General features: G+C 62.8%; 37 protein-coding genes and 1 pseudogene (1 of these 38 only partly in view). 12 read left to right on the top strand and 26 right to left on the bottom strand.

The genetic code is table 11. The features are described from left to right. Window positions 1–71 precede the first annotated feature (71 nt). Genes FJW08_RS18260 through FJW08_RS18240 form a run of 5 tightly spaced genes read right to left on the bottom strand, consistent with a single transcriptional unit; the run spans window position 72 to window position 3,098 of the window. Window positions 72–761, bottom strand: coding sequence for a hypothetical protein (locus tag FJW08_RS18260; RefSeq protein WP_181182957.1), 690 nt, complete (start codon window positions 759–761; stop codon window positions 72–74). Between the two features lie 45 nt (window positions 762–806). Then, complete coding sequence (locus FJW08_RS18255; protein WP_140507951.1) at window positions 807–2,213, bottom strand: APC family permease; 1,407 nt, start codon at window positions 2,211–2,213, stop codon at window positions 807–809. A gap of 14 nt (window positions 2,214–2,227) precedes the next feature. Next, window positions 2,228–2,389: a hypothetical protein gene (locus tag FJW08_RS18250; protein ID WP_027142261.1), complete on the bottom strand. Its 162-nt coding sequence runs from the start codon at window positions 2,387–2,389 to the stop codon at window positions 2,228–2,230. Window positions 2,390–2,421: 32 nt separating this feature from the next. Beyond that, on the bottom strand, window positions 2,422–2,799 hold the full coding sequence (locus tag FJW08_RS18245; RefSeq protein ID WP_023771056.1) for a hypothetical protein: 378 nt from the start codon (window positions 2,797–2,799) through the stop codon (window positions 2,422–2,424). Window positions 2,800–2,810: 11 nt separating this feature from the next. Then, on the bottom strand, window positions 2,811–3,098 hold the full coding sequence (locus FJW08_RS18240) for a hypothetical protein (protein ID WP_140757636.1): 288 nt from the start codon (window positions 3,096–3,098) through the stop codon (window positions 2,811–2,813). 286 nt (window positions 3,099–3,384) lie between these two features. Here FJW08_RS18240 and FJW08_RS18235 point away from each other — a divergent pair, with 286 nt between their 5' ends. The 4 genes from FJW08_RS18235 to FJW08_RS18220 are packed head-to-tail and all read left to right on the top strand — an operon-like array spanning window position 3,385 to window position 7,168. Next, window positions 3,385–4,518: an aminomethyltransferase family protein gene (locus FJW08_RS18235; protein WP_140811744.1), complete on the top strand. Its 1,134-nt coding sequence runs from the start codon at window positions 3,385–3,387 to the stop codon at window positions 4,516–4,518. A gap of 41 nt (window positions 4,519–4,559) precedes the next feature. Next, a complete protein-coding gene (locus FJW08_RS18230) occupies window positions 4,560–5,156 on the top strand; it encodes a dimethylamine monooxygenase subunit DmmA family protein (RefSeq protein WP_140811743.1) in 597 nt (198 codons plus the stop codon). After that, window positions 5,153–6,118 (top strand): PDR/VanB family oxidoreductase, encoded by a 966-nt coding sequence (locus FJW08_RS18225; RefSeq protein WP_140811742.1) that lies wholly within the window; start codon window positions 5,153–5,155, stop codon window positions 6,116–6,118. The genes FJW08_RS18230 and FJW08_RS18225 overlap by 4 nt, the downstream gene beginning before the upstream one ends. Window positions 6,119–6,127: 9 nt before the next feature. Beyond that, complete coding sequence (locus FJW08_RS18220; RefSeq protein WP_140811741.1) at window positions 6,128–7,168, top strand: DUF3445 domain-containing protein; 1,041 nt, start codon at window positions 6,128–6,130, stop codon at window positions 7,166–7,168. Between the two features lie 163 nt (window positions 7,169–7,331). Here the strand turns inward: FJW08_RS18220 and FJW08_RS18210 are convergent, their stop codons facing one another. After that, window positions 7,332–8,048 carry an XRE family transcriptional regulator gene (locus FJW08_RS18210; RefSeq protein ID WP_140507935.1) on the bottom strand — a complete coding sequence of 239 codons (717 nt, stop codon included), beginning with the start codon at window positions 8,046–8,048 and terminating at the stop codon, window positions 7,332–7,334. 260 nt (window positions 8,049–8,308) lie between these two features. Between FJW08_RS18210 and FJW08_RS18205 the strand changes: the two genes are divergently transcribed. Next, window positions 8,309–9,667: an NAD(P)/FAD-dependent oxidoreductase gene (locus tag FJW08_RS18205; RefSeq protein WP_140811739.1), complete on the top strand. Its 1,359-nt coding sequence runs from the start codon at window positions 8,309–8,311 to the stop codon at window positions 9,665–9,667. Window positions 9,668–9,686: 19 nt separating this feature from the next. On the opposite strand, the gene FJW08_RS18200 is transcribed toward FJW08_RS18205, so the two are convergent. The 8 genes from FJW08_RS18200 to FJW08_RS18160 all read right to left on the bottom strand — a co-directional run bounded on the left by FJW08_RS18200 (window position 9,687) and on the right by FJW08_RS18160 (window position 21,651). Further along, window positions 9,687–11,666: an ABC transporter permease subunit gene (locus FJW08_RS18200; RefSeq protein WP_140811738.1), complete on the bottom strand. Its 1,980-nt coding sequence runs from the start codon at window positions 11,664–11,666 to the stop codon at window positions 9,687–9,689. Next, complete coding sequence (locus tag FJW08_RS18195) at window positions 11,663–12,736, bottom strand: glycine betaine/L-proline ABC transporter ATP-binding protein (RefSeq protein WP_140757629.1); 1,074 nt, start codon at window positions 12,734–12,736, stop codon at window positions 11,663–11,665. The genes FJW08_RS18200 and FJW08_RS18195 overlap by 4 nt, the downstream gene beginning before the upstream one ends. A gap of 76 nt (window positions 12,737–12,812) precedes the next feature. Continuing rightward, window positions 12,813–13,787: an ABC transporter substrate-binding protein gene (locus FJW08_RS18190; RefSeq protein ID WP_140811737.1), complete on the bottom strand. Its 975-nt coding sequence runs from the start codon at window positions 13,785–13,787 to the stop codon at window positions 12,813–12,815. Between the two features lie 466 nt (window positions 13,788–14,253). After that, on the bottom strand, window positions 14,254–15,018 hold the full coding sequence (locus tag FJW08_RS18185; RefSeq protein WP_140811755.1) for an SDR family oxidoreductase: 765 nt from the start codon (window positions 15,016–15,018) through the stop codon (window positions 14,254–14,256). A 269-nt stretch (window positions 15,019–15,287) separates the two neighbouring features. Next, window positions 15,288–16,394, bottom strand: a complete 1,107-nt coding sequence (locus FJW08_RS18175; RefSeq protein ID WP_140811736.1) for a mandelate racemase/muconate lactonizing enzyme family protein — start codon at window positions 16,392–16,394, stop codon at window positions 15,288–15,290. Between the two features lie 26 nt (window positions 16,395–16,420). After that, the gene (locus FJW08_RS18170) at window positions 16,421–17,110 is read right to left on the bottom strand and encodes a GntR family transcriptional regulator (protein ID WP_140811735.1); all 690 of its coding nucleotides are present in this window, start codon (window positions 17,108–17,110) and stop codon (window positions 16,421–16,423) included. Window positions 17,111–17,307: 197 nt separating this feature from the next. Continuing rightward, a complete protein-coding gene (locus tag FJW08_RS18165) occupies window positions 17,308–18,459 on the bottom strand; it encodes an efflux RND transporter periplasmic adaptor subunit (RefSeq protein ID WP_140811734.1) in 1,152 nt (383 codons plus the stop codon). 15 nt (window positions 18,460–18,474) lie between these two features. Continuing rightward, window positions 18,475–21,651 carry a multidrug efflux RND transporter permease subunit gene (locus tag FJW08_RS18160; RefSeq protein ID WP_140811753.1) on the bottom strand — a complete coding sequence of 1,059 codons (3,177 nt, stop codon included), beginning with the start codon at window positions 21,649–21,651 and terminating at the stop codon, window positions 18,475–18,477. A gap of 491 nt (window positions 21,652–22,142) precedes the next feature. Between FJW08_RS18160 and FJW08_RS18150 the strand changes: the two genes are divergently transcribed. After that, window positions 22,143–22,733, top strand: a complete 591-nt coding sequence (locus FJW08_RS18150) for a TetR/AcrR family transcriptional regulator (RefSeq protein ID WP_015318879.1) — start codon at window positions 22,143–22,145, stop codon at window positions 22,731–22,733. A gap of 295 nt (window positions 22,734–23,028) precedes the next feature. Here FJW08_RS18150 and FJW08_RS18145 read toward each other — a convergent pair whose 3' ends face one another. The 12 genes and pseudogenes from FJW08_RS18145 to FJW08_RS18090 form a co-directional block, all read right to left on the bottom strand. Further along, window positions 23,029–24,051 (bottom strand): LacI family DNA-binding transcriptional regulator, encoded by a 1,023-nt coding sequence (locus FJW08_RS18145; protein ID WP_140811733.1) that lies wholly within the window; start codon window positions 24,049–24,051, stop codon window positions 23,029–23,031. 27 nt (window positions 24,052–24,078) lie between these two features. Then, window positions 24,079–24,870, bottom strand: coding sequence for an ATP-binding cassette domain-containing protein (locus FJW08_RS18140; RefSeq protein WP_140811732.1), 792 nt, complete (start codon window positions 24,868–24,870; stop codon window positions 24,079–24,081). A gap of 3 nt (window positions 24,871–24,873) precedes the next feature. Continuing rightward, window positions 24,874–25,860 (bottom strand): ABC transporter permease, encoded by a 987-nt coding sequence (locus tag FJW08_RS18135; protein ID WP_140811731.1) that lies wholly within the window; start codon window positions 25,858–25,860, stop codon window positions 24,874–24,876. Window positions 25,861–25,981: 121 nt separating this feature from the next. Further along, window positions 25,982–26,917: a substrate-binding domain-containing protein gene (locus FJW08_RS18130; RefSeq protein WP_140811730.1), complete on the bottom strand. Its 936-nt coding sequence runs from the start codon at window positions 26,915–26,917 to the stop codon at window positions 25,982–25,984. 291 nt (window positions 26,918–27,208) lie between these two features. After that, the gene (locus tag FJW08_RS18125) at window positions 27,209–28,366 is read right to left on the bottom strand and encodes a fumarylacetoacetate hydrolase family protein (protein ID WP_140811729.1); all 1,158 of its coding nucleotides are present in this window, start codon (window positions 28,364–28,366) and stop codon (window positions 27,209–27,211) included. 90 nt (window positions 28,367–28,456) lie between these two features. Next, complete coding sequence (locus FJW08_RS18120) at window positions 28,457–29,326, bottom strand: aldose 1-epimerase (RefSeq protein ID WP_140811728.1); 870 nt, start codon at window positions 29,324–29,326, stop codon at window positions 28,457–28,459. A 10-nt stretch (window positions 29,327–29,336) separates the two neighbouring features. Further along, window positions 29,337–30,091 (bottom strand): annotated as a pseudogene (locus tag FJW08_RS18115) (SDR family oxidoreductase). A 12-nt stretch (window positions 30,092–30,103) separates the two neighbouring features. After that, window positions 30,104–30,835, bottom strand: a complete 732-nt coding sequence (locus FJW08_RS18110; protein WP_140811727.1) for an ATP-binding cassette domain-containing protein — start codon at window positions 30,833–30,835, stop codon at window positions 30,104–30,106. Window positions 30,836–30,838: 3 nt separating this feature from the next. Beyond that, window positions 30,839–31,816, bottom strand: coding sequence for an ABC transporter permease (locus tag FJW08_RS18105; protein ID WP_140760060.1), 978 nt, complete (start codon window positions 31,814–31,816; stop codon window positions 30,839–30,841). 78 nt (window positions 31,817–31,894) lie between these two features. Next, window positions 31,895–32,869, bottom strand: coding sequence for a sugar ABC transporter substrate-binding protein (locus tag FJW08_RS18100; RefSeq protein ID WP_140811726.1), 975 nt, complete (start codon window positions 32,867–32,869; stop codon window positions 31,895–31,897). Between the two features lie 23 nt (window positions 32,870–32,892). Then, window positions 32,893–34,095, bottom strand: coding sequence for a mandelate racemase/muconate lactonizing enzyme family protein (locus tag FJW08_RS18095; RefSeq protein WP_140811725.1), 1,203 nt, complete (start codon window positions 34,093–34,095; stop codon window positions 32,893–32,895). Between the two features lies 1 nt (window position 34,096). Beyond that, window positions 34,097–34,816, bottom strand: a complete 720-nt coding sequence (locus FJW08_RS18090) for a FadR/GntR family transcriptional regulator (protein WP_140811724.1) — start codon at window positions 34,814–34,816, stop codon at window positions 34,097–34,099. Between the two features lie 105 nt (window positions 34,817–34,921). Here FJW08_RS18090 and FJW08_RS18085 point away from each other — a divergent pair, with 105 nt between their 5' ends. From FJW08_RS18085 to FJW08_RS18060, 6 genes are all read left to right on the top strand, one after another. Continuing rightward, window positions 34,922–35,821 (top strand): SMP-30/gluconolactonase/LRE family protein, encoded by a 900-nt coding sequence (locus FJW08_RS18085; protein ID WP_140811723.1) that lies wholly within the window; start codon window positions 34,922–34,924, stop codon window positions 35,819–35,821. 258 nt (window positions 35,822–36,079) lie between these two features. Further along, window positions 36,080–36,967 (top strand): ABC transporter permease, encoded by an 888-nt coding sequence (locus FJW08_RS18080; RefSeq protein WP_140759916.1) that lies wholly within the window; start codon window positions 36,080–36,082, stop codon window positions 36,965–36,967. Next, on the top strand, window positions 36,964–37,785 hold the full coding sequence (locus FJW08_RS18075) for an ABC transporter permease (protein WP_181182956.1): 822 nt from the start codon (window positions 36,964–36,966) through the stop codon (window positions 37,783–37,785). The genes FJW08_RS18080 and FJW08_RS18075 overlap by 4 nt, the downstream gene beginning before the upstream one ends. A gap of 28 nt (window positions 37,786–37,813) precedes the next feature. Continuing rightward, on the top strand, window positions 37,814–38,884 hold the full coding sequence (locus FJW08_RS18070) for an ABC transporter substrate-binding protein (RefSeq protein WP_140759918.1): 1,071 nt from the start codon (window positions 37,814–37,816) through the stop codon (window positions 38,882–38,884). Window positions 38,885–39,131: 247 nt separating this feature from the next. Beyond that, a complete protein-coding gene (locus FJW08_RS18065; protein ID WP_140811722.1) occupies window positions 39,132–39,740 on the top strand; it encodes a cupin domain-containing protein in 609 nt (202 codons plus the stop codon). Next, on the top strand, window positions 39,730–40,707 hold the 5' portion of the coding sequence (locus FJW08_RS18060; protein WP_140811721.1) for an ABC transporter ATP-binding protein. The gene runs 108 nt beyond the window's last position; 978 of the gene's 1,086 nt are visible here — the first part of the coding sequence; it begins with the start codon at window positions 39,730–39,732; its stop codon lies beyond the right edge, outside the window. Before FJW08_RS18065 ends, FJW08_RS18060 begins: the two co-directional genes overlap by 11 nt.

The following is a 40,707-nucleotide window of genomic DNA, read 5'->3' as shown; positions in this document are numbered from 1 at the left end:
GGCACATCCTACGACCCCAACAAACACCCCGCCGCTAGCTTCTTGCTCACAACAGGTTGACACAGGAAGTCTCATGCGGCCTGCCGTTCGCTTCGGTTGATGGCGTCGCGCAGCTTCGAGAGAGAGATGAGCAGCCGCTCGATCAGCGTCGCATCGATCCGCGTGTCACCGAACGCGGCTTGCCGGAAGACACCGTAACGTGCCCGCTCGGCCTCGGCTAGCAGCCACACGATGCGCACTCCGTTTGGCGTGATCAGCAGTTCCTTGGCGCGGCCATCCCCAAAGGCTTCGAGATGACCGGCGATGATGCCTTGGGGGAAGCGCGTGCCTCGGCGGTCCGTCCGCAGCACCGCCTCGGCTGGAAATCCCGGAGCTTTCGGCAGCGTATGGTCCAGATGATCGAAATTCGAGAACGTCGTCGGCGAGCCCGGCCGCATCATCATGTCGAAAATGGCTGACACCGCGACCTTCTCGGTGATCGAAACACTAAGCCAGCGCGCCGGCAGTTTCCGCGTCGCCAGCGTGTCGACGATGGTGCGCACCTGCACGCGTTGGCTGTTCCACGATCCTTCCCAGGTGATGACGCCGGCGGTGCCGTCAGAGACATCGGCCGCGTCCGCGACGACAGTGCGAATGCTGGCCTCGTCGGCGGCGAGCGCTGCCGAGGCCCTGTCGCGGCTGCGGCGTGCCAGCCACACAAAATGAAGGGCGAGAGCCAGGACGATTGCCCCGGCAAGCAGTGCTGATGTCACTTCGGACATTTTATCGTGCAAGGCCCGTCCAGATCCTGGGCGGGCCTACTCCCATCAATAGCCCTGCGGTTTCGGCCACGGCATGGTGAACTGGTCGCCGCGCCGCACGAATTTGTAGCGGTAGAAATGGAACCACAGCGAGATCAGGAAATAGAAGGCGACCATGGCGATCAACTGCGAGCCGAAGCCGAGGAAGATGGCGAAGAAGGTCACCACGCACAAGCAGAACAGGACGATTGCCGGCAGCGGATGGAAGGGGTGCGTGTAGCCGCGGCGGATCGAGCCCAGCGGCCACTTCTTCCTGAACATCATGATGTTGATGCTCATGAAAGTGTATTGCAGCACGCCCGACAGGATCGAGAAGGTGATCGCCTGGTTGAGATCGGCGATGAAGGCGAAAGCCAGCGCGATCGGCAGCAGGAACAGGATCGAGCGGTAGGGCGTGCGATATTTCGGATGCACCGCCGAAAACCAGCTCGGCAGATAGCGGTCGCGGCCGAGCGAGAACCAGGCGCGCGCCGCGTCGTTGATGCAGCCATTGGCGGAGGCAAGCGCGGCGAGCAGCGTCGCTATGAACAGAAGGTTCTCGAGCAGCGGGCTTCCGGTCAGCTTGCCGGCATCCCACAGCGGATAATAGGTGATGCCGAGATATTCCCAGGGCATCAGCGAGGCGCAGACATACCAGGTCATGGCGGCGGCGATCAGAAGCGTGATCATGCCGGCCATGGTGCCGTAGGGCAGCGAGCGGGCCGGCGAGCGCACTTCTTCGGCCGCCTGCGTGGTGCCTTCGATGCCGAGATAATACCAGATGCCGAACTGGAAGGCGGCGATGACGCCGATCCAGCCATAGGGCAGCGCGTTGCCTGGAGTGACCAGTTCGTTGAGCTTCAGCACCGCGCCCTGCGTCCACGGGCTGACCGAGAAGAACAGGACGACGATCGAGACATAGGCGATGGCCGTGATGACGAAGTTGACGTTGAGCGTCATCAGCACGCCGCGATAGTTGAGCCAAGCCAGGACCACGATGGTGGCGGCGATAAAGGAATTGTGGGTCAGCCCTTCAACTCCCGCCTTGGCGACGATGGTGTCGCCGAGCAGGATGGCGTCGGACACTTCCAGCATCGTATAGGCAAAGACCAGGAACAGCGCGACGTTGAAGGCCATCAGCGGGCCGACGATGTGCTTGGCCTGCGCATACTGGCCGCCGGCGGCGGCCACCGTCGACGTCACCTCGGAATCGATCATGGCCACGGAGGTGTAGAGCAGCCCGACGACCCAGCACACGATCAGGGCCGCCAGCGCGCCGCCCTTGTCGGCCGAGAAATTCCAGCCGGTGAACTCGCCGACCAGAACGATGCCGACACCGAGCGCCCAGACATGGGCCGGGCCAAGCACCCGAAGCAGCGATACACGGTCGCCGTGAATTGTAGTGGTGGTGGTGTTTTCAAGCGCGACCGTCATCGATCAATCCCCACTCAGATCCGGTGTTTTTCGGAAACAGCTTCGAGCTCGCCTTCACGCGACGAGGTCAGAACGTCCTCGGAGTAGTTCGTATCGACCTTGAACCAGTCGTAGAGCATCCACAGCGCGAGCACGATCGAGATGCCCCAGCATGCGTAAGAGAGTGCCACCCACATGATCGTGTCCCCAAATTCTTCGTCGCCAGACTTTATTTGTCGTCGAACTTTTCGTTGATGACATCGCGATATTCGCGGTCGGATGCCCGGAACAGGAACACGAAATAACCGATCAGCACGGCCGCCATGATGATCAGCGTCGGCCAGTCGATGATGTAGTGAAACCGGTTCTGGATGACGTCGTGCGCGGTCTCCGGCGTATAGCCGAGCTTTTCCCAGATCGACGCCATGGTCGGATTCTGCCCGAGCGCTTCCCAGGTCTTGGCATCGAGCGCGTCGATGGATTTCGCGGCACCGGCAAGACCAAGCTTCAGCGGTAGCCACAGCGCCACGAAAATGGCGACCACGACAACGGCGATGTCGAAGACTTGCCCGGCCTTGCTCTGTTCCGGCGGCGTATAGCGGGACATTGTTTCTCCCCTCAGGACTTGCGGTTGCGGGACGCGTCGGCGTTCTTGATGTCGAGCCCGTAGATGAACTCCTTGTCTTCCTTGTAGTGTTTGACCATCGCCAGGATGGCTGCCGTGTTGAAGATGAGCACCGCGGCGGCGGCCATGGCGACGACGGCCTTGATGCCGCCCTGCGGAATGTATGGCCATGTCATGAAGAGGACGAAGAGGATCGTCGCCCACAGGCAGACGATCAGGAGCGCGGATCCGCGCAAGTCGGAGCGGTACAGCGCCTCGATGCGCTGATGCAGGTCTGACATCGGTTTTCCCCTTCTTTGCCGACGCCCGGTTCCGAATCCACCGCTCGCCGCTCTCTTTCAAGAGAGTGAAATTTTTTTCATAAGTTCCGCTCGAATCCGGAACTTGTCAAGATGAATTTACGCCGAGTTAACCGCTCGCTTCGAGTGAACAATTTTGCCTGACAATGAAATTATTTGCTTGAAGGGGATTGCAGGCTTCCCGCGTTTGCGGTCAATATTCCATCCAAGCTCCGGCCTCGGGCAAAGGAGCAGGGAACATCAGGACTTTCGAACGGAGGACGAGCGGATGACTGCATCCTGGAGATTTTCAACCCTGGCGGATCGCCATCGCGCTCTGGGGTCGAAACTCGAAGACTGGAGCGGTATGGGCACCGCCTGGACCTACGACAAGGATGCCGATGAGGAATATACCGCCATCCGCACCAAGGCCGGGCTTATGGATGTTTCCGGCCTGAAGAAGGTGCACATCACAGGGCCGCACGCCTCGCATCTCATCGACCTCGCCACAACGCGTGACGTCGAAAAAATCTATCCCGGCAAGTCGGCCTATGCCTGCATGCTGAACGAAGCAGGAAAATTCACCGACGACTGCATCCTCTACCGCACTGGACCGAATTCCTGGATGGTGGTGCACGGCTCGGGCACCGGCCACGAGGAATTGCAGCGAGCGGCGATGGGCCGGGACGTGTCGCTGCGCTTCGACGACAATCTGCACGATTTGTCGCTGCAGGGGCCGACGGCGGTCGACTATCTGGCCAAGCACGTGCCCGGCATCCGCGACCTCAACTACTTCCACCACATGCAGACGCAGCTGTTCGGCTTCCCCGTCATGATCTCGCGCACCGGCTATACCGGCGAGCGCGGCTACGAGATCTTCTGCCGCGGCCAGGATGCCGGCACGATCTGGGACAGGATCCTCGACGAGGGCAAGAGCGCCGGCATCATTCCGTGCCGCTTTACCACCCTCGATATGCTGCGCGTCGAGAGCTACCTCTTGTTCTATCCCTATGACAATTCGCAGAAATACCCGTTCGAGAATGAAGGTCCCGGCGACACGCTATGGGAACTCGGCCTCGACTTCACCGTCAGCCCCGGCAAGACCGGTTTCCGCGGCGCCGAAGAGCACTATCGCCTGAAAGGCAAGGAGCGCTTCAAGATCTACGGCGTCCTGCTCGACGGCAAGGAACCGGCGGACGAGGGCGCTCCGGTCTATCGCGACGGCAAAAAGGTCGGCGTGGTCACCTGCGCCATGTATTCGCCGCTGGTCGAGAAATCGATGGGCATCGCCCGGCTCGACGTCGACTGCGCGGTGAAGGACACCAAGCTCGAGATTCGCAACAACAGCGGATCGATCAGGGCGACGGCGCAGCCCTTGCCGTTCGACGATCCCAAGAAGACCAAGCGCACGGCGAAAGGCTGAGGCATAGTCGACAGCGAGGGGTTTCGAGGCACAAAGACAGAATGGCAGCCAAGACCATCATCAGCCGGCCTATTTACGGGACCCTGTCTCCGCAGCCGGGCAAGCATCATCTTTTCCTGGCGGATGCGGAAGGCGCGCTCGCGATAACGGACATGGCCGTCAGGGCTCCGGCCGGGTTCTTCGACGGCGCCGAAATCGTCTTCATTGCCGGTCCTGAAGGCAAATATGGTGCCGCTCTCGAAGCGTTGAAGCCGGCGCAACTGCACATCGCACCGTCCTTCGCCAGTCTGCTGCCGCGTCTGAAGCAGACGCTGGCCAACGCGCATATGGGTCTGCGCCTCTATCTCGCCGGCACCGAAGGGCTGATCGGCCAGGCCATGCAGGTGGCGCTCGAAGCCGGCATCGACCACACCTCCATGCAGACCGAGCATCGCGGCTCGCTGGCGCGGCGCATGCAGTGTGTCCACTGCAAGGGCATCACCGAGAATGTGACGACGCAGCCGGCGACCTGCTCGCATTGCGGCCTGCTTCTGCTGGTGCGTGACCACTATTCCCGACGCCTCGCGGCGTTCCAGGGCGTCTGCATCAATGCCGAAGACCGCAGCGAAATTCCTCCGATGGAGGAGATCTTCCGATGAGCACTGGTACCACCAAGCTCGACGTCGTCGTCAGCGATGTCGTCCCGGTCAACGACCTGGTCACCCGTTTCCATTTTCGCCGGCGTGACGGCGAGCTGTTGCCGACCTTTTCCGGCGGCGCCCATGTCGTGGTCGAGATGCGCGATGGCGAGCGCACAAGGCTCAATCCCTATTCGCTGATGGGCTCGCCGCTCGACACGCGCGAATACACCATCTCGGTGCGCCGCGACGATGTCGGCCGTGGCGGCTCGCTATTCATGCACAATCAGGTCCGGCCGGGGCTGGAGATGGTGGTGAGCTATCCCGTCAATCTGTTCTCGCTCGACCTGCGCGCCAAAAAGCATCTGATGCTCGCCGGCGGCATCGGCATCACGCCCTTCATGGCGCAGACCGCGCAACTGGCAGGCGAAGGCGGCAATTTCGAACTGCATTACACCTGCCGCACCGCTTCGCTCGGCACCTATGCCGATGTGCTGAGCGAACGCTACGGCCGTCGCGTCCGGCTCTATCATGACGACCGCGAGGAGCGTATCGAGCTCGACCGCCTGCTGTCCTCGCAGCCGCTGGGCACTCATCTCTATGTCTGCGGCCCCGCCGGCATGATCAACTGGGTGCGCGACCGTGCCGCCGCGCTCGGCTGGCCGCCGGAGACCGTGCATTTCGAGCATTTCGCGGCGCCGCAGCCCGGTTTGCCATTCGACGTGACGCTTGCCGTCAGCGGCAAGATCATCCGCGTCGGCGAGCAGCAGAGCCTGCTCGAAGCCATCGAGGCGGCCGGCGTCGATCCGCCTTATCTCTGTCGTGGCGGCGTCTGCGGCCAGTGCGAGACCAACGTCATCTCTTGTGACGGCAAGTTCATCCACAACGACCATTGGCTGAGCGAGGAAGACCACCGTTCCGGCAGGAAGATCATGCCGTGCGTCTCGCGCTTCGAGGGCAAATCGTTGGTCTTGGAAAGATAGGAGGCGAGCTTGGGCATCACCTTTCGCAAGGAAACGTTCCGCGACGACTTCACCTTCAGGAACAGCCCTGAGCACATCAGGCGGTTCCCGTTTCCGTTCCACGAAGACAGCTACATGTATGCGGTCAACATAGAGCCGCATGTCGTCGGCCCGAAAGGCTCGGTGCTGGAGAACCTGATCGACGTCGACGAGCACTATGTCGCCGAGATGCAGGACCGCGCGATGGCGCTGGCCGAGGATCCGCTGCGCTGCCAGTCGCTGCCGCACATGACGCTCGCCGGCTGGGACCTGCTGGAACTTTTGATGGAGCAGCAGGCGCTGGGCTATCCCGAGCATTTCACGCTGACGCGGGACGGCGATCGCTGGCGCTGGATCAACCGGCCGCTCGGCATCGACGACACCTTCACCTTCGCCGACACCTCGACGCTGCCTTACGGGCCGATGGAATACATCACCCGCCAGAGCCAGGGCGATTTCTGCATCCTCGACCAGCGCGACGGCAATCTGTGGATGGATGCCGGCATGGTCACCACCCAGGCCGACTGGTCGCTCGATTTCGACATCGGCATGAATTTCTTCGAGTGGCACGCGCCGGTGCCGCTGGCGCACGAGAAGGGGATTTTCGTCAGGGCGCTGAAATTCCTCACCAATATCCAGCAGGGCAAACCGGCGCGGCGGCTGAACTGGACGATGACCATCAATCCGCGCCTCGACACCAGCCCCGAAAATTATCACAAGTGGGGACCGGATCGTACGACCGTGACGCCCGAAAACGTCGGCGACAAGGTGCATCTGCGGGTCGAGTTGCAAAGCTTCTGGCGGCTGCCGCGTTCCAACGGCATCGTCTTCCCGATCCGCTGTTACCTGATCAAGATGGACGAGCTGGTGACGCAGCCGAAATGGGCACGGCGCCTGCACCGCGTGATCCGCGACCTGCCCGAGGAACTCGCCAATTATAAGGGGCTCACGCGTTACCGGCCGACGCTGGTGGAATGGCTGTCGAAGCTGGATGACGGCAGCCCGACATCAGCGGGATTTGGGCCGGATTGAAAGCAAGGCCCCCTCATCCGGCCCTTCGGGCCACCTTCTCCCCGAGGGGAGAAGAGACTTGGCGCCGGCGCACTCCTCTCCCCTTGGGGAGAGGTCGGATTGCCCCGAATTGCTCTTCGCAATTCGGTTGGCAATCCGGGTGAGGGGGGCTGCGGCGGCCCGCCTAACCCGCACTGTTCTGCGGATAGCAAATAATCGACAGATAGCGCATCGGCAGTTTCGTCAGTTGCTCCGGCCCATGCGGCGCGTCGGCGTCGAAGAACAGGCTGTCGCCGGGCTTCATCGGGTAGAGATTGCTGCCGTGCCGGTAAACGACCTCGCCCTCGAGCATGTAGAGGAACTCCATGCCCTCGTGCTGGAAGGTCGGGAACACGTCCGAATCCTCGGTCAGCGTGATCAGATAGGGTTCGACGACGACGCCGCTGGTGTTGGAACCGATATGGCCGAGCAGGTTGTACTGGTGGCCGGCGCGCGTGCCGCGGCGCTCGACATCGAGGCCTTGGCCGGCCTTGACAAAGACAGCACTTCGCTCCTCCTCGAAGCGGCGAAAGAAGGCGGTGACGGGAACGCCCAGCGCCCGCGACAGTGCCTGCAAGGTGGTGAGCGACGGCGAGGTGATGCCGTTCTCGATCTTCGACAGCATGCCCAGCGAAATGTCGGTGGCGACCGCGAGATCCGCGACGGTGATGCCGAGCTTCTTGCGGAAGGCCCGCACCTCGCGGCCGATCGCGACCTCCAGCACTTTTTCGCGGGTGTCGCGAATGGCGTGCGGGTTTTGTGTCAGCGGCGCGCGGATGGTCCTGCCGTCCGCCGACACCTTCGGCGACGGTTTTGCCTTTGCGCTCGCGGGAGCCTTGGTATCCGAAATTGCCTTTGCCATGTCGCCCCCCAATCGTCAGGATTTATTTCACTCAAGGTGAACATGTCAGGTGCCGATACGGAGCGCAACCGCAACGGCAAGCCATCTTATGTCGCACGCGGCAGTGCGGCCATCGCGGCCGCCGTGGGTTTTTCGCCAGGAATCCGCTGCGCGTAAACGCCGTTCCCGCAGATGTCTGTTGACAGCACCAAGCGGCCAATTACTGTCACTGCCAGTGAAATTTGTTTCGCTGGGGAAATCAAAAAAATGGAGGCCCGGAAATGAAAACTCGCGTTGCCGTCATCGGAGCCGGACCGTCCGGTCTGGCCCAGCTCAGGGCCTTCAAGTCGGCGGCCGACAAGGGTGCCGACATTCCCGAGATCGTCTGCTTCGAAAAGCAGTCCGATTGGGGCGGCCTGTGGAACTACACCTGGCGCACCGGCCTCGACGAGCACGGTGATCCCGTGCACGGTTCGATGTACCGCTATCTCTGGTCGAACGGGCCGAAGGAATGCCTGGAATTCGCCGACTATACCTTCGAGGAGCATTTCGGCCGTCCGATCGGCTCCTATCCGCCGCGCGCCGTGCTGTGGGATTACATCAAGGGCCGCGTCGAGAAATCGGGCCTGCGCAAATGGGTGCGCTTCAACAGCCCGGTGCGCATGGTCACCTTCTCCGACGAGACGAAGAAATTCACCGTCACCGCGCATGACCGCACCAATGACGTCACCTATTCGGAAGAGTTCGACAATGTCGTCGTCGCCTCGGGGCACTTCTCGGTGCCCGACGTGCCCTATTTCGAGGGCTTCTCGACCTTCAACGGCCGCATCCTGCACAGCCACGATTTCCGCGACGCCATGGAGTTCAAGGGCAAGGACATCCTGATCATCGGCCGCTCCTATTCTGCCGAGGACATCGGTTCGCAATGCTACAAATACGGCGCCAAATCGATCACCTCCAGCTACCGCTCGAAGCCGATGGGTTTCAAATGGCCTGAGAATTGGAAGGAAGTGCCGCTGCTGCAGAAGGTCGTCGGCAAGACGGCGCATTTCAAGGACGGCACCACCAAGGATGTCGATGCCATCATCCTGTGCACCGGCTATCTCCATTCCTTCCCCTTCCTCACCGACGATCTCAAGCTCAAGACCGCCAACCGCATGTGGCCGTTGGACCTCTATGAGGGCGTCGTCTGGGAGAAGAACCCGAAGCTTTCCTACATCGGCATGCAGGACCAGTTCTACACCTTCAACATGTTCGACGCGCAGGCCTGGTTCGCGCGCGACGTCATCATGGGCCGCATCAAGCTGCCTTCGGCAGAGGCGATGGCGGCGCACGGCGCGAAGTGGCGCGCCCGCGAGGAAACACTTGAGGACGCCGAGCAGATGATCCGGTTCCAGGGCGACTACACCAAGGAATTGATGGACCAGACCGATTATCCCGGCTTCGACGTCGAGGCGGTCAACCAGACCTTCATGGAGTGGGAGCATCACAAGGCGGAAGACATTATGAGCTTCCGCGACCACGCCTACCGCTCGCTGATGACCGGCACCATGGCGCCGCTGCACCACACGCCCTGGCTACAGGCGCTGGACGACTCCATGGAGAGTTATCTCGAGGTGAAGGGCGTCGCGGCGGAGTAGCCGCGGCGCATCTTGCTGACTATCCCAGCCTTGCCCGGGCCTTCGCCGTCCACGCATTGAACAGCCGGTCGGCGACGATGCCGATGAAAGCGATGGCCAGGCCCGCGACGATGCCGCGGCCGGAATCGGCCTTCGATAATGCGATGAACACTTCCTGGCCGAGATCGCGCGTGCCGACCATGGCGCAGATGATGATCATCGCCAGCGCCATCAGGATGGTCTGGTTCACGCCCAGCATGATCTCCGGCAGCGCCAGCGGCAGCTGCACCCGGAAAAAGGTCTGGCGCGGCGTGCACCCCGAAACCTTCGCCGCCTCGATCAGAGCCGGCGGCACCTGCCGGATGCCGTGATTGGTGTAGCGGATTGCCGGCACCACGGCGAAGGCGACCGTGGCGATCATCGCGGTGACATCGCCGACACGGAACAGCATCACCACCGGAATGATGAAGCAGAAGGATGGCAGCACCTGCAACGTGTCGATGATGGGCGTGACGATCTTTTCGAAACGGTCGCTGCGCGCCGCCGCAAGCCCGATCGGAATGCCGACCAGGCAGGCGATGAAGGCCGAGATACCGCAGAGATAGACCGTCGCCATGGTCTTTTCCCAAAGGCCTGTGATGGCACAGAAGGCGGTGAGTGCCGCGACAAGTGCGGCCAGCCGCAAACCTGACAGCTGGTAGCCGGCAAGGCCGAGCAAGAACACCGCGCCCAGCCACGGAAATCCCTCGCAAAAGGCGCGCACCGGATTGAGCACATTGAGGATCAACGCCACCCGAAACGCCTCGATGATGTCGAAGAAGTTGATCGTCACCCAGTTCACAGCCGCTTTCCACAGTGGCGCGGTGGTGAAGGTGATCGCCTTCGGCACGGCCGCGAAGGCCGGCACGAACAGGCCGAGCAGCGTCGTGACGACAAGGATGGCGATGGCCAGCGTCAGACTGGGGTAGCGCCGCCAGAAACGCGGGCTCGCCGACCGGTGGACATTTCCTGTTGCCTGCTTGTGGGCGATGGCCTGGCTCAGACGGTCGAGCGCGATGGCGAGCGCGACGATGGCAAGACCGGCCTCCATCGCCTCGCCAACCTTCAGCGCGCGCAGGGCGAGCAGCACGTCGTAGCCGAGCCCGCCAGCGCCGATCATCGAGGCGATGATCACCATGTTCAGCGCCAGCATGATAACCTGGTTGACGCCGACCATCAGCGTCGGCCGCGCCGACGGCAACAGCACGCGCCACAATTTCTGCCGCGCCGTGCAGCCGGCCATTTCGCTGAAGTCGTCGATCTCGGACGGCACCCGCGACAGGCCGAGCATCGTTGCCCGCACCATCGGCGGCGTGGCGAAGATGGCGGTGGCGATCATCGCCGAGACCGGGCTGTTGCCGAACAGCAGCAGCATCGGGATGAGATAGGCGAAGGTCGGGATCGTCTGCATCAGGTCGAGGGCGGGGGAGACGATGAACCGCTCCGCCCACGGCTTGCGCCACGCCCAGATGCCGAGGAATAGCCCGGTGACGATGCAGAACGGCACGGCGATCGAGATCAGCGCCAGCGTCAGCATGGCGCTGGTCCACTGGCCGAACAGCGCGATGTAGAGAAAGCAGCCGCCAACCAGCATGCCGAGTTTTCTGCCACCGGTCGCGTAGCCGGCAAGGAACGCCGCAGCGCAGACGCCAACCCAGGACAAGCGCGGCAACACGGAAGCGTCGGCGCCATGGCCGAACTTGAAATTCTTGGCCAAGAGATTGAGCGCGAAGTCGAGCGGCACGCCGAGCACCGCGGTGATCGAGCGGGTCAGCCAGGACAGGTTCGACTTGATCCAGCCCATCAGCGCGCTGACCCAGTCGGCGACAGGAACGACCGCCTCGACTGGATAGTTGACGGCCCATGGCAGTTTGTCCTGCAGCAGGAACACCACCAGCACGGCGGCAAGCGCGAGCACCCAGATCACCAGCCACCGCTGAATCGGCGGCCTTGCCTGGCTGGCGCTTGCCGTTACCGTCATGCGCCGGCTCGCTCGATGCCGGCCAGCAGATCGATCACCGCTTGCGGCGTCACTTCGCCGATCGGCTTGCCGGTGCCGTTGATCACCGCGAAAGGCTTGCCTGCGGCGACGATGCTGGCCGAGAAACTCGCTATCTTGGCCTCCGGCGCCACCGTGCCGCCATGCTCGGCGCCGTCGCAGGCACGCATCAGGCTGCGCGCCGAAATCACCTTGGCGCGGTCGACGTCGCGGGTGAACTCGGCGACATAGTCGGTCGCCGGATTGACCACGAGTTCCTCCGGCGTGCCGATCTGGATGACTTCCCCGTCCTTCATGATGGCGATGCGGTCGGCGAGCCTGATAGCCTCGTCGAAATCATGGGTGATGAAGACGATGGTCTTGTGCAGCATGGTCTGCAGCCGCATCAGCTCGTCCTGCATTTCGCGGCGGATCAATGGGTCCAGCGCCGAGAACGGCTCGTCGAGAAACCAGATCTCGGGTTTCGTCGCCAGGCTGCGGGCGATACCGACACGCTGCTGCTGGCCGCCGGACAATTCGCGCGGATAGAAATGCTCGCGCCCGCGCAGGCCGACGAGTTCGATGACTTCGCGGGCGCGCGCCTCGCGTGTCGAACGATCCTGTCCCTGGATGCTGAGCGGGAAGGCGATGTTGTCGAGCACGTTGAGATGCGGCAGCAGGGCAAAGTTCTGGAACACCATGCCCATGCGGTGGCGCCTGAGTTCTATCAGCGCGGCATCGGAAATCTTGAGCAGATCCTTGCCTTCGAACTCGACCTTGCCATGTGTCGGTTCGACCAGCCGCGACATGCAGCGCACCAGCGTCGACTTGCCGGACCCCGACAGACCCATGATGATGAAAATCTCGCCCTGCCGGATCTCCAGATCGACGGCGCGCACCGCGCCGACTAGCCCCGCCGCGGCTATGTCGGTCGTGCTGGCCTTGCCGTTGCGCTCGCGGATGAAGTTGGCGGCGTTCGCCCCAAACAGTTTCCAGACATTATGGCAGGCAAGTTTTATCGGGCGGGGATCCTTTCCCGTCGCGTTTGATGCCTGTTCAATAGCTTCCGTCATTCAGTCGTCCTTCTGGAACACTAGGAATTGAGACCTAGCTGGTACCAGCCAGGTCTCCCTTTTCCAGTCGGAGCGATCACTGCGCCCAGGCTTTCCAGTCGGCGTCGTGGGCGGCGATCCAGGCGGCGGCGACGTCTTCCGGCGTCTTGCCGTCGAGGTCGATCTCGCCGCTCATCTTGTTCAACTCATCGGTATCGACCGTGTAGGCCTTGGCCACCTTGTAGGCGACCGGCCATTTGTCCTTCATGCCGTTCCAGGAGTATTTCCAGATCTCGCCATGCGGCTTGCCGCAGTCGTATTTGGCGTCCGGGTTCACGCCCCATTTCGGGTCGTTGTAGCATTCGGGCGTATATTCCGGGAATTGCACCCATTCGCCCTTGTATTTTGCGGGCGCCCAATGCGGCGAATAAATCCACAGCATGATCGGCGCCTTGCGCTGATAGGCGGAATCGAGTTCGGCGAACATCGCGGCATCGGTGCCGGCATGGATGACCGTGAAGGGCAGTTTCAGCGCCGCGACGCGTTCGTCGTCAAAACCTTCCCAGGTCACCGGGCCGCCGAGATAGCGCCCCTTCGGCGCCGTCTCGGCGGTCGAGAACGATGCCGCGCAGGTGGCGTCGAGCAGTGCATGCCAATCTGGCAAAGTCGGGCACTTTTCCTTCATATATTCGGGAAACCACCACTCTTCCTTTGCCTTCGGGCCGAGCTTGCCGAGCCGTTCGGTCTGGCCGGTGGCATCGGAGGCCTTCATGGCTTCGCCGGCCGTGGTGTCCCAGTACTCCAGGCCGACATCGAGGTCGCCATTGGTGAGGCCGGTGGTCAGGCTGGAGAGATAATCGGCGGTCGGGTATTCGACGGTGTAGCCGAGCTTTTCCAGGATGCCGCCGAGAATCTTGGCGTTGAGGTTGACGCTGGTCCAGTCGAACAGCGCGATTTTGATCGGGTCGTTGGATTCCGGTGCCGCTGCCTGCGCTGTTGGCGTCAGGACACTTGCCGCGGCAAATGCAAAAGCTCCCATTGAGAATTTCGAAATCACACTGCGAAGTGGCATTGCTTGGTTCTCCTTCAAGCTGTGACGGTTATCGGTCGTTCCCTTCTTGCGTCTTTTCTTGATTGTGTTGGAAAGGCTGGCTGTTGCGCAAGGCCGTTGTCGCCATGTCGCGGCCAAGGACGGCGCAGGCGTGATGATGCTCGATTTCGGTGATGACGGACGCTGCCGAGGCGGGCAGTCTCATGGCCGATCGATCGCCGCGATGGCGATCATCCGCGGATCAATTGCCAGTCCTGCGGCGCCCTGCAAGCTGCGAGCCATCAAGGTCCCATGATCCCAAGCATTCCGGCGGAATTGCTCTCGGCTATAGCCCCAGCAAGCCCCATCTCGCCAGCGCCGTTTCATAGGATGAAATTATATATACCAACGTTCATGCCGCGCAACGACTAACGCTATGTTCGCGGCGGAATTTCAGACTGCAAGCGAAGCCGGCCGACGCAGGCGGGACATGGCTGGCATGCCCTGTTTACCAGCAGACGTAGCCGCCATCGACGATCAGGTCGAGGCCGGTGACGAAGCTCGACGCGCGGCTGGCCAGGAACACTGTCGGCCCGACCATTTCCTCGGGCGCCGCCATGCGTCCCATCGGCGTGTCGCGTTTGAAGATCTTAACCTCTTCGGCCACCTCGGGGCGCTTGTTCATCGGCGTCAGCGTGTAGCCCGGGCTGACGACATTGACGCGCAGCCCGCGATCGGCCCACTCCATGGCGAGGCTCTTCGACATATGGATGACGGCGGCCTTCGAGGAATTGTAGTGCGCCTGCGTCAACCCGCGATTGACGATGGTGCCCGACATCGAGGCGATGTTGATGATCGAGCCCTTGCCCCGCGCCAGCATCTTGCGCGCTTCGGCCTGGCAGGACAGGAATACGCCCGCGACATTGACCTCGTGCACTTTCCGCCACTTTTCCAGCGGCAGTGTCTCGGCTGGTTCGGAGCCGGCAATGCCGGCATTGTTGACGGCGACCGTCAACGCACCGAGTTCGGCCTCTATGCGATCGATGGCCGCCGCGAGATCGCTATCCGAGGTCACGGTGCCGGTCAGCACCAGCGCCCGGCGGCCGAGTGCCGTGATCCGGTGAGCGGTTTCGTCCAACCCGCCCTTCGACGTATGGCCGAAACAGGCGACATCGGCGCCTGCCTCGGCCAGCCCGATCGCGATTGCCTGGCCAATGCCGCTGCCGGCACCGGTGACCAGCGCGACATCGCCGTCCAGTTTGAAAAGATCCATTGGTAGCCCTCCCTTGTTGAGAGAGGTTATGCGCGTTGCCGTACTTTGATCAATCTCAGAAGTCGCAAGCCTTTGGGCGCCGGTCACCGGACCAGGCCTTGAGCGGGTGCGGTCATTGATCGACTGCACGCCGGTCCAGAAGGGCAGGCACATATGTTCGGCGCCGGCAATGTCGAAGGCGTCGCGGCCGACCAGCCGTTGGGCGAGAACATCATTGATGATGGCGGCGGCCGCCGGCGTCGGCGGCGTTGCCTTGGTGCTGCGGATCGTCAGCGGCCGATCTCGAAGAAGGGCTTGCCCAGCATGCCTGGATCCACATCGATGCCGAGGCCCGGGCCGTCTGGAATGCCCATGCGGCTGCCGGTGACCGGCGGCGCATTCGACGCGGTGCGCACCGTGACCCATTCATGGAAGGCGATGGCGTGCAGCCGGCGCTCCTCTGGCGTCGACAGCGACAGATGCGCCATGGCTGATGTGTCGATCTCGGCGCCGCCGGTGTCTTCCACCGTGATCATGAAGCCGAGATCGACGGCGACGTCGCGGATCAGCCGCGTCTGCGTCACGCCGCCCAGCCGCGAGATCTTCAGCGTCAGCCCGTCGGCCGCGCCCCTGCGGTGGATTTCCAGCATCGCCTCAAGCGAGGTGACGGATTCGTCGAGCACCATCGGCTTGTCGAGCATGCGGCGCACCGACATGTTCTCGTCGATCGTCGTGCAGGGCTGCTCGAACGTATAGTCGATCGCCCGCGTCGCATCGGCGAACCGGCACGCCTGGTACGGCGTCCAGCCGGCATTGGCGTCGCAGAAAATGACAGTGCCTTTCGGCACCGAGGCGGCGACCGCGGTGACGCGTTCGATATCGTCATGGACATTGCCGCCGACCTTGACCTGCAGCCGGTGAAAGCCGTCCTTGACGATGCGCCCGGCAAGTGCGGCCATTTGATCGACCGTGCCATGGGTGACGACCTTATAGAGTTCGGCCGTGTCGCTTTCCTTGCCGCCGAGCAGCGTCACCAGCGGCACGCCGGCCGCGCGGGCGGCGAGATCCCAGCACGCCATGTCCAGCGCGGACTTGATGTAGGGGTGGCCCTTGAACACGGTGTCCATCAGCCTGCTGATGCCGGCAAGTCCACGCGGGTCCTGGCCGATGAGATGCGGCGCGATTTCCGGCACGCCGGCACGCGTGCCGGCCGGGAACGCGGCCGAGTAGAAATTGCCGAGCGGCGCCATCTCGCCCCAGCCGGTCAAGCCGCTGTCCGAGGTGATGGCGACGATCACCGCGTCGAAGCAGTCGGCGACCCGCCCCTTGGACATGCGGTAGGGGCCGTCCACGAAGGGCTGCACGACGCGATAGGCTTTGATGGTTTCGATCTTCACTTTGCTGTCCGTTGTCCGCAGGGGTGTCAGTTCTTCGACGCGCGCTTTTCAAGGCTGCGCGCATAGGCGAGAAGCTCTTCGAAATCGAGGTCGATATGCTCGCGCGCATGGCGCTGGGCGGCGCGAATGTCCGAGCCCTTGAGCAGCGCCACATAGGTCTCGTGCAGGTCTTCTGCAGGCACCGGCTCGTTGCGGGCGCGCTGATGCAGGGCGAAATACATCTGCAGCCGGCTCGTCAGCCTTTGCCAGGTTTCCAGGAGCACCGAATTGTCGGCCCATTCATGGATCAGACCATGCAGTTGCAGCGCGGTTTCGATCTGCCTTGTGGTGTCGCGGTCGCGCGTCGCCTGCTTCACCGCCTCGTGGCGCCGGTCGAGTTCCTCGAAGAAACGCTGGTCGCGCTGCTTCCACATCCTCTCGATGGCGAACTCGTCCAGCACCTTGTTGAGCGAATAGGCGTCGTCGATGTCCTTGGCGGTGACATTGATGACGAAGGTGCCAGCATAGGGGACGCTCGTCAGGATGCCTTCCTGCGCCAGCTCGCGCATCGCTTCGCGCAGCGGCGCGCGGCTGACCCGCATCTGTTCGGAAATCCTGAGCTCGTTGAGCTTCTGGCCGGGCTCAAGCTGACCGGTCAGGATCGCGCGCCGCAGCAGTGCCACGATTTCGGCACGGCGTGTCGTGTCGGCAATCGGACCGAACTCCGTCTTCACCATCCGGCCCACTCCAGCGAGAACAGATGGCAAGACAATCAGATTGTCGACAATCTAACAAGAGGTCGTGGTCTGATTTCTCAGTTTCCGACGGCCGGCCGCGCAGACGTCGCCGCTCCGGTCGGCTTGCTCGTGAAAACGGCGCCCTCGGCCTGAGAAAAGGCCGAGGGCGCCGCGCGGAAACCGGGCCTGCGGGGGAGTCAGGTAGCCGGTTTCTGTGGGAGAGGCGAAATCGGCATTCCGGGGCCGATCTTCTGCAGATTGCCTGTGATCACTTGGTCGCCTTCGGCGACGCCGCTAAGGATGGCGACCATGTCGCCGCTGGTCGGCCCCAGCGAAACCAGCCGCTGGTCGACCGTATTGCCCTTGCCGACAACGTAGAGATATTTGCCGAGCTGGCTTGATCCCAGTGCGACCTGCGGCACCATCAGCGCATCGGGCTGTTGTTTGACGTGCAGCCGCACGCGAACATACTGGCCAGGCAAGAGCGTGAACTTGGCGTTGCCGATGGTGGCGCGTGCGGTGATCGTGCCGGTCGAGTGATCGATCGTGTTGTCGATAAAGGTGAGCTCGCCCTTCTGGTGGGCTTCGGTCTCACCCGGAAGCAGGACCTCGACCTCGATCGGGCCGGCAGCGCGCGCTTCCTCGATCTGCGCCAGATCCGTCTCGCTCGGATTGAAGGTGACGTAGATCGGATCGAGCTGGACCAGCGTGTTGAGCACGGTGCCGGCAACGCTGACCAGCGTTCCCACGGAAGCCTGGTTGCGGCCCAGGCGTCCGGCGAACGGCGCGTGGATTTCAGCATAGCTCAGATTGAGCTCGGCAGTGCGCACGGCAGCCTGGTTGAGCGCCAGCGACGCCTGCGCCTCGCGCAAGGTGCTGGTGCGCTGGTCGAAGCTGTCCTTGTCCAGGTAACCGCTCTTGGCGAGCTCGGTACCGCGGCCGAGATTGGAACGCGCATAATCGAGGGTCGCCGTATCGCGTTGAACCTGTGCCTTCGCCTGGTCGAGCGCGGCCCGAAAATCATCAGGCGAAATCTTGTAGAGCAGGTCGCCCTGCCGCACATCGGCGCCGTCTTGCGCCGTCTGTTCCTGCAGGTAGCCGGGGACGCGCGCCTGCAGCGTGATGCTGCGGATCGGCTCGGTCCGCGCGGCATAGTCGAGATAGATCGGGATCGTCTTCTTGACCACGCTCGCCACCGGCACCGGCATGACGAACGCCGCTGGAGCGGGCGCCGCCCCGGCCGTGCCGGCATTCAGGCTGAGATTGCCCATGTCCAGCAGGTGGACGCTGGCCACCGAGATCGCACCCAGCGCGACTGCCGTTCCCAACGCGATTTTCCATTTACGCATAGTGAGTCTCCAATCTTATTCAGCCGCTTCCGCCAGGGGAGGGAAGGCGGGTTTGGCCGTTGGTTCAGTGTGTTGAGAGGCGGGCTCGTCGCCGCCGCGCCGTTCGCGCAGCTGCTCGATGACCGCGTAGAAGACCGGCACGAACACCAGCGACAGGATGGTCGCCGCGACCATGCCGCCGAACACGGTGGTGCCGATCGATTGACGGCTTGCGGCACCCGCGCCGGTGGCGATCATCAGTGGCACCACGCCGAGGATGAAGGCAAACGCGGTCATCAGGATCGGCCGTAGTCTCAGCCGCGCGGCCTCCATCGACGCCTCGATGATGCTGAGGCCTTCCTCGCGCCGCCGTCTTGCGAACTCGACGATCAGGATCGCGTTCTTGGCCGCCAGGCCGATCAGCATGACGAAGCCGATCTGCGAATAGACGTCGATCTGCATGCCGCGCGCCCAAAGTGCGGCGAACGCGCCGAACAGGGCGAGCGGCACCGCCAGCAGCACCATGAACGGCATCGCCCAGCTCTCGTACTGCGCTGCCAGGATCAGGAAGACGAAGACGATGGCCAGCGCAAAGACCACCGACGCGATCGATCCTGCCTTGAGCTCCTGGAAGGTGATGCCGGTCCATTCGAAGCCGAAATCCCTGGGCAGTGCTGTCGCCGCGGCCCGTTCCATGGCGGCGACTGCCTGGCCCGACGAATAACCGGGCGCAGCGCCGCCATTGATGGTGGCCGAGGCGTTGTTGTTGTAATGCGGCACGGTTTCCGGGCCGACGAACGGCACCAGCTTGCCCAGCGTGCTGAGCGGCACCATGCCACCGGAAGCATTGCGCACATAAAGCCGTGAAATATCAGCCGCACCCGCACGTGAATCCTTGTCGGCCTGGATGGTCACCCGGAAGGTGCGGCCGAACAGGTTGAAGTCGTTCACGTAGAGCGAGCCGAGATAGATCTGCAGCGTGTTGAAGACGTCGGGCAGGTTGAGGCCGAGCAGCTTCGCCTTGGCGCGGTCGAGATCGTAGTTGAACTGCGGCGTCGAGGTCGAGAAAGGCGAGAACAGCTGCTGCGGATTGATTTCCGGCTGCTTGCGCGCCTCGGCGATCACCGCTTGCGTGGCATCATTGAGGGCCGTGCTGCCGCGGCCGGTGAGGTCCTCGACGACGAATTCGAAGCCGCCCGTGGTGCCGATGCCAGGGATGGAGGGCGGATCGAACGAGAGCGCGAAGGCCTCCGGAATCTGCATCAGCTTGCCGCGCACGTCGGCGACGAGCTTGGAGGCACTCTGGTCGGGGCCACGCTCCTCCCACGGCTTGAGGATGGCGAACTCGACCGCCGAGTTCGACTGCGCTGCGCTGGTCAGGAAGTTCAGGCCGCTGATCGAACCGACGATGTCGACGCCGGGCGTGGCCTGCAGGATGTCGCGCGCCTTCTGTGCCACCGCATCGGTGCGCTCCAGCGAAGCGCCGTCGGGCAGCTGGATGACGACGAAGAAATAGCCCTGGTCCTCGACCGGGAGGAAGGTCGAGGGCAGCTTCTGCCAGACGAAGTAGGTGGCGACGAGGCCGGCCGCGAACAGGCCGAGCATGATCCAGCGCAGCCGGATAAGGATGCGCGCGCCATTGGCGTAGGCATGCGACAGTCTGTCGAAGCCTGTGTTGAACCAACGGAACAGGAAGAATTGCGTCTCGCCGCGATGGCGCAGGAAGGCAGCACTGAGCGCCGGGCTGAGCGTCAGCGAGTTGAAGGCGGAGATGCCGACGGAAATCGCCACCGTCAGTGCGAACTGGTTATAGAGCTTGCCGGAGACGCCGGGAATGAAGGCAACCGGCACGAACACGGCCATCAGCACCGCCGTGGTCGCAATGATGGGGCCTGTCACCTCGGCCATGGCGGCTTTTGTCGCCGCCAGTGGTTTCAGTCCGGCCTCGAGCTGTCGCTCGACATTCTCGACCACGACGATGGCGTCGTCGACGACAAGGCCGATGGCCAGCACCATGCCGAGCAGCGAGAGCATGTTGAGCGAGAAACCCATCATCTCCATGATGACAAGTGTCGCCACCAGCGACACCGGAATGGCGATGGTCGGAATGATGGTCGTGCGCCAGCTCTGCAGGAAGATGAACACCACCGCCACGACGAGGACCAGGGCTTCGCCGAGCGTGATCAGCACGTCATGCATCGAGGCCGAGACGAAGCGCGTCGTGTCGTAGTGCATCGCATAGTCGACGCCCTTGGGGAAACGGGCCGACAGTTCCTGCATCTTGTCCTTGACGCGCTGCTGCAGATCGAGCGCGTTGGAACCGGGCATCTGATAGACGGCGAGCACCACGGTCGGGTCCTTGCCGAAGAAGGCCGACGACGAATATTGCAGGGCGCCGAGCTCGATACGAGCAACGTCGCGCAGCCGCACCAGCGAACCCGTATCGGTGTTGGCACGCACGACGATGTCGCCGAATTCCTTGGGGTCGCTCAACCGGCCGACGGCGTTGACCTGCATCTCGAAGGCGGTGCCGGCGGGCGCCGGCGATTGGCCGATCTTGCCGGCCGCCACCTGGACGTTTTGTTCGGCGATGGCGTTCTGGACGTCGACGGCGGTGATGCCGAGATTGGCGAGCTTGTCCGGGTCGAGCCAGACACGCATCGAATAGCGCCGTTCGCCGAAGATCTGCACGTCGCCGACACCAGGCAGCCGCTTCAGCGGATCCACCACCTGCAGATAGGCAAGGTTGGAGAGCGCCACCGGATCGACGGAATGGTCGGGCGAGGTCAGGTTGACGATCAGGACGAAATTCGGGTTCTGCTTCTTGATCGTCACGCCGCCCTGGTTGACGATCGCCGGCAGCGACGAGGCCGCCTGCGAGACGCGGTTCTGCACGTCGACGGCGGCGGTGCTCAGGGAATAGCCGACATCGAAGGTGATGGTGATGGTCGACGAGCCGTCATTGGAGCTCGTCGACGACATGTAGGTCATGCCCTGCACGCCGTTGATCTGCTGCTCCAGCGGCGTCGTCACCGTGTCTGCCACCACCTGCGCGCTGGCGCCCGGATAGTGGGCGCTGACCACGACCTGGGGCGGTGTGATGTCGGGAAACTGCGAAACGGGCAGCAGGAAATAACAAATCGTCCCGGCGAGCACCATGATGATGGCGATGGCCGAGGCGAAGATCGGACGATGGATGAAGAAGTTTACCACGACACGCACGCCTCTCCAGCCGCTCTTGCCCGCCCGAAGGCGCTGGCGACTCTGGACAATTGGCCGTGCCGGTCACGGGACCCTTCCCGTGAACGCAGCAACGGCACCTCGCGACGCTGCCCATCGGCGAGCGAGCGCAACATGTTCTCGAAGGCGCGGGGGTCGACCCCATCTGCTTTCATGACCAGCCGGATCATCGGATCCCGGACGGCCTCATCTATGGTAAGATCGCGGCGCTGTGGCATTGGCCGGCTCCTTGTCTGTCGATTCGCAGCCCATGCTCGCGAACCGTTTTTCATCTCTTCACCGGCCGAAGCCGCATGATTGGCAGTCTTTTCGTCCATCTCGATCTGGTAGGACCAGTTCACGACCTTGTTATTGACGACGGACGTTATAGGTGTTACCAGTAAGTAACATTCTGGAAGTTACAGACCGGTAACACCCTAGTCAAGAGGTGGCCGAGGGTTTTTTGGAAACGAAAGGAGATCATGATGACAGACGGCGTCGTGGAGCGCTCTCGTCCCCGGGATCGGATTCTGGAGACGGCGCGTGACATGTTCCACAAGCACGGCATCAAGGGCGTCGGGGTCGACGCCATCACCGAGGCTGCCGGCACGAACAAGATGACGCTCTATCGTCACTTCGAGTCCAAGGACGAACTGATCGTCGAATGCCTGCGCGCCAACGCGTTGAAGGCTGGCGCGATGTGGGAAACGTTCGAGGCCGAGCATCCGGGCGACAAACTCGCCCAGCTTCACGCCTGGGTTCGCAAGGCCGCCGCCATGCTCAACACCGACGGCCGCGGCTGCGACATGGCCAACGCCGCCGCCGAACTGACCGAACCCGATCATCCGGCAAGGCGCGTGATCAAGGAACTCAAGGAAGCCCAGCGCGAACGCCTAGTCGGGCTCTGCCGGGATGCCGGCATCGGCCAGGCCGAACTTCTCGCCGATACGCTGTCGCTGCTGTTTGAAGGCGCGCGCGTCAGCGTGCAGACGGTTGGTGCCGAGGGCCCCAGCACGCAGTTCGTGCGCATGGCGGAAGGGCTGATCGTTTCCTTCCGGGGCACTGCCGCCGGTTAAAGTTTTGCCGTGGCTGTCGGTGATTTTGCCGGTCGCATGACCGAGGTGATGCCTGCTGCAGCATTCCCGTTGACTGAACGAAAAAAGCCCGCTGCCGGGAGGAGGTGGCAGCGGGCTCGATTTCGAATGTGGTGCGGGAGGAGGTGCACCCCATTCAGCATCGGCATCGCATCTGGGAGGAGTAGATGGCCGACAACCAGAAACTACGAATTGCCCAATGATTCGGCAACAATGAATTGTGCATAGCTGCTGTGCAGATTCGCCGTAACGCTGCGTGAATTCAGGAAGTGCGACCTCACTGCACCGGCACGTTTTCCCTGAAAATCAGTCGCGGCTCAATGAATTTGCGCGTGAGATAGGGCGCCGACGATGCGATCGAGCCGAGCAGTTGGATCACCGACTGCTCCGCGATCAGCCTGGCGTTCTGGTCGATCACGACGTCGGCGAGGTCGTCGACGAGATAGCCGCGTGTTTCCCTTGTCAGGTCGTGGCAGATGAACACCGGCTTGCGGTTGGGCCTGGCTTCCCGGATTGCTTTGGCAATGCCGGAGCGCCCGGCGCCGACGCAATAGATGCCGAGCAGTTCCGGTTCGTTGTGCAGCGCCTTCATGGTCTCGGCATAGCTTGCGTCCGGCTCGTCGTTGATCTCAACGGCGCTGCTGACGGTGAGGTTGGGAAATTCCTCGGCAAGTACGGAGCGGAAGCCCATTTCTCGCTCCTCATGGCCGCGATAGGAGCGCGAGCCGACGACCATCGCCAGCTGCCCCTCGCGGCCGCCGAGAAAGCGTCCCATCAAAAGTGCTGCCGTCCGTCCCGCCACGCGGTTGTCGATCCCGACATAGGCCGAGCGGGGTGCGGCCGGAATATCGGACACCAGCGTCACCAAGCGGATGCCGGCCTCGACCATATCGCGCAGGATGTTGTGTGTCCTGGGATGATCGACCGCGATGACGCCGACGCCGTTGGCGCGCAGCGACAGTCTTTCGGCCGCTGTCCGCAGCGCATTGGGCGAGATGCCGGCCAGATTGTGGATTCGGCATGACGCCACAAGCGGCAGGCGCGAGGCGTAGTCCTCGATATGCTTTGCCAGGTCCTGCATGAAGGCGTTGCTGCCGATCGGCAGGAAGAATTCGAGGTTTGCGGGCTTCGAGGGAAGCGTCACCTGGTCGGCGACCGGCAGATAGCCGAGCTGCTTGGCGGCCTCCATGACGCGCTGCCTGTTGGCGGCGCTCGCACCGGGCCGATTGTTGAGCACCCTGTCGACCGTTGCAGTCGACAGCCCACAGTTCCTGGCAATGTCGGAGACGGTGGCCTTCATGCCGCGACCCTATGCGTCGATGCTCCCTCAGTGCCCCGGCTTGCCGTCGGCGAGAGCGTCGCGGATGTCCTTGTCCGACATGCCGGTAATGATGCGCTCGACTTCCGTCACGGTCGTCGTCTTCGGATCGATGTCGTCGGCGACGACCTTGCCCCTGCGCATCACGATGATGCGATCGACCACCTGGAAGACATGGTGGATGTTGTGCGCGATGAAGATGCAGGAGTGGCCGGAATCGCGGGCGTTGCGCACGAAGCTCAGCACCCCTTGTGTTTCGGCGACGCCGAGATTGTTGGTCGGCTCGTCGAGGATGATCAGGTCGCTGTCGAAATGCATGGCGCGCGCGATCGCGACCGCCTGCCGCTCGCCACCGGAGAGCGAACCGATCGGCGTCGTCGGCGGGATGTTCTTGGAGATGCCTACTTGTTTGAGCAGATCGCGGGCGACCGTGTTCATCGCGTCCTGATCCATGCGGTTGAGGAAACGCGGCGGCTTGATCGGCTCACGCCCCAGGAACAGGTTGCGCGCGATCGACAATTGCGTGACCAGGGCCGAGTCCTGGTAGATGGTCTCGATGCCATGGGCAATGGCGTCGCTGGTGCTGCGCAAGTTGACCTTCTTGCCGCGGATGAAGATATCGCCGCTGGTCAGCGGCACCGCGCCGGAGAGAACCTTGATCAGCGTCGATTTGCCGGCGCCATTGTCGCCCAGCAAACCGACGATCTCACGCTCGTTGACATGGAAATTGGCGTCCACCAGCGCCTGCACGCGCCCATAGGACTTGCGGATGTTCTGCATGCGGATCAGTGGCTCGGCCATGGTTCAAGTCCCCGCCTGATGCCGGCGTTCCAGCCATGAATGCAACGCCATCATGCCAAGGATGATCGCGCCGATGAAGATGTTGTAGGCAAGGCCGGGCACACCGATCAGCACGATGCCGTTGCGCATCACGCGCAGGATCAGGATGCCGAGCACGGTGCCGATGATGGTGCCGCGCCCGCCGGTCAGCGCCGTGCCGCCGATCACCACCATGGCGATCACCTCGAGCTCGTAGCCGGTGCCGCTGTTGGGGTTGGCGGCGGATGTGCGCAGCGAGGAGATGACGCCGGCAAGCGAGGCCATGAGCGACGACAGGACGAACAAGCCGACCTTGACGCGGTTGACATTGACGCCGCGTGCCCGCGCCGCGTTGGGATTGCCGCCCGCCGCCTGGATCCAGTTGCCGGTCCGGCTTTGCGTCAGAACATAGCCAAGCGCGATCGCCGCGGCGATGAACCAGAACAGCGACATGTAGATGCGGAACGGCCCGATGAAGAAATCGCCGACCAGCGCCTTCGCCAGCCAACTGCCTTCGGCGCTCCAGGTGCGCTGCGGAAACCCGTCGGTGATGAAAAGCGCACTGCCGCGCACCACCAGGAGCATGCCGAGCGTCACCAGGAAGGACGGGATCTTGAGCTGCGTGACGAACCAGCCATTGACCAGGCCGATAAAGGCGGCAACCACCAGCGCGACGACGAAGCCCATCTCCAGGGAGGTGACGCCGGCATTGAACAGCGTCCACATCAGCACCGGCGAGAAGCCGAACAGGGACCCGACGGAAAGGTCGAATTCGCCCGACGTCATCAACAGCGTCATCGCCAGCGCGATCAGGCCGAGCTCGACGGTGAAGGCCAGCGTGTTGGAGATGTTTTGCGGTGACAGGAAGTCGTGGTTGAAACCCCAGAAAACGGCGATCTCTACGATGAGCAGAACGAAGGGGCCGAATTCCGGCCGCGCGATCAGGCGTTGGGTGAGCGAATGATTTTCCACTGGGAACCCGCGACATGGTTGGAACGGGCAGCGACCTCCACCGCACGCATCGGGTGGACATAGCCGCGGCACAGGAAGATATCTGGCGCCGTGCGAGATGCGCGGCGCCAGGGATCGCGGACTATTTGCCGGACAGGATCTTGTCGTAGACCGCCGCGGTGTCCTTCTCATAGAGCGCGCCGGTGATGACGTTGAAGCCCGGAGGAATACCGCTGGCCGCCATGTTGGCGAGCGACAGCGCCACATAGCTGGTCGCCTGCGGGTCCTGCCACTGGCCGGCATTGACGTAGCCGTTCAGCACTTCCTGGGTGGTGTCGAGCGAGTTGCCCCAGCCGACGACCGGGATTTCGCCCGGCTTGACACCGACCTGGTCGAACACGCGTTTGATCGAACCGGTGACGAGGTCGCCCAGGCCGATGATGGCTTTGACCTTGCCCTTGTGGGCGGTGAGGTAGTCGACCATGCGGTTGATCACCTCGGCCTGGTCGAGCGTCGCTTCGGTCACCTCATAGGTGATGCCGAGCGGGCCGAAGACGCTCTTGATGCCCTCTTCTTCCTGCACGCCGTAGGTGGCGCCGGGAATCTCGACCGGCATCCAGACGAAGTCGCCCTTCTTCACCAGGCCCTTGTCGACCAGATACTGCGCCCAGTGCTTGCCGAAGGTGACGTTGTCGCCGCCGACATAGGCGTTGAAATTGGCCTTGGGATCGGGCGTGTTGAAGTTGATGATCGGGATGTTGGCCGCGCGCGCTTCCTTGACGATCTCGACCAGGCTGCCCGGATCGGGGCTGGTGGTGACGATGCCGTCGGCCTTGGCCGAGAGGGCGGCGCGCACCGCTTCCTGCTGCGAGGCGACGTCGCCATTGTGGAACGAGGTGTTGACGGTGTTGCCGGTGTCCTTGGCCCATTGCTTGGCGCCGGCGAGGAAGTAGGTCCAGACCGGGTCGGCCGGTCCGCCATGTGAAATCCAGTAGAACGTCTTGGCCTGCGCGGCTACCGGAATGACCGTCAGCGCGATCAGCAGGCCGTAGAGCACAAGTCTCAATCTCGTCAGCATTTGATTTCCTCCCGGTTGAAGATGATCCGTCCCTTGTTCCGGCTTCAGCCGGATTGCGTCTTTTGCCAGCGCCGCTCGGATGCCTAAGAGCATTCCCTTTTTCGGCGGATGGCAAGCCTCCATCTGCAAGTCGTAATTGGCGCCTGACGCGGCGCCATCAACGACCCCATCAGATCGCATCAGTTGGGATGATTTTTTCCGGGCAGTCGGATGATTGTCGCCGAGGCTCAGCCGAGCCGACTGTCGATCATGTTTGGGCGGTCACTTGGGGCGAAGTCCCCGAAGAGCCGCTTAGAGCAGGCCGGCCCTGGCGAGGTCGCGCATCAAATGGCTGGCGCCGTAGGTCCAGTGCGGGCAATCGGGCGATAGCCGCACGCGGTTGACCAGCGCGCCGAATTTTTCCGACGAGATGGTGACGATGTCGCCGACCTTGTGCGTGAAACCCTTGCCCTTTTCGCCGCGATCCTTCGACGGCACGAACATCGTGCCGAGATAGAGCGCCAGTCCGTCAGGATACTGGTGGTGCGGCCCCATGGCCGCGGCAACCAGCTCTTCCGGCGAGCGGCTGATCTCGGCCATCGAGCTTGCGCCCTCCAGCGAAAATCCGTCGTCTCCCTCGACCTTCAGGCGCACTACGGCCTGCTTCACGTCGTCGATGGAGAACGTGTCGTCGAACAACCGGATGAAGGGGCCAAGGGAGGCCGAGGCGTTGTTGTCCTTGGCCTTGCCGAGCAGCAGCGCCGAGCGCCCTTCGACGTCGCGCAGATTGACGTCGTTGCCGATGGTGGCGCCGACGATCCGGCCGCTCGAGGCGGCGATCATGGCGATCTCCGGCTCCGGATTGTTCCAGGTCGACACCGGGTGCAGGCCGACGTCGGCGCCGAAGCCGACCGAGGCCATCGGCTGGCATTTGGTGAAGATCTCGGCATCGGGGCCGATGCCCACTTCCAGATATTGCGACCAGGCGCCGCGCGAAATCAGCTTGGCCTTGATCTCCATCGCCTCGGGCGAACCGGGCTTGAGTTTCGAAAGGTCATGGCCGATCAGGCCGGCAATGTCGGCGCGGATGGCGTCGGCCTTTTCCGCCGAGCCGCGCGCCTGTTCCTCGATCACCCGTTCGAGCAGGCTGACCACGAAAGTGACGCCGGACGCCTTGATCGCCTGCAGGTCGACCGGGGACAGCAGGGAGGGTTTTGCCGGATCACGCGTGGCTTCGAAACTGTTGGCCGCAATATCGTCGAGCGGGCCGATCGGCGTACCCTTGGCCGAGCGCACATGGCCGGCAGGATCGGTCATTTCGCAGACGTCACGGATGGTTGGCGCCGCGTTTGACGTGATGTCGACGACGGTGCCGTCGCGCACCGTGACCACCATGGGATGCGAGGCGGCCGGCAGTCGAGCGCGGCCGAGAAAGACACCGTCACCGGGGAGGTTAATCGTGTTCGTCATCGTTCTCTCGTTGTTGGGCGGGACAATCCGGATTGTGAAATTCCGACGGCCTCTCTTCAAGTCAAATCGTGCCGACACGCTTCTCCGGCATCAAAGCTCATGCCAGCATAGTCGCATCCGCGAAGCCATCGATTCCCTCGGCGCGAGTGTCCTCAGGCCGCCGATGCGATGGGCATCCACTGTATGCGAGACAGGTTCGAAACAGAAGAAGTCGGCGTCTCGCGCCGGCGAATAGAGAATGAAGACGCCGAGCGGCGGCGGCGCTTCGATCAAGACGACTAAGGCATCATCGGGTTGGACGATCGAGGCGCGTCCATTCCATCCCTCAAACGCATTGTTTACCCAGGTATCGGGAAGCGGCGCACGTTTCGAGAAATCCCAGTCGGGGTGGTCGGTGAGTGGCACCATCCTGGTCGGCAGGTGGCGTTCATCCTCGAGCCAGACGCTGTTGGCCGATGCCTGGAGCGATGTGCGCGCGTTGCGCGGAAACCATGGATGGAAGCCAAGCCCATAAGGCAGCCGGATCTCGGCCCGGTTCTCAATGGTCAAAGCAACGCTCAGCGCGCCGTTCTCCAGTGCGTAGAGCACGCTCGCATGGTAGCGATAGGGTCCGATCGCCCCATCGCCAAGAACAAACTCCGCCTCGGTCCCCGTTCGCCGCGTCAGACGCCAAGGCTTTTGAAAGGCGTCGCCATGAAGCGGGAACGGCTCGCCTTCGACGTTGGGTTCTATCGCATGGAAACGCTCGTCGAACTCGAAGCCGCCGCCGGAAATCCGGTTCGACCACGGCGCCAGCAACTGGGAGCCGAATTTCATCAATCCTTCCGACGGCTTTATCACAGGTGTGAACGCGCCGTCGGGACGAAGCGCGTCGTAGCGCAGGATCGCCGCGCCCTGGCGAGGGCTGACAACCACCCTGGCGCGTTCGTCGGCAAGTTCGATGGTGTCGATGTTCGTCATCGACGGAACGCTACCAGCCACCGTCGACGTGGATGTCCTGACCGCTGATCATGTCTGCGGCAGGCGAAACAAGAAACAGCACGAGATCGGCGACGTGATGCGGTTCGATGCGGCGCTTCAGGCTCTGGTTGGCCATGATCCAATCACTGTATTCCTTGAGCCGCTCGCCGAACACCCGTTCCTCTGCTTCGGAAACGACGGCGCCCGGCGACACTGCGTTTACGGTGATGCCATGCGGCCCCAGTTCCCGTGCCAGCGATTTCGTGAGGCCCAGCATCGCGCCTTTCGATGCGACATAAGGTACATAGCCGTCCCACCGGCCATTGAGTGTGATCGAGCAGAAGTTCACGATCTTGCCATACGCCTTCGCCTTCATGCCGGCGCGCAGGCGCGCACAAGCGCAAAGGCGGCCGAGGAATTGACCCTGATCTGATCCTCGTATTCGGACAGCGAGAATTCCTCGAACGGCCGGTTGATGATCAGGGCCGCGTTGTTGATCAGGATATCGATCCCGCCTTCCTTTTCCGCCAAAGCCGCGACAACCTCTTCCGCCCCGGCAAGCTTGTTGAGATCGCAGCCGACGAAGGCAATGTCGCCTTCGGCCTGCCCGGCGAGCGTCGCCGCGGTCTCCGGCCCGTCTTCGATATCGGGCCGGTCGAGCACCAGCACACGCGCACCGGCCCGCGCCAGCGTGACGGCCTGGGCCCGGCCGAGGGAGCCAAGGCCGCCGGTCAAAAGCACGACCCGATCGGCAAGAACCTTCATTGCCGCCACTCCTTACAAAACGCCGTGGACTTCATCGATCGAGGTATCCTCGATCCGTTTGTCCAGCACGACCTCGCCGCGCGCCATCGCCACCACGCGGTCGCAGCATTCGAACACATGATGCATGTTGTGGCTGATGAAGACACCGGTGACGCCCTGTTCCTTCAGGCTGCGTACGAACCCGATCACCTTCTTCGTCTCCTTGACCGAGAGATGGTTGGTCGGCTCGTCGAGGATCATCACCTTCGACTTGAAATGCATGGCACGCGCGATGGCGACGCCTTGCCGTTGTCCGCCGGAAAGTTCGCCGACAAGCGCGTCGGGAGAGCGCAGATGCAAGTCGACATTGGCGATGGCGCGAATGCTTTCGCTTGCCATCTTGTTCTGGTCGAGCAGGCCGACGCCAAGGACCGAGAACCGGATCGGTTCGCGTCCGATGAACAGGTTCCTGGCGATCGACATGGTCGGAACCATGGAATTGTACTGGTATATCGTCTCGATACCGAGATCCATCGCATCGCGCGGCTTGGTGATGCTGACTGGCCTGCCTTCGACCTGGATCTCGCCTTGATCCGCCGTGTGGACCCCGGAGAGGATGTTGATGAGGGTGGATTTGCCGGCGCCATTGTCGCCGACCAGTCCAAGTGCCTCGCCACGTGTGAAGTCGAGCGTCACGCCCTTCAGGGCATGGACGCCGGAATACCATTTGTGGAGGTTGCGGACCGAGATGATCGCGTCGGTCATCGTTCAGCCCTCCATCTTGATGGCCTTGGCGCGCTTGCGCATCCAGGCATTGGCGACGACGGCGAATATGGTCAGGAAGCCGATGGCGAACTTGAACCAGTTGGCATCGACATGGCTGAGCACGAGGCCATTGTCGATGACCCGGATGAGCGTGGTGCCGATGATGCCGCCCATGACGGTGCCGATGCCGCCGGCGAGCGAAGCGCCGCCGATGACGGCGGAGGCCACCGCCTGAAGCTCCATTCCCTCGCCGATCGAGGGCAGGGGCGAGCCCAGCCGCAGCACCTGCAGCATGCCGGCAAAGCCGGCGAGCATCGAACAGAGCATGAAGCAGGCGAGCTTGACCCTGGCGGTCGGGATACCCATCGAAGCGGCCGCGGGCAGGAAGCCGCCTGTGGCCTTGATCCAGTTGCCGAAATTGGTGTGCGACAGCATCAACGAGGTCAAAAGGGCAATGCCGGCAAACCAGACGAACGACATGCGGAACATGTTGCCCGGGCCAACGAAGGAGGTGAACAGCCATGTCGGCAGGTCCGCGGGCAGCAGCGGCGGGAAGCCGCCCGAGACGACAACGGTGAGCGAGCGCGCCATGAACAGCATGCCGAGCGTGGTGATGAAGCTCGGTATGGCAAAGCGGATGGTGACGTAGCCGTTGATGAAGCCGATCGCCGCCGAGACGAGCAGCCCGGCAAGCAGCGCCAGCGGGAACGGCCAACCATGCACCATCAGGACCGCCATCGTCATCGGCATCAGCGCGAAGACCGAGCCGACGGACAGGTCGAACTCGCCGCTGATCATCAGGATGGTAACGCCGATGGCGACGAGGCCGGCCTCCGGCAGGATGCCGAGGATGCCGCGCAGGTTATCCTGGTTGAGGAACACGCCTTGCGAGCGGATCTGGAACAGGACGATGAGCAGCACCAGCAGGATGAGGCCCGCCAGTTCCGGTTTTTCGAGATAGGTCTTGAACAGGCGCTTCAACTTGGGCTCCGGCATTTTGGGATTTCAGGCTGATCGGCGGCGCCGGGCGCCGCCGATCCAACGGTTCGAAGCTGGAGCTCAGCGCAGACCCTGAGCGGAGAGCGCCATGATCCCATCGGCCTCCTTTGGCCGCACGATGCCCTGACCGGTGTCGATGTCCGATGGGGCAAGGCCGATCTTCTTGTTGAGATAAGCCTCCATCACCGGCATGAAGCCCTGCATGTAGGGCTGCTGGTCGACCAGCGCCTGAACATAGCCTTTCTGCATCTGCTGCAGCACCTCGGGCACCAGGTCGAAGCCGCCGAGCAAGACCTTGCCCGGCGCCACGCCGCGATCGGCCAGCACGCGTGCGACGCCGGCACACCAGAAGCCGGTGTCGAAATAGGCTGTCGTGTCGGGATGGGCGTTGAGATAGGCGCCGACACGGTCGGAGGTAATGGCGAGGTCTGTGCCGCTGTCGATGCGCTCCCACGACACCTGCCGGTCTGAATGGGCGGCCTTGTATTCTTCGAGGAATTGCATCACGCCGGCGCCACGGCTTTCCGACCAGTTCTGGCCGGGAGCGGAAATGCCTACCAGCACCTTGATCGGGCCGTCCTTCGGGAAGCTCTCGGAAATGGCCTTGGCGAGCGAATAGCCGGCGGGCTTGAAGCCTTGGCCGACGAAGGCCTGCCGGGCATTGCCCTTGGCGCCTTCGGTGTCGTCGACATTGACGGCGATCACCAGCACGCCGGCATCGCGCGCCTCCTTGATGACGTCGTCGAAAGCATGGTCGTCGACGATGGAGGTCAAGAGCGCGTCGGGCTTGGCGGCGAGCGCGGCCCGCATATTGGCGACCTGCTGCTCGACCGAGCCCTCGGTCTGCGTGAAGACCATGTTGCAGGTCGCCTCGACCTTGGCGCAGGCGTCGTCATAGCCCTTCTTGACGGCCTGCCAAAACGTGTTCGATGCGGACGAATGATGCGTGAAGACGATGTTGAGCCCGTCGGCGCGGGCGGATTGCACGCCGACAAGAGCGACGCCAAGCAGAAGCATTGCAGTCAGTTTTTTCATCGTAGTTCCTCCCTTTGGATTTCTCAGATGTCCGCCTTGTCGGTGACGCGGCGATGGACGGTGTAAGCGCGGCCGAGGTCCGGATTGAGCGCCAGCCCCAGCCCCGGTCCCGGCGGCACGGTGATCATCCCGTCCTTGACCTCCGGCAGCGCGGTCACCAGGTCGCGGTACCAGGTGCGGTAGAAGGCGCGCACGCTCTCTTGGACGAGCGCGTTGGGGGCGTTGAGCGACAGGTGCGTCGAAGCGGCGAGCACGACGGGACCGGTGCAGTCATGCGGCGCCACCGGCAACCGCCAGGCTTCGGCCATAGAGGCGATCTTGCGGGCCTCCGACAGCCCGCCGCACCACGAAATATCCAGCATGACGATGCCGGCAGCTCCGGTTTCCAGCAAATCGCGGAAGGCCCAGCGGCTGCCAAGCGTCTCGGACGCCGAGATCGGCGCGGGACTGGCGGCCTCGTAGCGCTTGAGGTCGCCGAGGCTGTCCATGCGGATGGGATCTTCGTGCCAGTAGGTGCCGAAGGGCGTCAGCGCACGAGCTATCTTCATGGCGGGCAGGAGCTGCCACATCGAATGGAACTCGACCATGATGTCGATCTTGTCGCCGACGGCGTTGCGTATCTTTTCAAAAGGTTCGAGCGCGGCCTTGAGGTCTGTCGCCGAAATGTCGTTGCCGCGGGTCTTTTCGGCCGCGTGGTCGAACGGCCAGATCTTCATGGCGGTGATGCCGTCCTCGAGCAGCTCCTGCGCCAGTTCGCCGGCGCGCGTGAGGAAACCGTTGAGATCATCATAGTCCCGCCTGGCCCCGATGCCGTAATTGGCGGTTGTCTGGCCCTTCGCGTCCTTGATGTATTCGGTGCCGGCGCAGGTATTGTAGGTGCGGATCGACTGGCGGCTGAAGCCGCCGAGCAGTTGCGCGACCGGCTGGCCGGTGGCCTTGCCAAAAATGTCCCACAGCGCGATGTCGAAAGCGGAGTTGCCACGCACCTCGGCGCCGCTGGAGCGAAACCCGAGATAGCCGACCAGGTCGGCGGCCAGGAGATCGATCTGCAGCGGATCGCGGCCTATGACGCGCGGCGCGACATATTCATGCAGGTATTCCTCGACGGTGCGCGACAGGAAGAAGGTCTCGCCGAGACCGGTGATGTCTTCGTCGGTATGGACCTCGACCCAGAGCAGGTTGGGCCGTTCCTCGATGCGGATGGTTTCGATTGCAGCGATCTTCATGTCAGGCAATTCCAGCGTCGAGGAGCGCCTTGACGCTCTTGTCGAAATGTTGCGCCATATGTTCGGCGGCGAGCCGCGGATCGCCCTTGAGGATGGCTTCGGCTATGTCCTCATGCCCCTTGATCATCTTGAGCTGGTCCTCGTTCGACGAGCGGGTTCGCCAGCCGATCACCCAGGTGCTGCGCGTCACGCCGCTGAAGGCTGTGACGATCAGCGAGAAGACCGGGTTGTGCGAGGCAGCCGCGATCGCCTCGTGGAAAGCGATGTCGTGCTCCATGACAATTTCGGGGTTCAGGAAATTCTCGCGCATCGACCGGGCGGATTGCGCGATCGCGGCGGCTTCCGCATCGGTGCGCCGGAGTGCCGCAAGCGCTACCGTGCGCATCTCGATCGTGCGCCTGACGTCATAGACCTGGTGAACGCTGATCTGTTGCGTGGTGATGCCGTGCTCGATCACCATCGACATCGCGCCGGTGTCCAGCTTGGCGACCGTGGCCCGGCGCCCGGCGCTCATGTCGATCAGGCGCATCGCAGAAAGCGAGCGAAACGCCTCGCGCACGACGGTGCGGGAGACGTTGAGCTGGCGCGTCATGGCGGCTTCGCTGGGCAGCGGATCACCCGGCGCAAGACCTTCCGAGCGGATATGCCGGGTAATCGCCTGGATCGCCGTGCTCACCAGGCCGGGGCTCGGCTCACCCGCTGTGTCCGTCGGATCCTGCATCTCACTCCCTCAAACCTGTATGACAGGTGATTGCCTAATTGCTCATATATCAGCTAGAAGATATATGTCAAGTCGATTTCTGGATGACCTGAACCAGAGGACCTCATGAAGGAAATGGAAGCTGCCCTGATCTTCGACGCGCGCGACGTGGTCGGCGAAAGCCTCGTCTGGGACGATCACCGCGGCAGGTTGGTCTGGGTCGACATCATCGGTCGCCGGATCCACGGGCTCGATCCGTCGACCGGAGACCATGAAAGCTGGCCGACGCCGGATCTGGTCACCTCCATCGGTCTGCGCAGGGATGGCGGCGCGATCGTCGGCCTGCGCAAGGAGGTCGCGTTGTGGGATTTCGATGGAGCATTCCGAACGATCGCCACGATCGAGCCGGATCGGCCAGCGACGCGGCTCAACGAAGGCGCCGTGGCGCCGGACGGTTCGTTCTGGGTCGGCACAATGGCCAACAATATTGGACCGGACGACACGCCGGTCGCCATTGCGCGGGATGAAGGCCGGCTCTATCGCATCGGTCCGGATGGCGAGGTGACGAGCCTGAGCGAGGACCGGTTCGGCATCACCAACACGATGGTGTGGGCAACTGACGGCCGCTTCATCACGGCCGATACGACGAAGAACGCACTTTACAGCTATGCCTGGGACAAGAGTGCGTCGCGGCTTGGCAAACCACGGCCTTTCTTCGTCGATTTCGGGCGCGGCCTGCCGGACGGCTCCTGCCTGGACGCCGAAGGCTATGTCTGGAACTGCCGGGTGGTGGGAGGAAGCTGCCTTGCCCGCATCGCGCTCGACGGCAGGCTGGACCGCATCGCGGAACTGCCTTGCAGTTGGCCAACGAGCTGCGCTTTCGGTGGCGAGAATCTTGACACGCTGTTTGTAACTTCAGCCCGATTTACCATGAGCTCGGATCATCTTGAGGCGAACCCGCAAGAAGGCGGCCTGTTCGCACTCCGTCCGGATGTCCAGGGCGCTCCAGCCAACAGGTTTGGATAAGTTCAACGACCCGTGGCGGCCGGGCGGGCGTCTCGGGCTTCAATGCCGGCTAGGTCATCCCTGGTCGAAATACGATCTGGAATGGCTGATCGCGCATGTTCGGCCGCGTAGCGATGACGCTGGATCATCTGCCGCACATCCGTGAACCGGAGCATGGGCTTCTAGCGGCGCCGATCAGGCGGGAGGTCGTGATTCAACTTGACAGTTTCATGAATATGAAAAAGGCTAAGGCGATTTCATAATCTTACAGGCAGGTCGATGTCGACCCTTGCAGCAAATCAGCCGTTGCCGGAATTCCGCTCTTCTCCGGTGTTCCGCCTCACCATGTTGCTGCCCGGTGCATTGGTCACCTTCCTGCTGATACTGTTCGCCCTTGGCCTCGTGCTTTTCCTTGCCTTACGCGGCAATGACGGCTCATTGCTCGGCGCCGGTTTCAGTCTGTCGAATTTCATCACCGTGGTCTCGGACCCACTCTATTGGACGGTGACGCTGCGCTCGCTGGTCATCGCCGGCCTGGTAACCATGGCGACCGTCGTCACAGCCTATCCCGTCGCTTACTATCTGGCCTTCCATGCCGGTCGCAGGCGCGGGCTGCTGCTGTTCCTGGTAACGCTGCCATTCTGGACCAGCTATCTCCTGCGCGTCTTCGCCTGGAAGATCGTTCTGGCCTACAATGGCGTGTTGAATTCGGCGCTGATCGAAAGTGGCATCTGGTCCGAGCCGACATTGGCCTTCCTCAACACGCCGGCCGCTGTCGTGGTCACGCTCGCCCATGCCTACGCGCCTTTCGCCATACTGCCGATCTATGTGGCGCTGGATACCATTCCGAAATCGCTGCTCGAAGCCGCTTCCGATCTTGGTGCAAGGCCATTCACCTCGTTCCGCCGTGTCATCTTGCCCAATTCGATGCCGGGCGTCCTGGCGGCGGCCCTCGTCGTTTTCGTGCCGACCGTCGGCGACTATGTCACGCCGGCCATGGTCGGCGGGCCGGCCAGCACCATGATCGGCTCGCTGATCCAGTCGCAGTTCGGCAAGGCCAATGACTGGCCATTTGGCGCCGCGCTTTCGGTCTGCGTCATGCTGGTCATCCTGCTCGTGGTGTTGGTCGCGCGTGGCGCCGACCGCCGGTTTGGCAGCCGCACATGAAAGCAGCGCGCGCCGGCATGAAACGGGACGGCCGCTGGCTCGGCCTCTATGTGCTTGCCTATCTGGTCTTCCTTTATCTGCCGGTCCTGCTGATCCCGCTGTTTTCCTTCAACGATTCCATCCAGGCCGCGTTTCCCCTGCAGGGTTTCACGCTGCAATGGTATGCGAGCCTCTACGGCAATCCGGCATTGTCGGGTGCGCTCGCCAACAGCCTCGTCATCGGCGCCGTCGCCGCCTCCGGCGCCACGCTGTGCGGCATCACCGTGTCCTATATGGACCTCTATGGACGCTCGCCGCTGGCCGCCACGATCAGTGCCGTCGCGCGGCTGCCGATCCTCATTCCCGGCGTCATCGTCGGCATATCGCTGCTGATCCTGGTCAACCTCATCGGCCTCGGACCGTCGCGCGTCGCCATCGTACTCGGCCATATCCTGGTCGCGTTGCCGACCACCGTAGTGATCATGCGCAGCCGTTTCGCCGCCATCCCCAGGACGGTTCGCGAGGCGGCGCTCGACCTCGGGGCTTCCGACTGGACGACGTTCCGGCGCGTCATGCTGCCGCTCAGCCTGCCTGCCGTGCTGTCGGCCTTCATGCTGGCTTTCCTGATCTCCTTCGACGAATTCATCGTCGTCTTCTTCCTCGCCGGGACTGAGCCGACGCTGCCGCTCTACATCTGGAGCCAGCTGCGCTTTCCGCGCTCGCTGCCGACCGTCATGGCGCTCGGAACAGTAATCCTGGCCGTGTCCTTCATCATCGCCGGAACCGCCGAAATTCTGCGCCATCGCGGGCTTGGCGCCGCACGCCGCAATCTAGCCTGAAGCACAACAACAAGAGAGGAGAACGAAAATGATAGTCCACCTGAAATCGATATCGGGACACAAGGCCCGGGCCGGCCTCGCAGCACTTGCACTCGCACTGTCGTCGACCGTGGCGCTCGCCGCCGAGAAGCTGCAGTACTTCACCTGGTCGGGCTATGAGCTGCCCGATTTCAACAAGAGCTTCCTTGCCGCGCACCCCGATGGCGTCGAGGCCTCGATCTTCGGCGACGACGACGATGCCTTCACCAAGGTCAAGGCCGGCTTCCGGCCTGATATCGCGCACCCCTGCTACGACAAGGTTGCCCGCTGGAACAAGGAAGGCCTCCTGCAGCCGATCGACACCAAGCGCATCAAGAACTGGGATTCGATCTTCCCGGTGTTCAAGAACCTGCCCGATCTGCAGGCTGGCGACGGCAAGGTCTGGATGGTGCCATGGGACTGGGGCAACACCTCGATCCTCTACCGCACCGATCTGGTGAAGAACCCTGAAGCGAGCTGGAACCTTCTGTGGGACAAGCAATATGCCGGCCGTATGGCGACCATCGATGCTGTCCACGACACGCCGATCGTCGCCGCACTCCTGGCCGGCGTAAACCCCTTCGACATGACTGCGGAGCAGATGGACAAGGTCGCGGCGAAATTGCGCGAACAGCGCCCGCTGCTGTCGAGCTACACGACCGACATGACCTCGGTCGAGCAGGCGCTTGCCAGCGGCCAACTGGTCGCCGCCATGACCTGGAATGCGTCGGCCACCTCGCTCAAGAAGCAGGGCGTGCCGGTCGAGTTCATGAAACCGAAGGAGGGCATGCTGACCTGGGCTTGCGGCTTCGTCATGCTGAAGGACGCCAAGAACGTCGATCTCGCCTATGACTTCATCAACAGCCGGCTGGATGCCGACTCCGGCAAATTCCTGATCCAGTCCTACGGCTATGGCAGTTCGCTGAGCACTGCCTTCGCCGGCGTGCCGAAGGACGAACTGGAAAAACTGCAACTGCCGTCCGATCCGGAAGTGATGCTGAAGAGCACCATCTTCACCGGGCCGATGAAGCAGAATGACGACGTCGCCAAGATGTTCGAGAAGGTGAAGGCTGGCGGTTGAACCAAACAATTGCCGAAGTCAGCTCTGCCCCTCACCTGCCTGCCGGCATCCTCTCCCCGTATAGTGACGGGGAGAGGGGCGCAGTGTCGACGATTTCGCCAATCGCCAGCGCTTCAGAAAAGGCGTCAGCGCTGCGGTCAGCTCCTTCTCCCCGTCACTATACGGGGAGAAGGTGCCGGCAGGCGGATGAGGGGCGGCGCCGACCTTCGTTGAATGCGCCTAAAAAGACCGAGATAAGGACCAACGCATGGATGTTCTTGACGAAGCCGCTTCAAAGCCGAAGGACGAAGCCGACGTTCGCGTCGGCCGCCGCGTGCGGGCGTTGCGACTCGAGCGCCGTTTGTCCCTGGCAGAACTGGCGGCAAAAACCGGCATATCGATCGGCGCGCTCAGCCAGATCGAGCGCGGCATGTCATCGCTGCGCGTCAAGGTGATCTGGCCGCTTGCCGCCGCCCTCGACATCGAGCCGTCCGCGCTGATCGCAGACGACGGCGATGCCGTCAATGATCTCTATTGCGTGCGGGCCGACAAGCGGCGTTCGATCCCCGTGAAGTCGGAGGGCATCGCCAAGGCGCTGTTGTCGCCGCCCGGCGCCACGCTGACCGGCATGCTGGTGACGGTGGAAGCCGGCGGCGGCACGGCGGAAGCCTATGCGCATGCCGGCCATGAGTTCGGCTGTGTACTCGCGGGCGAAGTCGAACTGGTGGTGGATTCGACGAAATATTTGCTGAAGACCGGCGACAGTTTTGCTTTCAAAAGCACGCTTCTGCATGCGTTCCGCAATCCCGGCGGCGAGCAATGCCGGATAATCTGGGTCAACACGACCAAGCCCTCCGAGGTTCGCGATGGCGCCTGATCCCCTTGTGCGGCTGCAGGCGGTGTCGAAGCTATTTCCGGGCGGCATCGTCGGGCTCGATACCGTCGATCTCGACATCGTCGGTGGCGAATTCTTGACCCTTCTGGGCCCGTCCGGCTGCGGCAAGACCACCAGCTTGCGCGTCATCGCCGGTTTCGAAAGTCCATCGAGCGGCAAGGTGTTGCTCGATGGCCGCGACATCACCGCGCTGCGGCCCTTCGACCGGCCGGTCAACACCGTGTTCCAGGACTATGCGCTGTTTCCCCATATGAACGTCGCCGAAAATGTCGGCTTCGGCCTGTCGCTGCGCAAGCTGGCCGGCGGCGAACAGGCAAGACGCGTTGCCGAGGCTCTCGACATGGTCGGCCTTGCCGACAAGCTTCGCGCCCGCGTCTCCGAATTGTCGGGCGGCCAGCGCCAGCGTGTGGCGCTTGCGCGTGCCATTGTCTGCGAGCCCCGCGTGCTCTTGCTCGACGAGCCGCTGTCGGCGCTGGACGCGCATTTGCGCGAACAGATGCAGGTCGAATTGAAGCGGCTGCAGTCGCGGCTCGGCACCACCTTCGTCATGGTCACGCATGACCAGACCGAAGCGCTGTCGATCTCCGACCGCATCGTCGTCATGAACAAGGGCCGTATCGAGCAGACCGCACCGCCGGCGACGCTTTATGACCGCCCCGCCACCAAGTTTGTGGCAAGTTTCATCGGCACCATGAACCTCCTGCAATCGCGCTTTGTCGGCAGCGATGGCGATCGCCTGCGTTTCACCGCTGGCGCCTTGCCGCTGGAAGCTGTCCCCGACAGCGGCGATCGGCCCCGCGAGGGCGAGATGCGCACCATAGGTGTGCGCCCGGAGGATTTGCTGGCGGCCACCGAGGCCACGCCCGGCACGGCGCCGGCGCGGGTCAACAGCATCGTCTTCCATGGCCGCACGTTGCGGCTTCACGCGGAACTGGGGCAAGGCATGCCC

Source organism: Mesorhizobium sp. B3-2-1, from assembly GCF_006439515.1.
Taxonomy (GTDB): Bacteria; Pseudomonadota; Alphaproteobacteria; order Rhizobiales; family Rhizobiaceae; genus Mesorhizobium.
The sequence above is the reverse complement of the archived record's forward strand: the minus strand, read 5'-3'. Positions and strand labels throughout refer to the sequence as shown.

Bases quoted from the DNA above. Each gene is read 5' to 3' on its own strand.
- FJW08_RS18260 (WP_181182957.1), bottom strand. From the start codon at position 761: ATGTCCGAAGTGACATCAGCACTGCTTGCCGGGGCAATCGTCCTGGCT.
- FJW08_RS18255 (WP_140507951.1), bottom strand. From the start codon at position 2,213: ATGACGGTCGCGCTTGAAAACACCACCACCACTACAATTCACGGCGAC.
- FJW08_RS18250 (WP_027142261.1), bottom strand. From the start codon at position 2,389: ATGTGGGTGGCACTCTCTTACGCATGCTGGGGCATCTCGATCGTGCTC.
- FJW08_RS18245 (WP_023771056.1), bottom strand. From the start codon at position 2,799: ATGTCCCGCTATACGCCGCCGGAACAGAGCAAGGCCGGGCAAGTCTTC.
- FJW08_RS18240 (WP_140757636.1), bottom strand. From the start codon at position 3,098: ATGTCAGACCTGCATCAGCGCATCGAGGCGCTGTACCGCTCCGACTTG.
- FJW08_RS18235 (WP_140811744.1), top strand. From the start codon at position 3,385: ATGACTGCATCCTGGAGATTTTCAACCCTGGCGGATCGCCATCGCGCT.
- FJW08_RS18230 (WP_140811743.1), top strand. From the start codon at position 4,560: ATGGCAGCCAAGACCATCATCAGCCGGCCTATTTACGGGACCCTGTCT.
- FJW08_RS18225 (WP_140811742.1), top strand. From the start codon at position 5,153: ATGAGCACTGGTACCACCAAGCTCGACGTCGTCGTCAGCGATGTCGTC.
- FJW08_RS18210 (WP_140507935.1), bottom strand. From the start codon at position 8,048: ATGGCAAAGGCAATTTCGGATACCAAGGCTCCCGCGAGCGCAAAGGCA.
- FJW08_RS18205 (WP_140811739.1), top strand. From the start codon at position 8,309: ATGAAAACTCGCGTTGCCGTCATCGGAGCCGGACCGTCCGGTCTGGCC.
- FJW08_RS18200 (WP_140811738.1), bottom strand. From the start codon at position 11,666: ATGACGGTAACGGCAAGCGCCAGCCAGGCAAGGCCGCCGATTCAGCGG.
- FJW08_RS18195 (WP_140757629.1), bottom strand. From the start codon at position 12,736: ATGACGGAAGCTATTGAACAGGCATCAAACGCGACGGGAAAGGATCCC.
- FJW08_RS18190 (WP_140811737.1), bottom strand. From the start codon at position 13,787: ATGCCACTTCGCAGTGTGATTTCGAAATTCTCAATGGGAGCTTTTGCA.
- FJW08_RS18185 (WP_140811755.1), bottom strand. From the start codon at position 15,018: ATGGATCTTTTCAAACTGGACGGCGATGTCGCGCTGGTCACCGGTGCC.
- FJW08_RS18170 (WP_140811735.1), bottom strand. From the start codon at position 17,110: ATGGTGAAGACGGAGTTCGGTCCGATTGCCGACACGACACGCCGTGCC.
- FJW08_RS18165 (WP_140811734.1), bottom strand. From the start codon at position 18,459: ATGCGTAAATGGAAAATCGCGTTGGGAACGGCAGTCGCGCTGGGTGCG.
- FJW08_RS18150 (WP_015318879.1), top strand. From the start codon at position 22,143: ATGACAGACGGCGTCGTGGAGCGCTCTCGTCCCCGGGATCGGATTCTG.
- FJW08_RS18145 (WP_140811733.1), bottom strand. From the start codon at position 24,051: ATGAAGGCCACCGTCTCCGACATTGCCAGGAACTGTGGGCTGTCGACT.
- FJW08_RS18140 (WP_140811732.1), bottom strand. From the start codon at position 24,870: ATGGCCGAGCCACTGATCCGCATGCAGAACATCCGCAAGTCCTATGGG.
- FJW08_RS18130 (WP_140811730.1), bottom strand. From the start codon at position 26,917: ATGCTGACGAGATTGAGACTTGTGCTCTACGGCCTGCTGATCGCGCTG.
- FJW08_RS18125 (WP_140811729.1), bottom strand. From the start codon at position 28,366: ATGACGAACACGATTAACCTCCCCGGTGACGGTGTCTTTCTCGGCCGC.
- FJW08_RS18120 (WP_140811728.1), bottom strand. From the start codon at position 29,326: ATGACGAACATCGACACCATCGAACTTGCCGACGAACGCGCCAGGGTG.
- FJW08_RS18110 (WP_140811727.1), bottom strand. From the start codon at position 30,835: ATGACCGACGCGATCATCTCGGTCCGCAACCTCCACAAATGGTATTCC.
- FJW08_RS18100 (WP_140811726.1), bottom strand. From the start codon at position 32,869: ATGAAAAAACTGACTGCAATGCTTCTGCTTGGCGTCGCTCTTGTCGGC.
- FJW08_RS18095 (WP_140811725.1), bottom strand. From the start codon at position 34,095: ATGAAGATCGCTGCAATCGAAACCATCCGCATCGAGGAACGGCCCAAC.
- FJW08_RS18090 (WP_140811724.1), bottom strand. From the start codon at position 34,816: ATGCAGGATCCGACGGACACAGCGGGTGAGCCGAGCCCCGGCCTGGTG.
- FJW08_RS18085 (WP_140811723.1), top strand. From the start codon at position 34,922: ATGAAGGAAATGGAAGCTGCCCTGATCTTCGACGCGCGCGACGTGGTC.
- FJW08_RS18080 (WP_140759916.1), top strand. From the start codon at position 36,080: ATGTCGACCCTTGCAGCAAATCAGCCGTTGCCGGAATTCCGCTCTTCT.
- FJW08_RS18075 (WP_181182956.1), top strand. From the start codon at position 36,964: ATGAAAGCAGCGCGCGCCGGCATGAAACGGGACGGCCGCTGGCTCGGC.
- FJW08_RS18070 (WP_140759918.1), top strand. From the start codon at position 37,814: ATGATAGTCCACCTGAAATCGATATCGGGACACAAGGCCCGGGCCGGC.
- FJW08_RS18065 (WP_140811722.1), top strand. From the start codon at position 39,132: ATGGATGTTCTTGACGAAGCCGCTTCAAAGCCGAAGGACGAAGCCGAC.